Origin of the sequence: Halobacteriovorax sp. (assembly GCF_041587335.1) — a bacterium.
GTDB lineage: Bacteria > Bdellovibrionota > Bacteriovoracia > Bacteriovoracales > Bacteriovoracaceae > Halobacteriovorax.
Map to the genome: position 1 here is coordinate 1 of NZ_JBFGYP010000001.1, position 57,671 is coordinate 57,671.

General features: G+C 34.9%; 51 protein-coding genes and 2 pseudogenes (1 of these 53 running past the window's edge). 26 read left to right on the plus strand and 27 right to left on the minus strand.

Annotated features, from left to right (window positions below; genetic code table 11):
* Window positions 1–1,023, minus strand: a pseudogene (locus tag ABX784_RS00005) (hypothetical protein); the annotation flags it as partial.
* Between the two features lie 283 nt (window positions 1,024–1,306).
* Here ABX784_RS00005 and ABX784_RS00010 point away from each other — a divergent pair.
* Complete coding sequence (locus ABX784_RS00010; RefSeq protein ID WP_372651111.1) at window positions 1,307–2,107, plus strand: response regulator; 801 nt, start codon at window positions 1,307–1,309, stop codon at window positions 2,105–2,107.
* Between the two features lie 4 nt (window positions 2,108–2,111).
* Here ABX784_RS00010 and ABX784_RS00015 read toward each other — a convergent pair whose 3' ends face one another.
* From ABX784_RS00015 to ABX784_RS00030, 4 genes are read right to left on the minus strand one after another with little or no spacing between them, the layout of a single operon-like run.
* Window positions 2,112–4,256: a patatin-like phospholipase family protein gene (locus ABX784_RS00015; RefSeq protein ID WP_372651113.1), complete on the minus strand. Its 2,145-nt coding sequence runs from the start codon at window positions 4,254–4,256 to the stop codon at window positions 2,112–2,114.
* Window positions 4,257–5,036, minus strand: a complete 780-nt coding sequence (locus ABX784_RS00020) for an XdhC family protein (protein WP_372651115.1) — start codon at window positions 5,034–5,036, stop codon at window positions 4,257–4,259.
* A gap of 1 nt (window position 5,037) precedes the next feature.
* The gene (xdhB, locus tag ABX784_RS00025; RefSeq protein ID WP_372651117.1) at window positions 5,038–7,347 is read right to left on the minus strand and encodes a xanthine dehydrogenase molybdopterin binding subunit; all 2,310 of its coding nucleotides are present in this window, start codon (window positions 7,345–7,347) and stop codon (window positions 5,038–5,040) included.
* Window positions 7,347–8,801 (minus strand): xanthine dehydrogenase small subunit, encoded by a 1,455-nt coding sequence (locus ABX784_RS00030; RefSeq protein WP_372651120.1) that lies wholly within the window; start codon window positions 8,799–8,801, stop codon window positions 7,347–7,349. The genes xdhB and ABX784_RS00030 overlap by 1 nt, the downstream gene beginning before the upstream one ends.
* Window positions 8,802–8,934: 133 nt before the next feature.
* Here ABX784_RS00030 and ABX784_RS00035 point away from each other — a divergent pair, with 133 nt between their 5' ends.
* Window positions 8,935–9,699 carry a pseudouridine synthase gene (locus ABX784_RS00035; RefSeq protein ID WP_372651122.1) on the plus strand — a complete coding sequence of 255 codons (765 nt, stop codon included), beginning with the start codon at window positions 8,935–8,937 and terminating at the stop codon, window positions 9,697–9,699.
* Here ABX784_RS00035 and ABX784_RS00040 read toward each other — a convergent pair.
* Both ABX784_RS00040 and ABX784_RS00045 read right to left on the minus strand, forming a co-directional pair.
* Window positions 9,626–10,069, minus strand: a complete 444-nt coding sequence (locus ABX784_RS00040) for a hypothetical protein (protein ID WP_372651124.1) — start codon at window positions 10,067–10,069, stop codon at window positions 9,626–9,628. The genes ABX784_RS00035 and ABX784_RS00040 overlap by 74 nt on opposite strands.
* A gap of 2 nt (window positions 10,070–10,071) precedes the next feature.
* Entirely contained in the window at window positions 10,072–11,778 is a 1,707-nt protein-coding gene (locus tag ABX784_RS00045; RefSeq protein ID WP_372651126.1) for a hypothetical protein, read from the minus strand.
* 399 nt (window positions 11,779–12,177) lie between these two features.
* On the opposite strand from ABX784_RS00045, the gene ABX784_RS00050 reads away from it, so the two are divergent.
* Window positions 12,178–13,128: a hypothetical protein gene (locus ABX784_RS00050; protein WP_372651128.1), complete on the plus strand. Its 951-nt coding sequence runs from the start codon at window positions 12,178–12,180 to the stop codon at window positions 13,126–13,128.
* Between the two features lie 46 nt (window positions 13,129–13,174).
* Here the strand turns inward: ABX784_RS00050 and ABX784_RS00055 are convergent, their stop codons facing one another.
* The 3 genes from ABX784_RS00055 to ABX784_RS00065 form a co-directional block, all read right to left on the minus strand.
* Complete coding sequence (locus tag ABX784_RS00055; RefSeq protein WP_372651130.1) at window positions 13,175–17,881, minus strand: hypothetical protein; 4,707 nt, start codon at window positions 17,879–17,881, stop codon at window positions 13,175–13,177.
* 226 nt (window positions 17,882–18,107) lie between these two features.
* Complete coding sequence (locus ABX784_RS00060) at window positions 18,108–19,097, minus strand: hypothetical protein (RefSeq protein ID WP_372651132.1); 990 nt, start codon at window positions 19,095–19,097, stop codon at window positions 18,108–18,110.
* Window positions 19,098–19,292: 195 nt separating this feature from the next.
* The gene (locus tag ABX784_RS00065) at window positions 19,293–20,954 is read right to left on the minus strand and encodes an AMP-binding protein (RefSeq protein WP_372651134.1); all 1,662 of its coding nucleotides are present in this window, start codon (window positions 20,952–20,954) and stop codon (window positions 19,293–19,295) included.
* Between the two features lie 293 nt (window positions 20,955–21,247).
* On the opposite strand from ABX784_RS00065, the gene ABX784_RS00070 reads away from it, so the two are divergent.
* Window positions 21,248–21,475, plus strand: coding sequence for a DUF5522 domain-containing protein (locus ABX784_RS00070; RefSeq protein WP_372651136.1), 228 nt, complete (start codon window positions 21,248–21,250; stop codon window positions 21,473–21,475).
* Here the strand turns inward: ABX784_RS00070 and ABX784_RS00075 are convergent.
* The 4 genes from ABX784_RS00075 to ABX784_RS00090 all read right to left on the minus strand — a co-directional run bounded on the left by ABX784_RS00075 (window position 21,451) and on the right by ABX784_RS00090 (window position 25,429).
* Entirely contained in the window at window positions 21,451–21,711 is a 261-nt protein-coding gene (locus tag ABX784_RS00075) for a GIY-YIG nuclease family protein (RefSeq protein ID WP_372651138.1), read from the minus strand. The two genes, ABX784_RS00070 and ABX784_RS00075, sit on opposite strands and share 25 nt — an antisense overlap.
* A complete protein-coding gene (locus ABX784_RS00080) occupies window positions 21,708–22,787 on the minus strand; it encodes a DNA alkylation repair protein (protein WP_372651140.1) in 1,080 nt (359 codons plus the stop codon). The genes ABX784_RS00075 and ABX784_RS00080 overlap by 4 nt, the downstream gene beginning before the upstream one ends.
* Window positions 22,780–24,552 carry an ATP-binding protein gene (locus tag ABX784_RS00085; RefSeq protein WP_372651143.1) on the minus strand — a complete coding sequence of 591 codons (1,773 nt, stop codon included), beginning with the start codon at window positions 24,550–24,552 and terminating at the stop codon, window positions 22,780–22,782. Before ABX784_RS00085 ends, ABX784_RS00080 begins: the two co-directional genes overlap by 8 nt.
* 370 nt (window positions 24,553–24,922) lie before the next feature.
* Complete coding sequence (locus ABX784_RS00090) at window positions 24,923–25,429, minus strand: hypothetical protein (protein ID WP_372651145.1); 507 nt, start codon at window positions 25,427–25,429, stop codon at window positions 24,923–24,925.
* Between the two features lie 193 nt (window positions 25,430–25,622).
* Between ABX784_RS00090 and ABX784_RS00095 the strand changes: the two genes are divergently transcribed.
* Entirely contained in the window at window positions 25,623–25,991 is a 369-nt protein-coding gene (locus ABX784_RS00095; protein ID WP_372651147.1) for a hypothetical protein, read from the plus strand.
* 35 nt (window positions 25,992–26,026) lie between these two features.
* Here the strand turns inward: ABX784_RS00095 and ABX784_RS00100 are convergent, their stop codons facing one another.
* Window positions 26,027–26,818, minus strand: a complete 792-nt coding sequence (locus ABX784_RS00100; RefSeq protein ID WP_372651149.1) for a hypothetical protein — start codon at window positions 26,816–26,818, stop codon at window positions 26,027–26,029.
* A 9-nt stretch (window positions 26,819–26,827) separates the two neighbouring features.
* Window positions 26,828–27,766 carry a type I phosphomannose isomerase catalytic subunit gene (locus tag ABX784_RS00105; protein ID WP_372651151.1) on the minus strand — a complete coding sequence of 313 codons (939 nt, stop codon included), beginning with the start codon at window positions 27,764–27,766 and terminating at the stop codon, window positions 26,828–26,830.
* A 161-nt stretch (window positions 27,767–27,927) separates the two neighbouring features.
* Here ABX784_RS00105 and ABX784_RS00110 point away from each other — a divergent pair, with 161 nt between their 5' ends.
* A complete protein-coding gene (locus tag ABX784_RS00110; protein WP_372651153.1) occupies window positions 27,928–28,608 on the plus strand; it encodes an LON peptidase substrate-binding domain-containing protein in 681 nt (226 codons plus the stop codon).
* Here ABX784_RS00110 and ABX784_RS00115 read toward each other — a convergent pair.
* The gene (locus tag ABX784_RS00115; protein WP_372651155.1) at window positions 28,605–29,252 is read right to left on the minus strand and encodes a diacylglycerol/polyprenol kinase family protein; all 648 of its coding nucleotides are present in this window, start codon (window positions 29,250–29,252) and stop codon (window positions 28,605–28,607) included. The two genes, ABX784_RS00110 and ABX784_RS00115, sit on opposite strands and share 4 nt — an antisense overlap.
* Before the next feature lie 189 nt (window positions 29,253–29,441).
* Here ABX784_RS00115 and ABX784_RS00120 point away from each other — a divergent pair, with 189 nt between their 5' ends.
* The 8 genes from ABX784_RS00120 to ABX784_RS00155 all read left to right on the plus strand — a co-directional run bounded on the left by ABX784_RS00120 (window position 29,442) and on the right by ABX784_RS00155 (window position 36,534).
* Entirely contained in the window at window positions 29,442–30,380 is a 939-nt protein-coding gene (locus ABX784_RS00120; protein ID WP_372651157.1) for an AAA family ATPase, read from the plus strand.
* A gap of 16 nt (window positions 30,381–30,396) precedes the next feature.
* On the plus strand, window positions 30,397–31,077 hold the full coding sequence (locus tag ABX784_RS00125; RefSeq protein ID WP_372651159.1) for a helix-turn-helix domain-containing protein: 681 nt from the start codon (window positions 30,397–30,399) through the stop codon (window positions 31,075–31,077).
* Between the two features lie 2 nt (window positions 31,078–31,079).
* A complete protein-coding gene (locus ABX784_RS00130) occupies window positions 31,080–32,078 on the plus strand; it encodes an RluA family pseudouridine synthase (RefSeq protein ID WP_372651161.1) in 999 nt (332 codons plus the stop codon).
* Window positions 32,059–32,649, plus strand: coding sequence for a polyphenol oxidase family protein (locus ABX784_RS00135; RefSeq protein ID WP_372651163.1), 591 nt, complete (start codon window positions 32,059–32,061; stop codon window positions 32,647–32,649). Before ABX784_RS00130 ends, ABX784_RS00135 begins: the two co-directional genes overlap by 20 nt.
* Before the next feature lie 8 nt (window positions 32,650–32,657).
* Window positions 32,658–33,803 (plus strand): thioredoxin domain-containing protein, encoded by a 1,146-nt coding sequence (locus ABX784_RS00140; RefSeq protein ID WP_372651165.1) that lies wholly within the window; start codon window positions 32,658–32,660, stop codon window positions 33,801–33,803.
* Window positions 33,804–33,809: 6 nt separating this feature from the next.
* A complete protein-coding gene (locus tag ABX784_RS00145) occupies window positions 33,810–34,613 on the plus strand; it encodes a TatD family hydrolase (protein ID WP_372651167.1) in 804 nt (267 codons plus the stop codon).
* A 97-nt stretch (window positions 34,614–34,710) separates the two neighbouring features.
* On the plus strand, window positions 34,711–36,108 hold the full coding sequence (locus tag ABX784_RS00150) for a family 14 glycosylhydrolase (RefSeq protein WP_372651169.1): 1,398 nt from the start codon (window positions 34,711–34,713) through the stop codon (window positions 36,106–36,108).
* A 60-nt stretch (window positions 36,109–36,168) separates the two neighbouring features.
* The gene (locus ABX784_RS00155) at window positions 36,169–36,534 is read left to right on the plus strand and encodes a hypothetical protein (protein ID WP_372651171.1); all 366 of its coding nucleotides are present in this window, start codon (window positions 36,169–36,171) and stop codon (window positions 36,532–36,534) included.
* Here ABX784_RS00155 and ABX784_RS00160 read toward each other — a convergent pair whose 3' ends face one another.
* Complete coding sequence (locus ABX784_RS00160; protein WP_372651173.1) at window positions 36,535–37,503, minus strand: hypothetical protein; 969 nt, start codon at window positions 37,501–37,503, stop codon at window positions 36,535–36,537.
* 162 nt (window positions 37,504–37,665) lie between these two features.
* On the opposite strand from ABX784_RS00160, the gene gap reads away from it, so the two are divergent.
* The 4 genes from gap to secG all read left to right on the plus strand — a co-directional run bounded on the left by gap (window position 37,666) and on the right by secG (window position 41,086).
* Entirely contained in the window at window positions 37,666–38,682 is a 1,017-nt protein-coding gene (gene gap / locus ABX784_RS00165; protein WP_372651175.1) for a type I glyceraldehyde-3-phosphate dehydrogenase, read from the plus strand.
* Window positions 38,682–39,887 carry a phosphoglycerate kinase gene (gene pgk, locus ABX784_RS00170; protein ID WP_372651177.1) on the plus strand — a complete coding sequence of 402 codons (1,206 nt, stop codon included), beginning with the start codon at window positions 38,682–38,684 and terminating at the stop codon, window positions 39,885–39,887. Before gap ends, pgk begins: the two co-directional genes overlap by 1 nt.
* A 9-nt stretch (window positions 39,888–39,896) precedes the next feature.
* Complete coding sequence (tpiA, locus tag ABX784_RS00175) at window positions 39,897–40,637, plus strand: triose-phosphate isomerase (RefSeq protein WP_372651179.1); 741 nt, start codon at window positions 39,897–39,899, stop codon at window positions 40,635–40,637.
* Window positions 40,638–40,732: 95 nt separating this feature from the next.
* A complete protein-coding gene (gene secG, locus ABX784_RS00180; protein WP_372651181.1) occupies window positions 40,733–41,086 on the plus strand; it encodes a preprotein translocase subunit SecG in 354 nt (117 codons plus the stop codon).
* Window positions 41,087–41,125: 39 nt separating this feature from the next.
* On the opposite strand, the gene ABX784_RS00185 is transcribed toward secG, so the two are convergent.
* The 3 genes from ABX784_RS00185 to ABX784_RS00195 all read right to left on the minus strand — a co-directional run bounded on the left by ABX784_RS00185 (window position 41,126) and on the right by ABX784_RS00195 (window position 43,564).
* Entirely contained in the window at window positions 41,126–42,301 is a 1,176-nt protein-coding gene (locus tag ABX784_RS00185) for an HD-GYP domain-containing protein (RefSeq protein ID WP_372651183.1), read from the minus strand.
* A 166-nt stretch (window positions 42,302–42,467) separates the two neighbouring features.
* Window positions 42,468–42,926 (minus strand): single-stranded DNA-binding protein, encoded by a 459-nt coding sequence (locus ABX784_RS00190; protein WP_372651185.1) that lies wholly within the window; start codon window positions 42,924–42,926, stop codon window positions 42,468–42,470.
* Between the two features lie 209 nt (window positions 42,927–43,135).
* Window positions 43,136–43,564 (minus strand): hypothetical protein, encoded by a 429-nt coding sequence (locus ABX784_RS00195; protein ID WP_372651187.1) that lies wholly within the window; start codon window positions 43,562–43,564, stop codon window positions 43,136–43,138.
* 416 nt (window positions 43,565–43,980) lie between these two features.
* Here ABX784_RS00195 and ABX784_RS00200 point away from each other — a divergent pair, with 416 nt between their 5' ends.
* The 7 genes and pseudogenes from ABX784_RS00200 to ABX784_RS00230 all read left to right on the plus strand — a co-directional run bounded on the left by ABX784_RS00200 (window position 43,981) and on the right by ABX784_RS00230 (window position 51,391).
* Complete coding sequence (locus ABX784_RS00200; RefSeq protein WP_372651189.1) at window positions 43,981–46,647, plus strand: pilus assembly protein TadG-related protein; 2,667 nt, start codon at window positions 43,981–43,983, stop codon at window positions 46,645–46,647.
* 190 nt (window positions 46,648–46,837) lie between these two features.
* Window positions 46,838–46,918, plus strand: a pseudogene (locus ABX784_RS00205) (histone protein); the annotation flags it as partial.
* A gap of 641 nt (window positions 46,919–47,559) precedes the next feature.
* On the plus strand, window positions 47,560–47,829 hold the full coding sequence (locus tag ABX784_RS00210) for a glutaredoxin family protein (RefSeq protein WP_372651191.1): 270 nt from the start codon (window positions 47,560–47,562) through the stop codon (window positions 47,827–47,829).
* Window positions 47,819–49,123, plus strand: a complete 1,305-nt coding sequence (locus tag ABX784_RS00215; RefSeq protein WP_372651193.1) for an HD domain-containing protein — start codon at window positions 47,819–47,821, stop codon at window positions 49,121–49,123. Before ABX784_RS00210 ends, ABX784_RS00215 begins: the two co-directional genes overlap by 11 nt.
* Window positions 49,124–49,188: 65 nt before the next feature.
* A complete protein-coding gene (locus tag ABX784_RS00220) occupies window positions 49,189–49,866 on the plus strand; it encodes a hypothetical protein (protein WP_372651195.1) in 678 nt (225 codons plus the stop codon).
* 17 nt (window positions 49,867–49,883) lie between these two features.
* Window positions 49,884–50,792 carry a hypothetical protein gene (locus tag ABX784_RS00225; protein WP_372651197.1) on the plus strand — a complete coding sequence of 303 codons (909 nt, stop codon included), beginning with the start codon at window positions 49,884–49,886 and terminating at the stop codon, window positions 50,790–50,792.
* Between the two features lie 95 nt (window positions 50,793–50,887).
* Window positions 50,888–51,391: a rhodanese-like domain-containing protein gene (locus ABX784_RS00230; protein WP_372651199.1), complete on the plus strand. Its 504-nt coding sequence runs from the start codon at window positions 50,888–50,890 to the stop codon at window positions 51,389–51,391.
* A gap of 4 nt (window positions 51,392–51,395) precedes the next feature.
* On the opposite strand, the gene ABX784_RS00235 is transcribed toward ABX784_RS00230, so the two are convergent.
* The 6 genes from ABX784_RS00235 to mreC all read right to left on the minus strand — a co-directional run bounded on the left by ABX784_RS00235 (window position 51,396) and on the right by mreC (window position 56,851).
* Window positions 51,396–51,881, minus strand: a complete 486-nt coding sequence (locus ABX784_RS00235) for a MarR family winged helix-turn-helix transcriptional regulator (RefSeq protein WP_372651201.1) — start codon at window positions 51,879–51,881, stop codon at window positions 51,396–51,398.
* Between the two features lie 75 nt (window positions 51,882–51,956).
* Window positions 51,957–52,229 carry a hypothetical protein gene (locus ABX784_RS00240; RefSeq protein WP_372651203.1) on the minus strand — a complete coding sequence of 91 codons (273 nt, stop codon included), beginning with the start codon at window positions 52,227–52,229 and terminating at the stop codon, window positions 51,957–51,959.
* Between the two features lie 119 nt (window positions 52,230–52,348).
* Window positions 52,349–53,461, minus strand: a complete 1,113-nt coding sequence (gene rodA / locus ABX784_RS00245) for a rod shape-determining protein RodA (RefSeq protein WP_372651205.1) — start codon at window positions 53,459–53,461, stop codon at window positions 52,349–52,351.
* Window positions 53,458–55,437: a penicillin-binding protein 2 gene (mrdA, locus tag ABX784_RS00250; RefSeq protein ID WP_372651208.1), complete on the minus strand. Its 1,980-nt coding sequence runs from the start codon at window positions 55,435–55,437 to the stop codon at window positions 53,458–53,460. Before mrdA ends, rodA begins: the two co-directional genes overlap by 4 nt.
* Window positions 55,437–55,970 carry a hypothetical protein gene (locus ABX784_RS00255; protein ID WP_372651210.1) on the minus strand — a complete coding sequence of 178 codons (534 nt, stop codon included), beginning with the start codon at window positions 55,968–55,970 and terminating at the stop codon, window positions 55,437–55,439. The genes mrdA and ABX784_RS00255 overlap by 1 nt, the downstream gene beginning before the upstream one ends.
* Window positions 55,967–56,851 (minus strand): rod shape-determining protein MreC, encoded by an 885-nt coding sequence (gene mreC, locus ABX784_RS00260; RefSeq protein ID WP_372651212.1) that lies wholly within the window; start codon window positions 56,849–56,851, stop codon window positions 55,967–55,969. Before mreC ends, ABX784_RS00255 begins: the two co-directional genes overlap by 4 nt.
* Before the next feature lie 150 nt (window positions 56,852–57,001).
* On the opposite strand from mreC, the gene ABX784_RS00265 reads away from it, so the two are divergent.
* Window positions 57,002–57,671: the 5' end (the start) of a SurA N-terminal domain-containing protein gene (locus ABX784_RS00265; protein WP_372651214.1), read on the plus strand. The gene runs 818 nt beyond the window's last position; 670 of the gene's 1,488 nt are visible here — the first part of the coding sequence; its start codon is at window positions 57,002–57,004; its stop codon lies off the right edge, out of view.

Below are 57,671 nucleotides of genomic sequence, written 5' to 3' on the forward strand. Positions count from 1 at the left end.
ATCACCTTTTGCTCCAGCAACACCTTGTGGACCTTGCGGACCTGTATCACCTTTTTCACCAGCAACACCTTGAGGGCCTTGCGGACCTGTATCACCTTTTGCTCCAGCAACACCTTGTGGACCTTGCGGACCTGTATCACCTTTTGCTCCAGCAACACCTTGTGGACCTTGCGGACCTGTATCACCTTTTGCTCCAGCAACACCTTGTGGACCTTGAAGACCTGTATCACCTTTTGCTCCAGCAACACCTTGTGGACCTTGAAGACCTGTATCACCTTTTTCACCAGCAATACCTTGTGGACCTTGAGCGCCAGTATCACCTTTTTCACCAGCAACACCTTGTGGCCCTTGCGGGCCTGTATCACCTTTTTCTCCAGCTACACCTTGTGGACCTTGCTCTCCTGTATCACCTTTTTCACCAGCAATACCTTGTGGCCCTTGCTCTCCTGTATCACCTTTTTCACCATTAATTCTTTCAGGTAAATCAGTAGGAACCCAAAGATCCCCATCAAATTGAAGGACTTGACCAATTATAGGATTGATCCCCTCGAACTCTAGACCTTCAACTTCACTAACAGCTTCTTTAACTAAGAAGTTTGCAGTAACTACAAAATTACGAGAAGTAAAAAGAGTTCTCCCCTCTATTCTTAACCTTAGTACATCATTAACTAACCTAACTTCACTATTGCTCTTTCTATCATCACATTGATCAAAGTATAATTTATAGTCACCAGTTAATAATTGGGCCAAAGGCTTTCTCTCTGGTGAGTATAGACATGAAATACTGTCATCTATATCTACATACACTTTATATTTACCTAAAGTACCCCTCGACTTTTTCATTCTAATATAACGAGGCAATTGAACCTGACCATTTAAAGAAAGCTCATTTGTAGGAGTTTTATAACTGACAGATATTGAAACCTTTTCAGTAGAGTCATGTCTTTTTCTTGAACTTTTTGCACCAACACTAGGAACAATAAGTAGAGACAAAAATAATAAATTTATTTTCAGTAGTTTCATAAGTTCATCCAACGTACAGTTTTATTATGTGAATTTAATTGTAGGTCAATTAACAAGATTTCTTATGATTTTAAGGAAAACTAATATTTAATATTTTCAACATACTGATTTCAGGAAGAAAAGTTAAAAATTCCCCATAATATGAATATAAATACTTAAAGGTTCATGACCACAAGAATTGGCAATCTTCGTGAAAACAGCAATGTAATTAACAGGAAAAAGTATTTAACGATATTTATAAATTTGTCTAAGTTTCTAAATAAAATTAACCGACAAGCAAACTATGGAAGAATTTGAAATAGAATTAAAAAAATCAACAATTAATGAACTAGAAGATACCCTAGAGGGACTGCTAGATATATTAAGCCCAGAGAGCTTAAATAACCTAGACCTAGATGCTGTCTTCAGAGCAGCCCATAGTATAAAGGGGAACTCTAAGGCCGCAGACTTTCACTCAATTGCATCTGTAACCCATAAACTTGAAGATCTACTTCTTGAGAAAAAGAATTCTGATACTTCTGTATCAGATGCATTCATTGACCTTCTTCTTGAGTTTACTGATAAAATTCAAAGTTCTATCGAACAATTAAAGAGTGATATTAGCTTCACACCTCTATTCGAAGAACTAGAAGATAGGATTAACTCCTTTGAAGAGCCTCAAGAAATAGAAATTAAGGAGACGATAGTGGATCACTCATTAAGTAAGCTACTTTTAATTGACGATGATATTGATATCTATAATACAATCAATAAGTTTCTCTCTGATACTTTTGAGATTGATTATGTCTCAAATGCCGTACAAGCAATAGAAGACTGTAAAATAGAGGACTACGACCTAATCATTTGTGATTACAAGATGCCTGTAATGAATGGACAAGAGTTTGCTCTATACCTTAGACAAGGTTCATCTAAAAATAAAGAAACACCAATGATCTTTTTAACTGGTCATACACCTAAACTCTTCAACCAAAAGTCTATCTGGGAAGATGTATTCTTTATGGATAAACCTATCAAAAAGAAGAAATTAGAATATTATTCAAAATGCGCCCTTAAGAGAAAACACATTTCTCTAAAAGCTTCATAGTTAATTAAAACTCTAGACCAACCATAACTGACAGATATGTCGGTCTCTTCTTTTCATCCCTATTTAATGGAAGCGTACTAAATACAGCTTCAGCACGAATAGTTTCAAATATAGATAAACTAAAAACACCTGAAACAACAAAGTCTGAACACTTAGAAAAAGCATTTGTTGCTCTAGAATTAATATTACAACGTCCTATTTTAAAGCTTTCATTTGTAGAGAATTGATAGCCCGCTCTCAATCCAAATCGATACTGAAATAAAGGAGTAGAAAAGCTTGTTGGCTCACCATAAATTCCAAGATATGGAACAAACCCAACATCTTTTACTTCAGGTCTATAAATAAAATCAGCTCCTGTTACCATTACCCCATAACCATATCTCCAATAGAGGGCAGATAAAGTTGAAGATGAAACAACAGATGAAGACCCAAGATTTAAAGAGTTATTACCAAGTAAGAAGTAATTATTCTTTTGTTTTGGTGAATAGAATAAATAGTTCATAAAAGGTGATGCTAGCTGATTCATTAAAACTTTGTGATCACTCGGCTGTCCTTTAGAAGCATACTGAACCGCTTTAGTAATTTTTTCCTTCACCTTCACAAGACCTATATCAGCACCTCTATCTTTAACGTTAAGATCTTTAAAGACAAACCCATAATGTCCTAGTCTCCTCATTATATAGCTTATCTGAGATTCATCTTTAAGTTTTTTCCAATCTTGATCCCAATTTTTATCAAAGACCTCAGGCCCTTGACCAGTTTGAGCTATTTTACAAATATGATTTTCAACAAATTTATTATTTTTTATATTTACACAATTATTAAACAGACTTTCAATTGAGACTTGAAATAAAACTCGAAAATTTTCAAATTGAGAAAATTGAATTCTCGAACAGTAAGCAATCGTTGGATGATGATTATTAAAAACAGCATCTAAACATTCCAAAACTTTCAATTGAGTATTTAGTTTATTAATTTCGGAGGGTGACTTGGGTTGATATTTTTCTACATTTGCTCTCTTTGAATCAAGCATTCCCATATAAAAATCAAATACTCTAAAGTCTTCCTCAAAAAAACCAAAGAATCCATATAAAGGCTCAGAAGCTAGAGGCATTGTACTCTTTAGAACATATAACTGATCATCTACATGTGGGTGATTTCGTAGAAAATCAGATATCTGTCCACCTCTAGATGAAGTTACGAAATTTTGTACAAACTTAAAAAAATCTTGAGCAATTCCTGGGGCAACATTTGAGAAATCATCATCTACAGCTAAAGGATAATTTTTAATAGATGGGTCAAAGTATATATACTGTGTATTTAGCTCATCTCCTTCATTTTTGGCAATGGCATAAGCAAGGTCTAATGGCGCATTATTAAAAATACCACCATCTAGGAATAGATCTGATTCAACATTATCTTTGTTACACTTTTTGTTTTTAGTATTATTAACCATACAATAATCTAAAAGCATAGGCTCAAAAGCTATAGGAAAACTTGAGGATGCTAATAGAGACTGCTTAATTAAAGAGAAGTTACTTTTTCCGTTAAGATTAAAAGGAAGAAATAACTGACTTCCTCGGCCCTTTAAAAAAACATTTTGGACAGAAGGCTCTTTACCTTCACCATTCCCAATAATCTTGATAACTATCTGTTCTTGAACTCGGGTATATTTTAATTTAGGACTACCACTCAATTCATATGGATTTTTTCTAGTTATTGTCATCCCCAGTGTGGATACACAATTCTTTTTCAATCCAGAATTCCACCTATCTTCTAATATATCAAAGATATCAGAAAAAGAGTCTCTTTGAAGAAAACTATTTGTTTTGCTACCTTCTTTAATAAAAAATTTATCAAAATTTAAAGGAATCCAACTTTTCCAAAATAAAGACTCGCTTGGATCATCAGGTAATTCTGAACATCTTTCTATAGCAGTAATGAATGAATTAATTGCTCCTGCAGATGCGCCAGTAACTATTAGGTTACTATCTCTTCTTCTTGGAGACATCTTTTCTTGATACATCGAATAGTATAAAAAACCTGCTTCATAAACTCCAAGAGAGACACCACCACTAGTGGTTAAGGCAAGCCTTGCGAAGGAATTACTCGAAAGTAATAGTAAAACGAACAGTAATAAACCTTTCATCTATTTCCTTTTTTGAGTTTTAAAGAAATTATCTTTGTACTCCAAAAGTTGAGCTATAATACTTATGGATATTTCAGGAGGTGAATTATCTCCTATATTTGCACCAAGAGGACATATAAAATCAAAATTCTCAACGCCTTTTTCTCGTAACTCTTTTTCCATACTATTTCTCTTAGCAATAGAACCTATAACTCCAAGGTAAGGATACTTAATCTCTTGAGATAATATTTCATTTAAAATTGGAACATCTTTACTATGTCCCATTGTCATTAAGACAACAAAGCTATTACAAGGAATACTCTTTACGTGATCGGACATATTTTCAAGATGAATAACTTTCACACCATCTAGATCATCAAATCTATCAAGCCATTCTTTCCTATTATCAACGATAGTTAAATTACAATTAAGCTTAACAAGGAAGCGACATAGACTCTGAGAAACATGCCCTGCTCCAAAGACAGTAATATTCCATGGGTTTCGATTAAATACTTCAAAATAAATAGAAGCAACACCTCCACAAGTCATGCCAATATCTTTCTGTAAATTTACAGAGCAATATTCAACATTTTTAACTTCATCTAAAGACAGAAGTTCCAATGACCTCTTAAGAGTAAAGTTTTCTAGCTTTCCGCCACCAATGGTTCCTTCAAACTTACCGTCAGGAAAAACAATGATGCGCGCACCTCGATCTTGTGGAGCACTTCCCTTAGTATCCACTAAAGTAGCCACACAAAAACAGATCCCTTCACTATCTAGTCTAGAAATTTCTTGTATCAATTTATTCATCTAACAATGTCACTATCTCTTCACAGGTTGCAGGAAGCCTTAACTTTGAAGCATTCTCAGGCCTAACAGAGTAAACTGCATCTTTAATAGCATTCCACACTGAATTTCCAAGTAAGAACGGAGGTTCACCAACTGCTTTTGATCTATGAACGCATACGTCATTAGTATTATTTTCTAACAAATCAATATTGAACTCTCTAGGAGTGTCTTGAATACTTGGTATTTTATAAGTTGTTGGAGAATGAGAAAGTAACACTCCAGTATCACTATATACTAAATTTTCGGCTGTAACCCATCCCATTCCTTGAACAAATGCTCCAGAAACTTGTCCCATATCAATTCCAGGGTTTATAGATCTACCTAAGTCCATTAAAATATCTGTTCGCAATACTTTTGTTTCACCTGTAAATTTATCAATAAGAACTTCACTTACCGCCATACCATTAGTGTAGTAGTTAAAGGCCTGCCCCTTCCCTAAAGCTTTATCAAATCCGAGCCCTGGAGTTTTATAAAAAGCATAGTCACCCATAGAAACTCTATTTAAATAAGCAATTGAAATAAGCTCTTTTAGTGAAATCGACTTTCCACTCTTCGTATCCTTTACAAATGAGTCTTCAAATACAATATGACTTAAGTCTTGGGTATTATCGACTTCTATTTCATCAGCAGGAGTAAGTCCTCCACTAAGGTGAGTATTATATACCGAAGTCAATCTTTGCTTAATCTTATTACATGCAATAAGAGTTGCCATTCCATTTAAATCCGACCCACTAGAAGCCGCAGTTGGAGAGGTATTATGATTCTTTTCCGTAGAAGTTGGCATAACCTGAACTTTTGAAACTGGAATCCCAAATGCGCCTGCAGCAATTTGCTGAATCTTTGTATTAACCCCTTGACCCATCTCTGTTGCCCCAGTTGAAACTTGAATAGTCCCATCTAGATGCATATTAACAAGTGCATTTGCCTGATTTAAAAATCTCGCCGTAAAAGCAATTCCAAACTTCGTACCAGTAACTGCAATTCCCTTTAGGTGAGTCTGGGATGATTTATTAAACTCAACAACCTCTTTTCTTCTTTTATCATAGTCAGAAGAAATTTTAATCTTCTCTAATATCTCTGGAAGAGTATTGTGTTCAACGAGTTGCCCATAAGGCGTATGTAAATCTTCACCTTGATAAATATTTTTCTCTCTAATTTCAAAAGAGTCTTTCTTTAAATAGTGAGCAATCTCTTCTATAACGCTCTCAATTGTTGCGTTCCCCTGTGGGCCACCGAAACCTCTAAAGGCAGTGTTAGAATGTATATTTGTTTTACAAACTCGCCCAAGAATTTCAACATTTGGAATATAGTAGCAACCATCACTATGAAGCATTGCTCTTTCTAGTATTGACTCCGAAAGATCTGTATATGCACCACCATTTGAAAATAGTTTTATTTTATAGCCTAGAATTTTACCTTCATTATCAAATGCAACCTTCCAAAAGTTTTTAAATGGATGTCGCTTACCAGTAACCTTCATATCATCATCTTTATTGATAATCATTCTAGCTGGTCGCTTTAACTTCTTTGCACAAAGCCCTACTAGAGATGCAAAAGGAGCTGCTTGAGACTCTTTACCTCCAAATCCTCCCCCCATTCTCTTAACAACACAAACAACTTGGTGGTAACTTAGCCCTAAAGACTGAGCTACAACATGTTGAGTTTCACTAGGGTGTTGAGAGGAAGAATGTATTTCTATCTGATTATTCTCTAGAGGTAGTGCTGCACATGCATGACTCTCAAGATAGAAATGTTCTTGCCCACCATTCTCGAAAATTCCTTCAAGAGTATGTGGAGCAGATTCAAATGCTTTCTCAAAATCACCACGAGCAATTTTTTTCTCGGCAGTTAGAAAGTCTTTATTATCAATTGATTTCTGAATACAAAGAACAGATTCAATTTCTTCTATATCTAGCTCTATTAATTTCTTTGCTTTTTCTATGGCCTTATAATTCTCCGCTGCAATCACACATACAGGTTCATACTCATAAGAAATAATATCATCAACTAAGATCGGTTGCTCTTTTACAATTGCTCCCCATCTATTATTTGCTAAATCTCTGTGAGTAAATATTCCTAAAACACCTGGAACATTTAAAGCTTTTTCTACTCTGATTTCCTTAAGTCTTCCGTGAGAAACAGGTGCTCCAAGAAAACCACAGACCATTTCATTCTTTAAAAATGGACGATCATCAATAAAAATAGACTCTCCACTTACATGTGTACTCGCCGAATCATGAGGAACATTTTTACCTACAGTCATTAGTTTACTCCTCTTGATATATTTAAGCTTTCTTCAGCGTAGAACTTTAGCAGTAAGTTCTTACTCAAGATTCTTCTAAAGTTCGCACTTCCTCTTACATCATCAATAGGAGTAACTTCTGACTTTAGAACAGCTGCGGCTTTGTCAAAGATGGCCTTATCAAACTGCTGTCCAATAAGCTCACTTTCAGTATTCTTTGCTCTCATAACAACAGGACCGACACCACCAACTGCAATAGAAATATCTTTTAAGACATCTTTCTCAACCGTGTACTTCGACGCAAAGGTTACAATTGAAATATCCATATCTTTTCGATTACTGGTTTTATACAATTTAATCTTTTCATCTTTCTTAAGAAGTGGAATCTTCACTCCCTTAATGAATTCATCTTCTTTCATATCTAACTTCTTATAGCCTAAGTAGAAGCTATTAATCTCTACTTCTCGCTCTCCGTTTGTCCCCATTAAAACAACACTTGCACCGGCAACCATAAGAAAAGGGATAGAGTCTCCAATAGGAGAAGCGTTAGCTACGTTTCCGATAAGTGTTGCTCTATTTTTAATCTGAGGAGAAGCAAAGATATGAATCATATGAGTGAACTCATAGAACTCATCTCGAAGCTCTTCTTCAATCTGATGTAGATTTACTCTTGCACCGATGAAGACACTGTCTTTATTCTTTTTTATCTCAGTCATTTCTTTAATATTATGAAGCCCCAAGATTGACTCAGGATCTAGGCCTCTTTTATTATATAAAACTCCAAGGTCACTTGCCCCTGATACTAAAGTTACTTTTTTTTCTTTTAGAGTTGCTACTGCACTTTGTAGTGTTGTTGGAAGAAATACTTCGTTTGTATCGGTTTTTACGTAGGCATCAACAGACATATCATGAGTAAGAGTACTCAGTATTTTCTTAGTATCAAACTTTTCAGTTAGGGGTACAAACTTCTTGAGGTCAATATCTAGCCCTGCTTCAATTATTGACTTATATCCAGTACAGCGACAAAGATTCCCTGTTAGAGAATTTTTCATCTTCTGCTCATTCATTTCTTTTCCATCTCTTAAGCTGGATTCAATCCCTGCATTCATTGCACAAACAAATCCAGGAGTACAGAATCCACACTGAGCTCCATGATTACGAACCATAGACTCCTGAACTTCAGAGAGCTCTTCATCGTTTTTGAGCCCCTCAACAGTGATAATATGACAGCCGTCTAGTATATGCATAAATGATATACATGAGTTAACTGGAACATAGTCAAACTCACCATTCTTTAGTTTGTGTGAATTACCAATAATAACTGTACACGCACCACAATCTCCTTCAGAACAAACAACCTTAGTCCCTACAAGACCTCTCTCATATCTAAGATAGTCAGATAGAGTCATGAAGGCCTCGTTTCCTGAAATGCGACGAGGCTCACCATTTATAAAAACCGATATATAATCTCTCATTAAATTTCTCCAATATTTTAGGACCTTATTATCACACAAACTATATGAATTCGTTAATCACTATCTGCATTAGGAGGGTATGCGCACTGCAATTTAACTTCACAAGAACTTAAACTTAGGATAAGTTTCACTAATGATAGAAGAAGAAACAGAAATAACTCCACCAGAACCTATAGAAATCCTATTTCAAAACGAAGAAATTGTAATTGTAACAAAACCTTCAGGCCTCTTAGTACATCCTTACTGGAAAGAGACAAATGAAAGAGACAATTTAATGAGAAGGGTTAGGGATCAAATAGGTCAGAGAGTTAACCCTATTCATAGACTAGATAGACCTGTGTCCGGCGCCATCATGTTTGGACTCAACGGAGACATCGTAAAACGTATTCAAGAACATTGGCACGATAAGACAAAAGTACATAAAGAGTACCTTGCTTTAGCATTTGGAGAAATTGAAGAGGAAGGAATATTCAACTTCTCACTCTCAAATGAGAAAAAGGTAAAGCAAGAGGCCTTAACTAAGTACCGACCACTTACTACAAGTGAGAGAGCAACATTAATGCAGATTACGATTGAAACAGGAAGAACTCATCAGATTAGAAGACACTTCTCTAGATCAAGTCATCACCTTATCGGCGATACAAAGCATGGAAAGGGAAAAATAAACAATTATTACAGAGAGACACATAACTTCCATCGAATATTTCTACACTCATATAGATTAAAAATTGATTTAGATTTTTTAAAAGTAGATATTGAGTCACCACTAACAAAAGAATTAAAAGAACTTCTCAACAATATCAATATAGATTATTCAAATATTCCTACTTGGAGAGAAGTGACTGGCAATCGATCTGTGGATTTTTCTCTGTCCAAGGATCTCGAACCTTCGTCTTAATCAACCCACTATCTAATAAGCTCATATCAGGTATATCAGAGTTTCTATCATTACAGTTGTATTCAGCAACTGTTTTGATATTTTTTGCTTCACAACTCTTAGTAGAATAAAGCTTCACCTCTTTCAATGAAATGCTCTCGGCTTTTTTAAACTCTACACGATCAAGATTTGAATTAAATATATAAGTATCTTTAGGCCTAATTAATTTTTTAACCTTAACAGTTAAAAGGCATTTGTAATTCTTAGTATTCACTGAGTCCATCTTCACAACACTTCCCTCTAAACATACGCCCGGGGGGTTATGTGGGTACTCACACATTGCAAATGATTTTGATATTAGAAAGAAAATGGAAAAGAGAATTTTTGTCATTACTATTTGTTTGAACAGTTCATAAAGATTGGATAGTGATCACTAATGATTTCCTTATAAACTCTATAAAACGTATTATTATTAAGCTGAGAAAGAAATACTCTGTCTCTATAGTAATCTAGTCGTTGATTGATCTTAGAATCATCTTTTACTATTTGCCCTCTTTTGATAGTAAAAACCTTATTCAGTTCAGCTTCTAAGGCATTTACCTTTCTCTTCATTTGTCTTTGACCAGTTTTAGTCATCTGATAATCAAATTGAACAAGAGAGCTTTCTTCCGAGATTTGATCATCCGGATAGATCTGTTCTAAATCCTTATTCAAGCTCTTAATTCTTTTAGAGCGAACAATATAATTATCACTTATATACTTATAAACATCACCTGAGAGGTACTCAAGTCTGGAAGTATCATAGTCGTTATTTTCTTTTCTGCAATTTGCAAAACTATTTTTTGGAACAATAAAGTGATCATAATTACTGGCCATAGCATTAGTAGGTGTACCTCTATAGTTCTCCTTAGCTATGCTTAAACTAGTTTCAACTTCAATTAGCAACTCATGGTTCCCTGTTTCTTTTAAAAGATTACTCCAATAAGGGTTATCTGAATTCAAATTCATATCACCAACGTACATAACGTCTTTTTCTCTATACTTACTTTTAAGCTTAGTCATAAGCTCCATTATGATCTTTGCTTCAGCAAACCTTGCATAGTTTGTCGAATCAAGACCCACGCCTAGTTCTTTATAATCAGTCACACCAAAAGAAGGCTTCAGTATATTTTCCATATCTTCTTTATCCTCAACAGGATGAGGAGAAGTGAAAACAACATGAGAAGCTAGTATTGAGAAGTCAAAGCGCCCACTCTTGAAGCTTGCAAGAAGTGGCCTTCTTGAAAAAACATGAGTCGTTTCACGTCCCATAAAGCTCTTTCTTAGGTTTGGAAAACAAGCATACTTCTTCCCAGAGGTACGAGAATAAGTCTCTTGGCAATGTTCGTTAGCAATTGGTTTTACATATCGAGCTCTGTAGTAAAAACCAGTCAACTCCTTAACATGAGTTGGCTTCGCAGAGTCTCCACGTGGACTCAAAATAAGAGACCATGAGCTATCCAACTTTCTTAACTCTTCTAAGACTTTCAAATATCCAGGAGCTCTATAAAGCGAAGGTGCTCTATCAATTGTATCAGACACAATAGCAATTTTAGCTTTAAGGGTCTGAACTTTATCTAGATTTCCATTTCGACTTGCTTCATTTAAATCTTTCTTCAAAGACCTAAGTTCACTTGGGCCCTCATCTAAAATATCGATAACTTCTTTATTGTTTTTTGCATCTAAACTAACAAGAGGGAGAAGCTCTAAAGCTCCAACGACATCTGATTTGTTAATTATCTGTGCGATTAATGTATAATCTTTGTATCCTGAATTTAAAGAACCGGGGTGCCATAAGTTAAATCCACTAATTCTAACCTTTCCATTGCGAGTGGCACCAGATTGAGAATATTGCTTATATGAACTCGAATTATAGTGTTGATATAAAGAACCACACTCAACATCAACTTCACCATTAATTAAAAATTTCTTATTATTGGAGCATTCCTCTTGTAATTCAGATATTGCAAGACGGTCATTTTCAACAGTTTTTGAAAAAGCTGGGCCCATTGCTGAAATGAAAATAAATAGCCATAAAATGTAATTTATCTTGTTGCCCATAAAAGCTCCTTTAGAACTAAGGACCAACAAGATACAACAGAGCTAACTTTTTAGCAAAAATATTTAATCCATAAACTACTGATTTTACGAAGTTTAATATTAGGAATCGATTAGAATTCTAAATTACCTGAGCTATATCGAAGAGAGCTAAATAGCCATCTCACTAAGATACTGAAATAACATTACTGAAAAAATGAGACTTCAATTTATCTCAAAATACAGGTTCTCTATTGGTTCTTAGCCAGCACTCCTTTACCAATATATTCCACCATAGCTACTGAAGGTGTTAAATAATATTAAGTACTTAAGACCATCGATTTAGCTAAAGATAATACTGTATCTAACCGATATGAATTTAGAATGATTTGAATAAATAAACCAATTACGAGGTCAGAGGATATGCTCCTAAAGAAAATTTCAATTTTAGTATTAATACTTTCTCTAAATACTGCTTATGCAGCAGGTGGAAAGCTTATCGATTACCTTATATTTGATTCTGGAGTTGCAGAGATATTAACTAAGAATGGTGTTGATGCAATAGCGATACCTAGAGTGAAGAGATATGTATCAAACTCACTTCAGGCTCTAAACTTCTCAGGAAAAACTCCAACTAAAGCGGAACTGAAAGAGATACTAAATGGTCTCTCTGGAACTTCACAAGATTTGAAAATTAAAAAGTCACTCTTAGCTCTACTTGATAAACCTGAAGATAAAATAAAAAAACAAGACGTAGTTAATGCTATTAATAGTCTTATCTTTCTAGCAAACAGACATGGAAGCACAGGTTCAACTATGCTGGCATGTGCTCAGTGCGTGAGTGATGTACTTAGTAAGAATGGTTTTAAGTTTACATTAGAAGAAATTAATAACACTACAGCGAAGAAGGTTTTAGATCAAACTCTTCCAAAGCAACCAAGACAATTAACAAATTATATCAATACAAAAATGGCTAAGTTTAACTTTGGAGATCTTTCGAGAGTTACTCCAAAAATGCTTAGACCTGAAGAAGAAAAATCTCTTGGTCTATTCCTAGGACTAGCAGAAGCTGGAAACAAGAAACAAAAAGCATTAATCGAAGCTGTTAGAGAATTTAGTACTGATCAAAACGGAGTAACTAACCTAATAGACTCTAGAAACCCTCATACATTCTGGAAACTATTCAGTGAAGACATGGATGATGAAACAGTAGAGGGATGGACAAAAATTATTAAAGAAGCAAATGCCAACGCCGATGGACAAACAAATAAGCAAGAGGCATTCTACACAGCTCTAAAGAAAAGAGCTGGTGATGATGAATACATGAATGACCAACTTGAGTTCTTAAAGAAAAAGAGTTGTTTCTTTAGATAAATAACGACTTAAATGAGAAGCTCATTCAGAGCTTCTCAATCACTAATTACATAAAATCAACAACACCTGGATCTCTACTTATAATTAATACTTTCAAAGCATTAACGAATTTATCAAATTCTCCAGCAGTATTGTACTCTGATAATTCTCTTACAACCTTATATGCCATATCACCAAGGTTCTTCATTTCGAAAATATTATCAATTGGAGCCGATGACCAAATAACTTGAGCAAGAGCTTCTTCTCTTGGTCCTTCAGCTTTAAACAATAACTTTTTTATAGAAGCTGGTGACATCTCTACAAACTCTTTAAAAGATGCTTGCTTATCTTTTCCAAGGGTACCTATAAACTTACTAACGTTCCCTGATGAAATTTTCTGAGAAGCAAATTCATGAACTCTTTTTGCTACAGCTTCTTGAAATGCATCCATTTCCTTTGAAATCTTCTTAGACTTCTCAGCTGAAGCAGATAAGATAGCCTCATCTACAGTCTTATCAAATGCCTTTAAGGCCTCAAAAGTAGTTTCTGCTGCAACTTGCTTTGAAAGTCCAAAAGTCTCTCTCGCTGATGCTTTTGTAGACTCATAAACAAGTCTTACTCTAGCATTTAGAAACTTCTTCATAATTAATCCGTCAGCAAGATCATATACAGCACCTGATACTCTATTAACAAAAGCAGATGAAGTATTCTTCAATACTCCTCCAGTATGAGGTCCACCCTCTAAAAGAACCATATAAGGAATCTCTCTCTTTCTAACTGGAATCTTAACAAAGATATCAGAAAGATCTTCCATATTCTTAATAAGGTACTCTGTGAGATCATCACCATTTTTAGCTACTTGATCTAAACCATTAATCATATTATTTATTTTCTTACCGTTCTTAGCTAGTTGCTCAAAACGAAACTTCTTAATCCAATTAGTTCCCCAAAGGTATTCACCTTTATTTGCTTTATTCATCACAGCTCTTGCATGAACTAATTTATCATGAGAGCTAAACCACTTACCTTTATATGATTCTAATAATCTCTGTAGAACCTTAGGGTTATGTCCAAAGTAGTCAGCAACAACTTCAGCAGTTTTCTTATTGATCATCTCAGGAGTTTCTCTAACTACTACATTACTTGAGTATTCAAAGATTTCGTCACCAGCAAGCTTAGCGTTGTTTTTAAATGGAGATAAAATCTCACCTAATTTTTTAGTCATTTGGTTCATTGTGATTTTCCCTCTTCTATAAAGGTGTTTCACATTTTCCATTTCACTCATAGCATTCTTAACGGCTTCTTCAGAGGCACCGTTTCTTACTAATTCCTTAGAAATACTTTCTACAGCTTTTGATGCTTCATCAGTATTCTTTCCTAAAGCTTTAGCAAGATCGTCTTGTAGAGATTTAAAACCAAGTACGTATCTAGCAAAACTTACGTCTGCTTCAGTTGCTGCAGTCTTACCTGCAACTCCAGCCATATTCCAGGCCTTCTTAAATCCAATTTTTCCTGTATTTCGAAGCATTGTTCTCGCTGAAACATAAGTCATCTTTGATCCAACTTTAACAGCTCTTCCAATAACTCCTACCATTGGGATTAAAGATACAGCTTCAAATATTGCCCATCCCCAAGTTCTAGATACTTCATCAGAGCTTCCAGAAGTTGCAAACCCCATGTCTTCCATTTTCTTTATCTTTTCTTCATTTGCATCAGCTTCCGACTTCCTACTAACTTCTCTATAGATAAGGCTCGACTGCATTGTAAGAGCAGAAGTACCTGCTGCAATCATTGCAATTCCTAGTGGAGCACATAAACCACCAGTAACACCAGTACAAGCTGCACCGATTAGGATTGCTCCAATTCCTAAGAAACCAGCACCTAATCCTAACCACATATCAGTCCACTCAGCATCTGACATTGAGTTAATCTTATCTAATACATTTTCAGGTACGCCAGGTAGACCAGCAAGTTGATTTAATTGATTCTGGGCCTTTGAAGTTGCATAAAAAAGTGTTTTCATATCTTCATGAGTATCAGCATTCATATTACAGAACTCATTTAAGTTATTAAGAACTTTTAACTTTCTTACATGAGCTGCTTCTTTAATTAGATCTTTAAAGATTGGAGATTTAATACCATTATCCAAAGAAAGAAAGTTCATCTTTGCAGAGAATTTATTATCGATTCCGTTCTCTTGAGAAAACTCTTCAAACATTGCTATTTGTTGATCAACATTACCTTTATTATTATAGAGATTTAAAAAGAATTGCCCAATTTGTCCTTCATCACTCTCTAATAGATCATCAATCTCATCCCATGCTTGGCTTGAAATATTAGTACGAGATTTAGCTTCATATCTTTCTACATTTTCTCTCGTTAAAAGTGTTTCATAAGAAAGATCTTCTAGTCTTGAATAATAACTCTTACCATCTAACTCTGTTTGAAAGATATTAGAATTTTCTTCATTTACTCTTTCTGCTATATCATTCCAAAACGCATCCTTTTCATCTTCAGATAGGATATTATTTGCATAACTAGGAACTAATACTTTATCAATATTTAATTTCTTCGCTGCTTTTTTAAGCATTTCAATATGAATCTTTACATTTTCTCTTTGTGTCTTTGTTTCACTTGAAACACGCTTTCCTCTTCTTGTTTGTATAAACTTTGGAGTAATACCCTCTTCTACATGCTCTAATTCATCTAGAGCGATTAGGTAACTTAGTCTTACAGATGCCCATGGGTTTAACGCCTGCATTTGACCTGTTAAAAAGTCATACTCAGTCATATCACTAAATGAGAAGTCTGAACTTCCTCTATTTGTATTGATATTCCAAATATATCCAAATACTGGGTAGTTTTCTTCTATTTTCATTTCTTCTAATCTTCTTAAAGGAACAAAGTCTGAAGTTGTAACAAATTCTTTTAAGTAGTCTGCCATTTGGGCAACTATATGCTTCCCCATTCCATCTTTACAAAAATCTGCACCTTTCCCTACATAGTGACATGCTAATTGAGCGTCTTTATAGGAAATATCAGTTTTTGAAACTTCTCTCTTTGACTCTAAAAAGAATGCAATTTTGTTAAGGGCCCAATTTCTCCATACTGCTGAACCGTATAGAGATGGGAATTTAATTTTTGATTTATTCTTATTAAGCTTTTGAATGAGTCTTTCAGACATAATATCAGTATAGTGAGTTGCACCTTTTCTTTGCATTAACTCTGCAAGAAATAATGATAAGTTTTGTCTTTGTGTATTGATAGAAGTTAGTGTTCCATCTTCTAGTTTTGTTTCATATAACTTATCCGCTGATGGTTTCTCGAAAAATTTCTGAAACTCTGTACCAATAGCATATGTGTAAGTTCTTGCTGCAGAATGCTTTCCTGTTCTTCTATTATAGCTCGAGTTCATTTTTCCTTTAAAAACACTCATTGCTTCTTGTAACTTCATCTGTACTACAGTTGTATAGTGAGAAACATCGTCAATATCAGACTTTGTAAAGTGACTTCCGTCTCTTGAGTTTCTTAAAGCACTCTTATACTCTTCAAAAGGAAGTAATCCAGAGTATCCCATTTTAGTAGGATCTTTATCAGCATTATCCATAAAGTATTCAAGATACTGATAGTTATTAAGGCTAAACGTTAACCCATGCCCTGACATTATATTTTGAAGATAAGTATCTCCCTGTCCTTTAGAAAAGTTAAACTTAAATTTCTCAGGGAGGCTTCCATTAAAATGAGACTGACATGATTTTGGAACGTCTACAGCTTCTTCATCGCCTAGCATCGCTTGGTAAACATATATCTGAGACATCATCATATGAAGTGTAAACCACTTAAGAGCTCTTACATAATTTCTCTTTGTTGGAGTCTTAACAAGAGTTAATACATCTCTTGAAAGGATTTCATTTTCATTAAATACTAGTCTAGACTTTCCCCATGTCTCATCTAAAATTGATAAGTGGTAAGGATCAGTTTGCTCATTTGGACCTAAAGTGATTAATTTTCTTTGATCAATTTCATCCTCTTCAAATAAATCTGTTGGAAAATCAGTTAATAATGATTCATAAAAAAGTTTACCGTCATATTCTTTCTCAACATATGATCTTTTAGAAACAACAAGGTCTCTCATTGGAAGTAAAACTCCTCCAAGATAGTTTACTAATAAATTTCTTCTAATTTCTTCATCAATATTTTCGTCATATAGGTACTTATTTAGTTCTGTTTTTATTAAAGTTGCTTTCTTATTTAAAGAAGTTAAAAGTTCATCATTTGCTCCAAGAGAAGGTATCTCGCTCTCTCTATCTTCTTCCTCAAGCTTCATTACTTTCTCAGCAAACTTTTCAATATGTCCCTTAACTCTTTGTGGAACACATCTTTGTGCTTCTTCTTTTGCTAGATTTTCATCAAAAGTATATAGGTACTGTCCACAAGATACTTCATTTATACCTTTAACAATTTTTTCCCAGTTACTTAGTGTGTTTTCGTCGTAAGCAATTACTTCTTCTTCATCAAATCCAAAAAAGTCCTCTTCTACTTCTTCCTCTTCACTTACTGCATCTTCAAGAACATCAACTTCTTCAGTAGAACAAGTCGCCTTTAAGTCTTTACCTTTGATTGAATCTTTAAATTCATTGATTTCATTTAATAGCTCTTCACTAGAGTAAATATATGTATAACTCTCAGAAGCTGGAACACGTAGAATCGTCTCAGCGAAAGCTAATTGAAAAGAAATTAGGTAAATTAAAATTGCAGAGATAAATCTCTTCATATAAGTCCCCTTAGATATATATATGTATATAGTTGCAAACTAAGGGCCAACAGCTCAGAGAGAGATTTGAGTAATTTCAATATGTTATTTTTTATATAGTTGTATAAATTTTAGACATGTTAGATTTTTAACACTTCAAGGTATTGAAATAGCTAAACTATGGAGCAAGAATTTTAACTTTTAAACCAAAAAAAAGGCCCTATAAAAGGGCCCAGTCTGTTATGAATTAGTTCCAATCATCGCTGAAGTCTTGATCCCAATCATCTCCATTTCCACCATAACCATCATATGAGTCATCGTAGATATCAGAGTAAAAGTCGTCATTGTAATCATAGCCATAATCATCAACGCTTCCCTCTAATCTCTCAGAACAGAAATATCTATAATCACTTGACCAGCTATTCATTTGATCTCTTTGGCTAGCACAAAGGTCATAACCAAATGAACATGTATTATTGTAGTAAGTTCTCTCTACTGTATTATTCCATCCATCAACAAGTTCATAGTTACACATATCAACATGGCTATATCTATGGCTATATCCATTATAGTTGTACCATGGGTAGTTATTGTTCCAATAGTATCCATCATTCCAAGTCACTCTAACTCTTAGCCATCTGTCCCAGTAAATACTTCTGTATGGAACTGATCTAAAGTAGTTTCTTCTACTATTGTATCTACTGTGATGAGATCTATTGTAGCGGTATGATGAGTGATTATGTCTTACATAACTAGAGTGAGACCTATTCCAATTTGGACGATGTCCATAATCTCTATATGCAGAAGTTCTTCTAACTGTATTTACTCTCGTGTTATTTCTTACAGTTCTTCTGTTTCTATTTACTGTAGTATTGTTTCTAGAAGTATTTCTGTTTCTGTTTACTGTAGTGTTATTTCTAGAAGTATTTCTATTTCTGTTTACTGTAGTGTTGTTTCTAGAAGTATTTCTATTTCTGTTTACAGTAGTGTTATTTCTAGAAGTATTTCTGTTTACAGTTGTGTTATTTCTAGAAGTATTTCTGTTTCTGTTTACTGTAGTGTTGTTTCTAGTCGTATTTCTATTTCTAGTAGTAGTGTTAGCACTAGAGCGATTTCCACCACGATCATTTCTTGATGTACACTGCTTACCTCTTTGGCATTCTCTAGCGTTTGCATTACCAGAATCAATAAAGATGAATGCAGTTAATACAAAAAATCCTATAAAAAAATTTTTCATTTAATTTCTCCTCAATAGATAATTAATTAAGGAACTCATATCTATAAATAAAGAAGAATTAAAATAGATTTTTATTTATTTATCATAAGTTTAAAAACTTACAGCAATGCATCATGAATTATTAATGACTTAAGTGATTTACTTACACTGATATTTGTAAAAATAAAAAAGGGCCGCAAAATGGCCCTAATCTAATTATGAATCTCTAAGATCTTTTCGAAGTATTTTACCAACGTTGGATTTTGGTAACTCATCTCTAAATTCATAGATTTTTGGAACTTTATATCCGGTTAAGTTCTCTTTACAAAACTTCTTAAGCTCTTCAACTGTTAGTGATTCATCTTTCTTTACAACAAACAACTTAACGACTTCTCCCGATTTTTCATCAGGAGCACCAACTGCTGCACACTCGAAAACTTTATCATATGAACAGATTACATCTTCAATTTCGTTTGGATAAACATTAAAGCCTGAAACAAGAATCATATCTTTTTTTCTATCTACTATTTTAAAGAAACCCTCTTCATCCATTACACCAATATCACCAGACTTAAAGAAACCATCTTCCGTCATTACATTCTTTGTCTCATCAGGTCTATTCCAGTATCCCTTCATAACCTGTGGTCCCTTGATACAAATTTCACCAATCTCACCAACAGGTAAAGTCTCTCCCTCATCATTTTTAATAACAACTTCAGTTGAAGACACAGGCAATCCGATTGCACCATTATAACTCTTTAAGTCTAGAGGATTAATACATGCTGCCGGAGAAGTTTCAGTTAAACCATATGCTTCAATAAGTGGCACACCTGTTGCTTTTTGCCACTTCTCTGCTACCGCCTTTTGTACGGCCATTCCACCACCAAGAGTTAACTTCAATGAAGAGAAATCAACCTCAGAAAACTCAGGAGTGTTAAGAAGTCCATTAAATAAAGTATTCACACCAGTGATTGCAGTAAATTTCCATTTATTTAATTCTTTTACAAAGCCTTTCATATCTCTAGGGTTAGTAATAAGAACGTTAAGTGCCCCAACTGTAGAGAACGTAAAGCAATTCGCTGTTAAACTAAAAATATGATAAAGCGGAAGAGGAGTGATAATTATCTCTTTACCATCTTCTGTAACAGGAGAGATCCAGGCCTTTGCCTGCATTAAGTTAGCAATAATATTATTGTGAATTAACTCTGCTCCTTTTGATACACCTGTAGTTCCTCCAGTGTACTGAAGAAATGCCGTATCCTCTCTCTTTATCTCAGGTCTAATGAACTTAGTCTCATCTCCAGAGTTAACACACTCTAGAAAGTCTTTTGTCCCATTAATGTTCCATGAAGGAACCATTTTTTTTATATTTTTTATGACAAAATTTACTATCATAGATTTTGGGAAACCTAACATGTCCCCGATCTTAGTAGTCAAAACATTTTCAATACCTGTATTTGAAATTATACTTTCAAGTACATGTGCCGAGTTTTCAAAGATAACTATAGTCTTTGCACCAGAATCATTTAACTGATGCTCTAACTCTCTTCCTGTATAAAGAGGGTTAACATTTACTGCAACCATACCAGCTCTTAATACCCCAAAGAGCGCAATTGGATATTGAAGAATATTTGGCATCATAATAGCGACTCTATCACCCTTAGAAAGGTTCAAATCATTCTGAAGATAAGATGCAAACTTTCGACTCTGTATATCTATCTCTGAATAAGTAAGAGTTTTACCCATACAGTGAAACGCCGGATTATTTGGAAACTTTGAAAATGAGTCCTCCAAAATCTCAGGAATAGAATTGTAAATTGATGTATCAATGCTATGTGCTACACCTTCTTGATAATGATTAAACCATACATGTTCCATGAGACCCTCTATATTTAAATTTATCTAATATATTGATTTTATAAAATCTTTCTAAATAAGTAATCTTTGGCAGAATTTTCTTACCTAAGGTATAGGATATTCTAAACTTTTTTTCTTGCCTACAAAAATCTCAAATGATAAAACTCTCAAACTTTTAGAGGATGTTGTCCTGAATAATGGATATCGGCACTTCATTCTTATAGATTTATTCTATACACACGCGTTTAAGCCTCCGGAATCGGAGGCTTTTTTGTTCACTTTACTCAAAAAGAACTGAAGGCTATTATAATCCTATGAATGATAAACTGACTGAAAACGTTGACTACTACCTTAATGAAAATGGATTAATGGTCTTCACTGAAATATACCATACTAAAAGAGGCCACTGTTGCCAGAGTGGTTGTATTCATTGTCCGTATGATTATAGTAAAAAAGTAGACCCAAGTGTTCCTTCAGAACTTCAAACTCCATGGGAAGAAGACAAAGAACTCGAAGTTTACGATGGCCCTATTGACGAGTGAACTAACTCCACTTTCTTAGCTTTTGACATTTGTTTTATTTCCCACTCTCGCTTCGATGCAAGAGATCTATTCTCATATTCTTCAGAGTAAATTATCTTCTTAGGAGTATTTGATCTAAAGAACTTAGCCCCTTTTTTACTAGAGCAATGCTCTTTAAACCTTCTCTCAATATCTGTAGTAATTCCTGTATAGTACTTACCAGTTGTAGTCTCTATAATATAGACATACCAACTCATATAACTTCAAACCTGACTTTTTCTTTTTCAATACCATTTATAACTATTGATAGAAAATGCTCACCTTTATAGTGCTTTCTAGTCGTCATCTCTTTGAAGCTTTGTTTCTTATTAATCTCAATAACTTCTTTCTCAAAATCACCTTCAGTGATTTTGAAAACCTTTGAACTATGACTACCATTGCTCTTTAAATAATAAATTTTATATTCAATTCTAATTCTCGATCTCTTAATTATATTTAATAAAAATTTAAAATTTAAATTAGAACCTATTTTGACTTTCTTTGTTATTAAAGTAAGTTCCTGGACCTGAATACTTCTTGAATTGTTATAACCAAATATTTTTAAAGCAGAAGGATTGCCGCTCTTTAACAAAGTTCTAAGTCCATGCTTTACAATCCAATCAGTATAAGCGCTTTCTCCATACCACTTCTTAGCAAGATCTAGAACAATCTCAGGATGGTCTTTACTAATATCATTCAAATTATTTGCAACGCTTTTTCTTACATACAATTCAGGGTCATTTTTTAAATTCTCTAATATTGGTAAGATCAAATTAGGGCTTTCTTTAAAACGATTAAGGGCCATTGCCCAAGGTAATCTAGAACGGCAGCCTTCACTTGCAAGTCTTCTCACATGATAGTTTTTAGACTTAGACCAAGTGAGCATTTTCTTCATTACTCTGGCTTCATCTTCAAGAATAAAAGCTCTAATAGCGAACTCGGAGCTTGAATATTTAGTAAGAATCTCAAGAGTAGAAAGAGAGAGGTTGAAGTGTTTTTTATCTTTTCCATATGCCTCAATAAAGTCTGGGAAAAATAGAGCCTCAAACCCACTGAATTTTGGAGCCGCCTTTGTTAAAATATCAATAGCTTCTCTGTAATCTTTAGGTAAGGCTTGATGTAAAGATTGAGTAATTCTTTTCATCCTCATTTTTAGTTCTAATTCTTTCCAATCAGACGCAAAAACTAAGTCTAAAAATAAGTCAGTTTTAAATTCTTTATAATGAATCTTTATTTCTCTAGCGACACTCTCTAAGTACGAATTGGTATAAACATCCTTTAATAGCTTAGACATTGCACTTATCTAACACTACAGAGAACTCATCAATATCTATAGGCTTTTCAATATAGCCATCAAATCCAACTTCGGAAGCTTTCTTCTTGTCTTCTTCCATCACATTTGCTGATAGTGCATAGATAAGTGGTCTTTTTTCTCCTGTCCAATACTTAAGAATAGTAGATGTTGCTTCATAACCATCCATCACAGGCATTTGAATATCCATCAAGATCAAATCGAAATCCTCTTCATTCAAGGCTTCTATAGCAAGTTTTCCATTATCAACTATTTTAAAGTTAGTGTATCCAAGTTTTTGGAGAAGCTTTTTTACAAGCAGTTGATTAACTTTATTATCTTCAGCTACTAAAATTTTAAAACTTTCACTACTTCTCTCTGTAATACTTATTTTTTGAACAGTAGAAACTTCACCTATATCAATAGGGTTGAAGGCCGTAATACTAAAAATAAACTCTGCCCCTTCTCCTTCAGTACTTAAGACTTCAATTTCACCGCCCATGGCCTCAATAAGGTTTTTAGAAATAGTTAGCCCTAGCCCTGTTCCACCATACTTCCTTGAAGTAGAGACGTCAGCTTGCTCAAAAGAATAAAAAAGTCTTGATTGTGCTTCTTCAGAAATTCCGATACCAGTATCTTTAATTCTAAATTTAAGTTTAATGTACTTATTATCTCTCTCAACCAGATCTACATTAACTTCTATACTTCCTTCTTCAGTAAACTTAACTGCATTTCCAATTAAGTTTGTAAGAACTTGTTTGAGCCTTAGAGAGTCTCCAGCGATAATATCTGGAATATTATCATCTATATTAATTTTTAACTCAATTCCTCTTGATGTTGTTATGTGGTCAAAGATATGAATTGTAGATAAAACACAATTTTTCACATTAAAATTTGATTTCATCACACTTAACTTTCCAGCACTTATTTTAGAGAAATCTAGAATATCATTTATAATTGCTGCTAAACTCTCTCCACACTCTCTTATGTAGCGTACCTGCTCTTTAGCCTCTGTAGATAACTTTATATCAGACAATATTCCAGTGAATCCTATGATTCCATTGAGAGGAGTTCTAATCTCATGACTCATATTTGCAAGAAAGTTACTTTTTAGATTTGCTATACTTTCGGCTTTTATCTTTGCCTCTACTAATTTACGACTGGTGTAGTATGTTAAATAAAAGACAATGATAGTTGAGAAAAGTAAACCTATAATAAGAGTTGTTTTAGCTTCTTTTTCTGAATTTTCAATTTTTGCTGAGAATTCTTTTTTTAGCTTTTCCTGATTTTCATTCAGCCATTGAAATCCATTTACTGCATTAGTGTCATCTACCTTAACTTGAGCATCTACTTCCTTGATGGAAGCTCCTCTTAATTTTAATTCTCTAGCTATCTCGATCTGTTCTTTATACTCTTTAACTGTAGCGTAGATATTTTTAACATGAAAAAACTCCTCATCAGTCAAAGTAGGGTTAATTTCTATTTTATCAAGAATTGAGATGGCCTCACTAAGGGAATTATCAGCAATATTAGAATAACTTTCATCCCCTCTTAAGATATAGTTTTTAAAAGCGTGATGAGCTCCCCCATAACCAAGCGTATCTTTTAAATCAGCATAGAGTAGTCCCTTGGAATCTACATTCTTTAGATATGTAATCCATTGATACTTAATATTATCAACTTTTACATATTGAATAAATGTAACTCCACAGAGCAAGAGACACATTAAAAGAGGGATAATCATTAATTTTTGCTGATAATTTTTCAAAAGAAATCCGGGCTGATGTTATTTTGGTAGTTTAACACCCTAGAACAGGGAAATGGAAGACTTCCTCATAAAATCTAAGCTTCATTTATATATAATATTTAAATAGAGGGGGTGAGAATTAACGTATGAGATATAAAAGTGGCCCCCATTTCTGGGGGCCTATATATTTAAAAGTTGATGAATGTGGCCCTCTATTACACTACACAAATAGGAACTCAACACAACATAGAACCTGCCCTCTTACTTAGAGAGCTTGGCCACCCCATCAACTTACGAACTTTTGAATGAGCCCTTATAACGTAGACCGTTATAAATCTCTATAAAAGATTCTATAGTATAAAAAAGTTACATGGATACTAATGAGTTAGTGCTACTTCGCTATAATTGCGCCCAATATCGCCGCTCCAGCTGCAAAGATTATAGAATTGGCGGCCTTATCTGAAAGTCGATAACCACCTCTTGAATTGGCTGGATTTTCTCGATCGTAGTAAGGAATATCCGGATCTCTTTGAGAACTCTCCTCACTAGTCACCCCTAAGCTTTTGAGCTCGAAGCTATTTGCTGTCTTAATATCAAGAAAGTTAACAAATTTGCTCGTTTCATTTATTTTAATATTCTTCTGTTTCGCTACGGCCTCTATTATATAAATTTTTTGAAAATTCTTTCTTACAGACTGGTTGAGCTTCTTATCACTTATTCTTACAGGGTAAGCATAGGACTTTCCCTTTTTATCCTTAATTTTGAAATAGAGGTCAGTATCCTGTCCCTCAACTCCTTTCTTAATAACAAATTTTCCTGATAACTTGAGGACCTCTTCGCTTTGCCCAAAAATTGTAAGATTTAAAAGTAGAGAAATGATCACTAGTACTGACTTCATTATTACCCCTTAAGTTATTTCCTTTATTTTAGCTTATTTCCAGATAAACAAATAGCCTAAATATCGTCTATTTTTTATACGGCCATGAAAATAGTTTATACATCTAGACCTCTAACCCTCCTTAAATACATTAACAATAGTTGGCACGGTCATTGCTCTATAAATAGGAGAATAAGCAACTGGAGAGATTACAATGAATACATTAAGAACAGTTTTTTTCACACTACTGACTTTATCATTTATGCAGGTAATCCAGGCAAGGGCCGCAGTACACTCTAAACTTGAGTGCCATACTCCAAGAATGAAGAAATCATTCGTTATCTATAATAATAAGATCAGTTTTCTAGAGGAAACTGAAAAAGGAAGAATGGTAGCTTCGGCAAATGCGATGAGAACAAGCTATAAGAAGAATGGATTCACAAAGGTATTGAATTACTGGGGTCAAAGACATGAAATCCATATTGGAAATGTAGATAAATTATCTGAACTAAATGACTACTTAACAATTAGATCAAATAAAGGACATGAGATCACGTACCCCCTTACGTGTTATCAGAGATAAAAAAAGCCCGAAAGGGCTTTTTTTTTGTACTTATCTTATTTATTCCATTTAAATTCTTCCATTCCACCAGTCTCTTCACCTCTTGGTGGTATTTTAAAATTTTCACATCCTGAAATAGGTACAGATCTCTCTCTGACAACTTTTGCTGATCCTTCTAGCTCGATGAAGTTAGAAAGCTTAACTTTCCTTTCTGTATTATAAAATCCTATCTCAACATAGTAATCCCCTCTAAGGTCTTTTCCACCATTTAGAGAAGTATTTGAATAGTTAAATTCCTCGACTCTAACAAGTAACCTCTCCTCTTCAACAGGGGAAACACTTAGTTTCGATGAGAAAGGCTTTTCGTTTCCAAGTCCTGTTTTTTCAATTAACAGGTCATGCTTAAATGCTGGGCATGGAAGGTTTGAAAACCTTGTCGATACGGATGATGCAGAGTAGAGAATTCTAAAACTTCCTTTTTTCAGTTGATTAATTCTCATTGCATTTTTTTGACCAGGAAGAATAATGGGAACGTAGAGATAGCCAATGGTCTCATTTCTCATCATTCCCTTTCTCTTCACTTTTACAATCCAGCTATCGATACCAAACTTATCTACGAGATAGCGCAAATCCTTCTTTTCAATCTGAGGAAATGTAAAGGTAACTTGAACACCTCTAGAGATTAGAATATTTCTCAACATCCCGACTTTCCAAGGAAGAATATCAACATCTACAATACGAGCTTCAGTTGGCTCAATAGTGACCCTCTCCCCACTATAGGAAACTTCGGACTTCTTTTGACATGAGAGCAGGACTGCAAATAAAAAAATACAAGAGAGTATCTTCATCAACTTCTCCTACTTAATAATAAGAAAGATTCCTTTTCCAGAAACTTTAAAATTATTAACTTCTTCAAGTGGCAACAATGCTGCTTGATATTGATTCAATTGATGGTTTTCTGAATTACGTGAAACTGTAATGCTTCCCTCAAGGACAAGAATTGAAGCAAATCTGTCACCAAAACTTATCTCTATCTCAGATTCATCATCCTTATTATAACTGAAAAGCTCAAAGTCTTTTAACTCTAAAAGTTTTAAGTCTTGATCAAAAATATTATTTTGAACTTTAAAATTCAATCGGTGATTAAATTCTTCATCAAAGCGAATAACATCAAGAGATTTATCAATATGTAACTCTCTCGCTTCACCATTTTTACCAGACTTATTAGCATCCCAAAGTCTATTCCAATCCCATACCCTGTAGGTAATATCAGAACATTGTTGAACTTCAGCTAAAAATACATCTTTACCTATAGCGTGAATTGTTCCGGCCGGGACATAAAAGAAGTCTCCCCTACTAACCGGGTAGAAGTTTAAAGAAAGTGAAAGGTCTTCCTTTTTTTCTAACGAGCTTTTTAAAGACCCTTTAGTTACACCTTTTTTTAATCCAAGGTATATTCCTGCTCCATCTTTAGCATCTAATATCACCCAACACTCAGACTTTCCCTTTGAGTTTTCATGCTTTTGAGCATAGTCATCCCCAGGATGAACTTGGACCGATAAATTTTCGGATGTATCTATAAATTTAACAAGGTAAGGAATTTCCTCCAAACTAGATATCTCATTTAGAGCACCACAATCACTTTGTGATGGACCATCAGCATGAGCGGACACTTCCCAAGTTTCTCCAACAGGATCTCTATCAGAAGGTACTTCTATATTTTTTAAGCGTGAAAGCAATGAGCCTCCCCAAATTTTATGGGAAGCAAATGGTTTCAGTACGATAATTGATTTCATTTTATAACCTCTTAATATCATGATACTGATAACATGTTTTATTGTCACTTTTAGCTACTATATTTTATTCATCTTTATGCAAAATTATCTTTAAGACCCTGAAAATAGGCTTTTTTTCAATCTCTTCATTTTTTACTACAATTCACGAGTTAAAATAAAGCATGGAAAATCTAAGACTTCCCGTATTGCCTATTCCAAATGTAGTTCTGTACTCGAGAACTTCACTTCCTATTTATATTTTAGAGCCAATATATATAGATATGATTAAGACATGTATTAAAGACAATACTCCCGTAGCAATAAGTAAAGCATCTGCCAGCGATCAGCAAAATATTAGAGGAAGATATAGACCTTCTGAAATATGTGGATATGGACGGCCTATCATACTAGAAGAGAATATAGACGGAACTCTTAAAGTACTAATTAAAGCAATAGGAAGAGTGAGGTTACTAGAAGTAGATCAAAACCTCCCCTACCTTATTTACCAAGCAGAGTGCTTTCACGACAAAGTTGAGTCTGAAAAACTTCATGGACCACAGATTCAAAATTTAAAAAAATTACTAGATAACTGGCTGGAGATAAATATACTCGATTCATACGAGAGAGAAACCTTCACAAACTCTCTCACTAGTATCTATCACGTAATTGATTATATCTGTATGTTCTTAGTGCAGGACCCAGAGCTTCGACAACTACTTCTTGAGAACAACTCTCTCTTTGAGAGAGTACAGCTCTTAAATTCACTATTTGAAGAGCCATCTCACTTTGAAGAGAGCTCATTAGTTGTTTCAGCAATTAAAAGCTATGAAGAAATCGAGAAAACATCCCGTATCGCTCACTAAAAAATTGGGAAGATTAAGTTTATTACAGTTAGCCCTAGACCCGACAGTACTGGTATTGTTAAGTTATCATCGACAACAACGCTACATAGTTCAGAAATTGTTCCAATAGCACCAGCAATAATACTAAACACCAATAAATCTATCCCTGGCTTATAAAAGTAACTACCGTAAAGAAACGTTAGAGAATAGCAAACGAGAAAGCCTGCCACACAACCTTGCACAGACTTATTTGTAATAATTTTATCTTTTCCATATAAAATCCCAAAGAAAGAACTAATAGGATCTGAGAAAATTAAAAATAAGATTGAGAGAATTGCTATCTTCTCACTAAATAATAATAAAGAAATAGCAGCACCAAGAGCATAGAATGGAAATCCACTTAAAGAGTTTCTTTCAGATTCTCTCATAAACGGCTTCATGAACTTTAATACTATTGTGTTTATGAACGTGAAGTTTAATCTTGCGAACTCAACAAGAAGAGCAACAACACCAAGAATTAAAAGGAACATTCCCATCTGTCTTGCTTCTAGACCAAGTTGATTGTACACAGATAGACCTATTAGGCCTGTCCCCATATGCCACAACTTTCTAGTCAAATGAATTTCAGAACGTAAAGCAAGTGTATTTTTAATTTCTGCTCTCATATGAGACCTCCACCAAACGGATTGCAGTCTAGCCATCAATTTTGAGACTGTCCATACCCAAGCGAAACATTCAACTATTCATATTTACATCGAGAAATCTTTAAATACGTACAATTTTAACCACATAATGCCTTACATATTGAAATTTCTTATCTATAATTAGGAGAATTTTCAGGGATAGAAAAATTTATGCAAAATACGACACAAGATGTACATGACATATTAGACTCAACGCGAAAAACAAAAATCTGGGCCATCGGTGGTGGAAAAGGTGGAGTTGGAAAAAGTTTAGTTACTGCCAACCTTTCTATTTGCCTTGCCTTGATGGGTTACAAGGTTGTTACAATTGACCTTGACCTTGGAGGAGCCAACCTTCACACGTGCTTAGGAATGCCTATTCCAGAAAGAACACTTTCTGACTACCTAACGAAGAAAGTTAGAGAACTAAGTGAAGTTGTAACGCAAACACCTATTCCAAACTTATCAATTATTAGTGGCGCTCAGGATGATGTAGGAATTGCAAACTTAAAACAAATGCAAAAAGCAAAAATTATAAGCAAAGTAAGCTCACTTGATGCTGACTATGTACTTTTTGACCTTGGAGCAGGTACAACATTCAATACTCTAGATTTCTTTATCTCTGCTGATCAAGGAATCTTAACAGCTCTTCCAGAGCCTACTAGTATTGAAAATACTTATAGATTTATTAAGAGTATTTACCACCGAAAACTAAACATGGTTGAAGATCTACTAGAAGTAGGTCCTCTTATTGACCAGGCTATGAATGCAAAAATCTCTCAAAACTCTACTCCAGCAGACCTAATATCAAGAGTGATTGAGATCAACCCAGAAATTGGACATAAGCTAAAGATAGAAATTGAAAAACTATCTCCAAAACTTATTATCAACCAAGTAAGAACACAAGCAGATATAGATATCGGCTTTTCCATGAAGATCATTTGTCGCAAGTACTTCGGAATTAATTTAGACTATGTTGGTTTTCTTGATTACGACGCGACAGTTTGGCAAAGTGTAAAAAGAAGAAAACCCCTTCTTATGGAATTCCCAAACTCAGCACTAGTGAACAATTTTGATAAAATTGTTCATAGACTTCTAAACATATCTTAAAGAAGAGGAAATATAATTGGAAAAGCAAAAAAACTACTATGATGTTTTAGAAATACCTGCAACTGCTACTCAAGAGGAAATTCAACAAGGATACGTAAGAGCTAAGAATGCTTACTCTTTAGACTCCCTTGCACTCTACTCTTTGATGACAAAAGAAGAGTGTAATTCAATTCTCGATTTAATCGAGGAAGCTTATAGTATTGTAAGTGACCCGTTAAAAAGACAACAATATGACGAAGCACGTGGTCTAAACAAAGACTTTAGCTATCAAGATGCAAACAGATCATCAGAAACTTTTAAAAGAAATGATACGCCTGATTCTAAACTAGATGCGCAACTAGGAACAGATAACAATCCTAGTGAAGGTAACGTTAAGAGAATTGTTGCTAGTCAAAAATTTGCTCTAAACTATCAAGAAGATCCGGAAATGGAAGAGAAGATTTCCCAGGCCATAGACTTCACAGGTGAATTCCTAAAAGAGATCCGTGAATATAAAAATGTAGATATTCTAAGAATGAGTGAAATGACAAAAGTGTCAAAGACTTACTTAAAGTATATCGAAGAAGAGTCAATTACAAAATTGCCAGCAACAGTTTATGTTAGAGGCTTTGTGTATCAATATGCAAAGTGTTTAAAGCTTAATCCAGAGATGGTTGCGGCATCTTATTTAAATAGAATTAAAGAACTCAAAGGTTAAAGATGTCTGACGCTGAAAATAATGAATCGTTTACTTTTACAATAACAGAAGAAGATAAAAACGATTTTAAGCGTTTAGACCAATATTTAGCAGATAAGCTTGTAGATCAAAGTAGATCATTTGTTAAAATGCTTTTTGAAAAAGGGCTTATCACATCAAAGAATGCTGTAAAGAAAATTGAATTGAAAAAGTTCCCTGAAGTAGGAACTATTATAAATGTTTTAATTCCACCTCCGGCGCCCGCAGACGCACTACCAGAAGATCTTCCACTCGAAATACTTTTTGAAGATGAGCACCTAATTATTGTAAACAAAGCAGCGGGAATGGTTGTTCACCCAGCTCCAGGAAATTATACTGGAACACTCGTAAATGCCATTCTATTTCACTGTAATGATATTAAAGGTGTAGGCGACCAAAAAAGACCTGGCATCGTCCATAGATTAGATAAAGGAACTTCTGGAGTTATGGTTGTGGCCAAGAACCAAAAGTGTCACGAAGGTCTAGTAAAGCTCTTTAGCACACATGATATAACGAGAAGATATGAGTGTATTGCCATGGGAAAATCATTTCCAGCAGGTGGTAAACTTGAATCTACAATAGGAAGACATCCTCAAAATAGATTAAAAATGTCTACAGAAGCTAAGTCTGGTAAACATGCACTTACTCACTATAGAGTTCTTAAACAATACGATAAAGTCGCTCACGTTGAACTCAAGCTTGAAACAGGTAGAACCCATCAGATAAGGGTTCATCTAAGCCAGCTACTCTATAGGCCTATTCTTTGTGATTCTCTCTATGGAAACCCATCAGAACACCTTCAAAGAGTTGGTCCTGACCTTTCAGAGATTATAGGAAACTATGAACACCCATTCTTACACGCTAAAGAATTAGGTTTTATTCACCCTATAACAAATGAAGAGTTAAACTTTACAACACCTCCACCAAAAACATTTCAAAATATTCTCGATTACTTAAATGGAAATGAAAATGGTCCTGCCTAGGTTCACATATCAAATATCCAATTATGTTTTTGAAATATGGGATCATAAACCAAAAATAAATGGTTTAAAGAGCGTTATTCAAGTTCACGGAAATAAAGTAATAGAGAGTTCTAAATTAGACTCTACAATAGAAGCTGATGGAATCACCTCTTACAATAAAGACCCCTTAGTGATTAAGACTGCTGACTGCTTGCCGGTAGGATTTATATCGGAATATGGAACCGCTCTAATTCATGCTGGTTGGAAAGGTCTTAAAAATAACATCTTACTGGATGAACAGATAAAATCTTTAAATCCAGACAAAATATTTATTGGACCACATATAAGAGTAAAAAACTACGAAGTCTCGCTAGAGTTTACAAAGAATTTTCCAAAATCTAACAATTTAAAAGAGATTGAAGGTAGAATATTCTTTAATATGACCAAAGAAGCCATTGAGCAACTCAAAGAGACCTACCCTCTGGCCGACATCATCGATTGCGGATTAGATACTTTTGATGATGAGCGTTTCTATAGCTATAGAAACGGTGATTTAGAACTAAGAAATTGGAACGTTTTAAGAAAAATATAGGAGAAAAAATGCAAAAGAAGTCATTCTACAGAGAAGGGTCATTTAACGCCCAAATAATCCTAGGGGCAATTGCTATAGCAATGATTGGTGTCTCAATATATTTAACGAGTCACTACTTTGGAGTAAAGTTTCCTACTAATATTAGTGAGAGCTCAACACTATGTAATTTTAATAGTTTCTTTAACTGTGATACTACGACAAATTCACCTGCTTCAAATATCGCCGGTATACCAATATCATTATTTGGAGTTCTAATTGGAGCATTCCTAATGCTAGGGTTTGTTTTCAAAAATGAAGAAATAGAAGGGACAAACCATTTGATACTAATAGTTAATGCTGTTGGTTGTCTTGTACTCTTTCTCTACTCTATATTTGCCTTAGGCGGACTATGCCCAATGTGTACTGTCTATTACATTCTTTCTTGGATTGCCTTATTTATCTTTAATAAGTTTAGTTCTCACAGATTCATTGGATTGAAGACTATAGCTATCTATTTTGTACTGACAGCAGTTGCTTCAGGAGCGACTTGGAAGACTGTAAATAATAAAGAGAATCAAATTAGCCAAATTGCAGACTCTCTTCTAAATCAATACTGGAAACTTCCTAATCTAGGAAAGCCATCAACAGACTCTGAATTTAGAATCGCTTCAGCTTCAGAAAAGTTTGAAGACGCTCCACTTCAGTTAACATTCTTCTCTGACTTTCAGTGTCCTGCATGTAAAGCCCTTTCAGATAACTCACACGCAATTGCTAGAAAGTATGAAGGTAAGATAAATATTCAATATATGTATTACCCACTTGATCATAACTGTAACCCAAAAATGCAAAGACCACTTCATACTCTTGCATGTCAAGCCGCTTACCTAGCAACTTGTCTACCGACTAAGTTTGAAAAAGTGCACGATGACATTTTTAATAACCAAAGTAACCTTTCTATGGAATGGCTAACTAACTACGCAAAAAGAGAAAATGTTGTTGAGTGTGTTAAGTCTCCAGAGACTAAGAAAAAAGTTCAAGATATAATTTCAAGAGCTGAGCCTTTCAATATTAATTCAACTCCAACTATGTTAGTAAATGGAGTAAAAATTGAAGGTGTATTACCACTAAACCAGCTTTATATTATCCTTGACGATATTCTAGCTAAAGCAAAGTAGTAAAATATGGGCAAGAAACGTAGAGAAATTCCAACATTTGAACTTCCAATCATTGAGACTCACTGTCACCTTGATTACCTAAAGGAAGAAGAATTAAGCGAATTACTCTCTAAGTCTCTTGCTCATAATATTGAAAAGATTATGACGATCTCTGTATCGCCTAAGAACTTACAAACTGTCATTGATATCGCAAACTCTCATCCAAATATTTTCTGTACTCAAGGTATTCATCCCCACGATGCAAATGACTGGAGTGATGATGTTGAGAATACTATTCGACAAAATATTAGTAATACAAAAGTAAAAGCAGTAGGAGAAATTGGATTAGATTTCTACTACAACAAATCTGAAAAACAAAAACAAATTGATGCCTTCAAGAAACAGCTTCAAATTGCTATAGATTTTGACAAGCCTGTTGTGATCCACGCAAGAGAAGCTGATCAAGAAATGATGGAGGTTCTAAAAGAGTACGCTCCAAGAATGAAGAGGAAAGGAGTTATTCATAGCTTCACCTCATCAAAAGAGTTAGCTCATTGTGCACTTGATTTAGGTTTTCACCTAGGGTTTAACGGTATCATTACGTTCAAAAATGCTGAGGACGTAAGAGAGACCTTAAGAATTTGCCCTATGGATCGTATCTTACTTGAAACTGATGCCCCTTTTCTCACTCCGGTACCTTATAGAGGCCGAGAAAATGCACCCTACTACCTACCTTTTATTGCAGAAGAAGTAGCAAAAATTAAAGAATTAGAGCTGGAAACTGTCCTTAAGGCCTGCTACCAAAATTCAAAAGACTGCCTATCTCTATAAAAACAACCACTTAAATCAAAGTAGTTTATACACACTCCCTTTTGTCTGAGACTAATTCTGTTAAAATGACGCACCAACTAAACAGATGGGGTTGAAAGTGAAGAGAGAGTACAAATTCTTAATTCTAATATTTTTATTCAATGCAATGAGTTTTGCTAAACCTAAGGCCTTTACTGCAAATGTAATGGCCCCCAACTTAGTAGGCCAAACCTCTGACCTTGTTAAGAATCAGGACCAGTGGGCAAAGTTTGAAAAAGATCTAGTGAAAATGAAAGAGTTAGGTATCCAGTCCATATCTACTCATATCTGGTGGTCCATTGCTGAACCAGAGGATAATAAATTTGACTGGAGTTACTACAATAAACTATCTCAGATAATAATTGATAAAGGGCTTAAATGGTCACCAATTATATCATTTCACAGCTGTCAAAAAATAAGTGAAAACTGTAATATCAAAGTTCCCTCTTGGATCTGGAGTAAATATAAAGACAGCGATCAAATAGAAGATCCAAGAGACTTAAAGTTTGTCTCTTTTGATGGATCTATCAATGAAGAATATATATCTTTTTGGGCCACTGATATTGTTGCCATAGAATATAAAGAGTTTATTCAATCTTTCATAAATAACTTTAATAAACTAGATTCTAATATTTTAGAAATCGTAGTTTCTCTTGGTCCTAGTGGAGAGCTTCGATACCCAATAAGTGAGCTGCAACAAAGTAAACCACAGGCCTATTCTCAATTAGCAAAGCAATCATTTAGATCTTTTGTAAAATCAAAATATAAAACAGTAGATAATGTAAATTCATCTTGGGATGTAGAACTTAAGCATATCAATGATATTCAACCTCCACAGAATCATAGCTTCTTTCTAGATAAGGGATACAAATCAACTTATGGAAAAGACTTTTATGATTGGTATAATAACTCTTTAACTGAGCATGGAATAATTGTATTAACTACAATTATTAGAGAGCTTAACAAAGAAGGCTCAAACTTTATCAACACTCCTATTGGAACAATAATTCCAGGCTCAATCTGGACATCAAAAAATGACAACGACCGATTTTCAGAATTAAATGCGGGACTTATTAGATCAAGCGACAACTTCTGGAAAAATGAAAATAAAGCATCAGGCTATGAATATATAATATCTAGCTTTAAGGAAGCTAGCGCACTGACTAAATTTGATAAGCTCAATATTCATCTAACAGCAATAGAGATGACGGCTCCAAAAGAGATGAAACTCGATGGTACCTCTGATACAAGCCTTGCCTTTGAAATTTCTAAACTAGCTAATGATTCAAACCTTGGAATCATGGGGCAAAATCAATCTGTAAATGTCCTAGGGTCAAATCAGGCATGGGATAATATTTGGAATGCTGTTCAAAATGGAAATTATACAGGCCTAACTATTAAAACGATGAATGATATCTCAGAAAACCCACTGGCCTATGATTTTTATAAATGGATCATAGAGAATATGAACGAGTAAAATAATCAGGAAGGGCAAAATTTTCCTCATTTAATTTATTCCATAGCCGATTAGCTAAGTATGAAAACAATTTACTTAGCTATTACCCTACTTTTTATATCGTGTACTACTTTTGCAAAGAGTGAGTCTCTTGCTGTAAAGAATTATATCGATACAGACTTTGATGCAATGTTTGAAATTAAGGTTCTTCAGTATCCAAAAGTTATCTTAGACTGCCAAAGCTTCTTTCATCAGTTAGTTGTCTATAAGGATACTTCTATTGATAATGAAATAAAGCAAAGCTTTCATTTAGACTTTGAAGAATGCTATCAAGCACATGAATTTTTATACATGTCTCAAGACAAGAGTAAACCAGTTTGTCTAACTCTGGATTTTAATCAAGGGGAGATCTTCTTTTCCAATTCTCCCGAAGAAGAATGTAAGTAGTTACTTTAGAATACTTAAAGCGTTTGGATGAGACATAATTTTAGAGATAAAACTCTTCATTAAGTCCTCTTGTTCTTGGAGCTCTGATCTGCTCTTCATAATCTCAGAAACTTCATTGTAGATAGTCTCTCTAACCTCTTGGGAGTCATCAATTTGTCTATGATTTTCTTTTCGTAAATTGTTAATAACTTCAGTTTTTATATTATCTCTAGCGATATTTGGACCATCATTAAAGAGTACGTCTTTATTACCTATATAATTAATATTCTTTTTCACATTTTTTGGAATAATGTCATTATCAAAACCTACAGAATCTAAAGTAACCAGTAGATCAATTTTTCTAAATCCATTTGAAAAAGTATTAAGCTTGTTTGCAATGTTCACAATGGCATCACCACCGAGAGAATGACCAACGAGAATAACAGGCTCTTCCTTAGGAGTTGACCTAACTTTAGATATTATCTCATCTTCATCTTTCCAAGTGTAGTGCTCAGCTCCCTCTAGATCTTTTGCCATTCTTTGTAGGCCTTCATCATCAGAACTAATTCCCGCAAGATGCAATCCACTTACAAAGATCACTCTTGCCCCGTCAGCAACTCCAACCTCTTCTCGCGGAGAAACGACTTCTTTTACTTCTTGAACTATTTTATTATCGGGAATAATTGCAGAAACAATATCTAAAGCACTTCCTATTCCAGGTAAGTTAACTGCACCTTTAGCAACCTGAGCAGCATCTGCTAATAAATGCTTTGATGCCCTTTTAATCTCTTTCCCATTTTCTTTTATGTGATCCTTAATTTCAGCTTTCTTCTCTTTAGCAGCATCTGATAATTGAACCTTGTCTGGTTTACTTGCTGGAGCTAGCTTCTCACCAAGCTCTTTAGAAATAAGCTCACTGGCCTGCTTTCCTCTATTTTGAAGATAATCGCTATGAGATTTGTAGTGGCGAACGCCCGTTCCTGTTTTCATCTCCTATATTTTACAGATGTTACAAGATTGACGCACCTAAGAAAAAGTAACCACTTTTATTCCGAGTCATTTATTCAACTATTGATCAAAGAACTACCCAAGTGCATGTATTTATGGCATAGTCCTAAACATTATAATACCTTAAAATAACGCGGAGTCACTATGTCCAAAATAAGAGTTGGAATCAACGGAATGGGAAGAATTGGTCGTACAGTTCTAAGAGAATTTTTTAATCGTGGAATTGAAGAATTTGAAATTGTAGCTGTAAATAGTCCAGGACATCCTGAAGACTACATTCACCTACTTAAATACGATTCTGTTCATGGAAAATTCAATGCAGAAATTTCAATTCAAGATGATCATATTTTAAATGTTAATGGAAGTAAGATTACTTTCCATAAATATAAAGATCCTTCTGAAATTCCTTGGTCACATGACAAAGTTGATATCGTTATCGATGCAACAGGAATTTTCAAAGACAAAAAAGGACTTGGAAAACATTTAAGTGGAACTGTTAAGAAAGTTATTATGTGTGCTCCAGGTAAAGACCTTGATGGTACTTTCGTTATGGGAATTAATAACGAAGATTATGACTCAGAAAATCACCACATTATTTCAAATGCAAGTTGTACAACAAACTGTTTAGCTCCAGTTGCAAAAGTTTTAAATGACTCTTTTGGAATTGAATCAGGTTTCATGACAACTGTTCACTCTTATACTGGTGATCAAAATATTTTAGACTCATCTCACTCTGACAAAAGAAGAGCAAGAGCAGCTGCAGTTTCAATGATCCCTACAACAACTGGTGCAGCAAAGGCCGTAGGACTAGTAATTCCAGAGCTTCAAGGCAAGCTTGATGGTTTTGCAATTAGAGTTCCGACTCCAAATGTTTCCCTTGTTGATTTAAACGTTACTTTAAAGAAAGCTGTTACAAAAGAAGAAGTAAACGCTGTATTAAAAGAAGCTGCAAATGATTCTTTAAAAGGTATCCTTGGATACGAAGAAGATGAACTTGTATCTGTAGATTATATGGGAATGAGAGAGTCTTCATGTGTAGATGCAGGACTTACAAATGTTCTTAATGGAACAAATGTAAAAGTTGTAACTTGGTATGACAACGAAGCTGGTTTCTCTAACAGAGTTATTGACTTAGCTATATTCATTGGGAAACAATTGTAATGGCAATTCACTATATAGACGAACTCACTGAAGAACTTAAAGACAAAGTCGTTATTGCTCGCTTTGACTTTAATGTACCTTTAGATAAATCTGATCGTTCAAAAATCACTGATACAACAAGAATTGATATGGCCCTTGAGACTATTCAATATCTTCTTGATAATGGTGTTAAAAAACTTATTCTAATGAGTCACTTAGGTAGACCTAAGGGTGAAGTAAATGAAGACTACTCTCTTGAGCCTGTAGCAAGTCACCTTGCTGAAAAGCTAAAAGAAGATGTCCTACTTACTGAGTCTTGTTTAGACAGAGGTATTAAAACTCTACTTGGCCTAAATGAGTCGAGAGTAATTCTTCTTCAAAACTTACGTTTTCACCCAGAAGAAGAAGCTGGTGCACCAGAGTTCGCAAGATCTCTTGCAAGCTATGCTGATATTTATGTGAATGATGCATTTGGTGTTGCTCACAGAAAGCATGCTTCAGCTTATATCATCAATGCTTACTTTAAGAAGAAGGCCTATGCTGGTTTCTTAATGAAAAGAGAAATTGAAGCATTATTAAAAATCACAAATAAGCCTAAGACACCATTTGTTGCAATAGTTGGTGGAGCAAAAGTTTCAGATAAAATTAAAATTATCGAAAGACTAATTGTTAACGTTGACCACCTGATTATAGGTGGAGCAATGGCCTACCCATTTCTAGCGGCAAAAGGACATCAGGTTGCAGACTCACTTTGCTCTGATGCTGACATAGCACTGGCAAAGAGAATTCTTATGAGTTCAAGTAAGTCAAAAGTCATCCTTCCAATTGATCATATTGTTTCTTCCGAATTTGGTGGAGCACCAGAGATCTGTGAGAAAGTAGATATCCCAGAAGGAAAAATGGGTCTTGATATTGGTCCTAAGACAATTGACTTATATAATCAAAAACTAGCAGGAGCTGCTACTGTTCTTTGGAATGGTCCAATGGGTCTTTTTGAAAACGAAGACTTTTCAAAGGGAACACTGGCAATTGCTAAGACTTTAAGTAGAATGGAAAATGCCTTTACTCTTGTAGGTGGTGGAGATTCAGTAAGTGCTGTTCAAAAAGCAGGACTGGCAAGTAAGATGTCTCACGTATCAACAGGTGGTGGAGCCTCTCTTGAATTTATAGAAGAAGGTAGTCTACCAGGAATACAGGCACTAAAATTTGGTCTTGATTTAAACTAAGGATTAAAAATGAGAAAAGTTCATATTGTAGGAAATTGGAAAATGAATCAAAGTGTGGCAGATATAAATGCTTTCACTGAAACTATTCTCACTATGAACAATCTCAGCTGTGAAGCGTGGATTGCTCCTCAAGCAATTCACCTAAGCATGCTACAGTCTAAGTCCGACACAATTAAAGTCGGTGCTCAAAACTGTAGCAACCATAACTCAGGAGCATTCACTGGAGAGCTCAGCCCAGAATCTTTAAAAGATCTTGGTGCCCATTTTGTTATAATTGGCCACTCAGAGAGAAGAGCTATCTTCAAAGAAGACGATCTCCTTTTAAATCAAAAAGTTTTAAAAGCACTAGAGAATAAGCTAAAAGTTATTCTTTGTGTTGGTGAGACTCTCCAAGAGAGAGAGTCTGGCGACTTTAAGTCTATTCTTAAAAGCCAACTGCTAAATGGCCTTAAAGACATCAGTGCAACTGATAAAGAAAATATTATCATCGCTTATGAGCCAGTTTGGGCAATCGGAACTGGGAAAGTGGCAAGCCCTGAGCAAGCTCAAGAGGTACATGCTTTCTTAAGAGGAGAGCTTAAAGCTGTTGAGGCACTTGAGGCCCAAGCAACACCAATCCTTTACGGAGGTAGTGTTAAGCCGGCCAATATCCAAGGTTTACTTGAAAATGAGGATATTGATGGCGCATTAGTAGGTGGAGCCTCTTTAAAAGGTGAAAGCTTCAAAGAATTATGTGAATTAAGCAAATAACGTTCATTGACAATGCGCGTTCTCTTGCCAAAGCTGATATTTATTTGATATTTAAGTAGATACAATTTATTAAGATTTTATAAGGTATTAAAATTATGTTTCACTCGCTAATGATTTTCCATATTGTTATTTCAGTTCTACTTATCATTCTAGTACTTCTCCAATTTGGAAAGGGTGCTGAAGCCGGTCTTATGTCTGGTGGTGGTGGAGGAGACTCTACTTTTACAGGTAGCCAACAAGGAAATATTCTAGGAAAGATGACTACTATTTTAGCGGTTCTATTTCTTGGAAACTCAATCTTACTAGCTAAGATTCAATCTACAAAATCATCTTCTTCATTATTAGATGGTGAAGCTCCAATAGCTGCCCCACTAAATAACGATGCAATGATCCCTACGACTCAAGAGACAAAAGCTCCTGAAGCGACTACGGAAGAAACTAAGAAATAATTTTAAGTAGAAATTATTAAAGATAAGATCAAAGGCCTTTTATGAGGCCTTTTTCTTTTTCCCGCCCTCATCAACAGCAACTTTACCAAAATTCTGCTCTTCTTTTTTAAAGAAGTTACTTTGCTGTTTCTTCGGCTCAATCTTCTTAAAAGGAAGAACGTCATGTGGCTGACAAGGATCAAAGTCAGAAGGTAGTTCTTTGTTATAAACTCTACTAACGACTTGAGAAATATTATTAGAAAATATTTCAAAGAGTTTTGGATCAATCTTCTTCCCTACACTACGAGACATAATCCCTAGAGCTTCCTCAGGAATTAGGGCCTCATGATATGATCGCTTCGTTGTAACAGCATCAAAGAAATCTGCTATAGCAGTAATACGGGCCAAGAGATGAATCTCATCACCTTTTAAACCTGATGGATAACCTGTGCCATCAAAGTTTTCATGATGCTCATGAACAATTCTTTTAACAATTGAAAAATCAACTCCTGGACAATCAATCTCACTTGAAGAAAGTAGATCAAACCCAAACTTTGGATGTTTCTTGATCATTGAGAACTGCTCATCATCTAGTTTTCCAGAGTTGTTTATAATATGTGTCGGTATTTTAATTTTTCCAAGATCATGTAAAAGGCCACCAAGTCCAGCAAGAACAATCTCTTCTCTTGCGGCCTTTGGTCTTACAATTTTAAATAATGAGATACAGTACATCGAAACATTTATTGAATGATCATAGGTATAAAAATCATGAAAGCTTAGGTCTCCAATAAGACTCTGTACTTGCTTTACATCGTAATCCTTAATGACATCAACCATTGATTCTACAGAATCTCTACAACCATTAATCGTCTCAGTTAGAACCTCATTAGAGAATTCTTTTGTAGGGTCAAAAATTGTATCGAGGTAATGGATGGCTGAGTCTTTTATAATCTCTGTTTTTTGAACATCCTCAATACCGATGCAACCAGATAAGCTTCTTAAGTACATATCTCTTTGTCCTTCAGAGATATAAAGTTGATGATACTTTCGTCTAAAAGTTGAAATGTCTTCAGAAGTTAAAATGCCATTTACAGGAAAAATACGAACAAATTTTTCATTGGCCGAGTGAGAAGACGAGTTAACATACAAGTCGTAGGTCATTGGTTTATCTAGCGTGATAAGATCAAACCCTACAGAAAAGAAACTTGTATTTTTTAGCCTTAGTATTTTAGACATATAACCCCTACTTTATTATATAACTTTTCGGCTCTAAAACTATATTCTTTAAGGAATTCGCTAGACAAGACTCTGCTCTAATATACTGATTTCATTACTCATTAAATAAAAAAACCCGCACGAAGCGGGTTCAATATTTATCATTTACTTATTTTCTATTTACGGCCTAAAACGGTATATCATCACTTGTGAAGTTAGAATCTGTTGAGATGTCATAGTTCTGGTTCATCGCACTGTTGTCCTGAGAAGGAGCAGATTGTTGAGAGTTACTATTGTCTCTTGATTGAGATGCACCAGTTTGAGCACCACCAATAAATTGAACAGTTCTTACGTTGATTTCAGTTGTGTAATTCTTGTGTCCGTCTTTTTCCCACATTCTTGTTTGAAGTGAACCTTCAAAGTAAGCTTGTCTTCCCTTAGAAAGGTACTGATTACAAAGCTCTGCAGTTTTTCCCCAAACAACCATTCTGTGCCATTCAGTCTTCTCTTGCTTCTGACCACTTTTGTCAGTCCAACCTTCAGAAGTTGCTACAGAGAAGTTACATACAGCTGCACCAGATGGTGTGTACTTTAATTCAGGATCAGTCCCTAAACGTCCTAAGATAATAACTTTATTTACACTCATAATTTCTCCCTTCATGATGAGTACTACGATATTTCTCATCAATGCTAAGTGTGTTTGTATCGTTCAAACAATATTACGAAAATATCTCTTTTAAAAGATTTTTTCTCTGCTTTTATTATGAGCAAAGACGAGTCATAGAAGGGAGTTTCTAAGTTATTGAAATAAGAATTCTCTTTTGAGGATCTAGTCTAAAACTAGCATATGCGTTATTAATTTCTGACAGATATACCGTCTTCATCAAACTCTTCGAGCTTTTCTTTCATATCAGGATTTGGACGTTTATCGGCCCAAAACTCTTGAACAATCTTTCGAGCAATCTTTACGTCCTTCTTATACCAAGAAGCATCGAAACCACAGTGTGGACAGGGGATTTCTTTTCTAAAGTTCATCCTAACGGCAGCTTCAAATAAGGCCCAAAATATAAAGAAAATAAAGTAAGAGCGATTTCCCATCAAAGGATAAAAGATTGCACCAGCAATGACAGAGCACAATGTGAGCTGGGCGTAGTTCTTTAGTGAAAGTCTAGGAGTCGAGTGAAAAGCTCTCTTGGTTCCACACAGAGGACAAAAGAATTCCATCTTAGGATTCTTATGTTTAAACGTTCTATATTCTAGTGGCTGCCAGTCGGGTCTACTCATTCACATTCTCTCCAAAAGAGTTACTACCAGTTATTCTACCAATAAAACTGTCTTTATATCAGAGCGTAAAAAGTGCCAAACGCACCGCAAATAAAGACCCCCGATGGCCCCACGACCACCGGAGAAAGACGTGTTTTAGACGCACCGAAGTGCTAAGAAAGTAAAACTAGTTGGTAGGATAAGCCGTCATCCAACGTTCCACGCTTTGCTTCCGACTACTCAGCAAAGCCTACCCTCTATATATCAAGAACCATTCCAAGTTTCGCAATGCCCAATCTATTGATTTCACAATAGGCCGGTGCCAAAGAAGCATTCCATAAATGCCACTGGTAACAAGCTGAGCCCGGCAATAAATACCCACAAATTGTATAACAGAGCTTTTTTATCGCTATCTTATAGTGCTAATATAAAGACCAATGAAAAAAATCTACAGAGGCGAGAAAGGCCAACTCAGTATATTCCTAGGTATAATAATGGTAATCATCATTACGATGATGGCCTTCATTATAAATGTAGGACTATTTGTAAAAGCAAAAGTAAACCTTCAAAACGCTGTTGATGCTGCCGCCTGGTCGGGAGCAGCTGTTCAAGCAAGGCAACTTTCAAATATCTCCTACATGAACTGGGAGATGAGAAACACTTATAAAGAGTGGATGTTCAAGTACTATGTTCTTGGTCATCTAGGACTTAGTAGTCAACTACAGCCGGCAAATGTTCTCGCTAAAAGTAAAGCAAGTTTCAGACTTCAACCTTTCCCGGGCTCTAGTGAAGTAGACCCTTATAACCTTCCTTCTACATGTATGGCGTTTGGTGGATCAAAAGATATTTGTAAACTTGTCTCAACTCCTGGTCTACCTAGATTTGAAGCTCCAGGGCTAGTAGGTATTGATGAGCAACACGAGAGTTTTGAAAATACTATTGCTAAAATAAAAGCAGATAACTGCTCAGCAAAGTCAGTAAAGAATTTTGCAAGTGCAATGATTTGGGCATATGGAATAAAGAAAGACTTCTTTAGCGATACACCTGCAGCTGCTACACACAGACCAGGTGCTTGGATACAGGCCATGGAGCTTGCCCTAAGAATGAGAAATCTTGAGGCCCTAGTAAATAGACCTCCAGTTGATGATCCTATCTGCTTTGGAAGCGCAGGATGTACTAGTGTAGAAAGTCTTGCTGGTGAAAGCGGAGGGGGATCGTACGGTAACCCATATAATGAAAGACCTATAAAAGCTTTTAAGTCTGCATTTAGAAACCTTTCAGGTGGTGCGTATAAATCAGGAGAAATAAAAGATGAGTTTAGTGGATCTTTTAAACTGACAGAATTAAGGCCTAAAATATTTGATGCAAAAAATGGAACACTTAGTAGGCTTCTCATGCCACCGAGTCCAAATATAAACTTAGGCTCTACTTCTTTCAACCCTTCTCAAAAAAGTTATTTAGACCTTATCGCGTACCCACTTAACCTTGTTACTTTCTATACAACAATGGTTACAAATAATAGTGGAGAGGCCATTCAATCAATTGTAGGAACAACACCTGTTGAATCTGCATGTGGATCAACGAAAACAGGTCTACCTGTTCCTGGATACCTATTTGGATATGTTAAGAATCCTAAAGTTTTAACTTACTACGCTGTAAAAGGTGAAGCGAACTTCATTGGTCTCTTCTACCCTTTTAGTGATCAAAATGGTGTAACACTTCAAGCATATGCTTCTGCAAAACCTTTTGGTGGAAGAATTGGTCCAATGCTTTTTGGTTTTGGTGATGAGAATGCTTCGACTCTAATTCCAAGAGTTGAAAACGCACAAAATAGAACTCTGCCGTATGTATCTGCCTTACTAGTTCCTCCTGGTTCATTCAAGGCCGGAAGACCAATTCCTAATAATCAAAACTTCTGGGTCCAGAGTGCGACTTCCGTAATTGGAGGATCCCCATCTGCAGGAATAGATGTAAAATTTGGAATTCCAAACATTCTCTATGACTATGCTAATTATGGAGATTTATCTCAACATACTACAAGTACTGAAGGTGCAATTCTAACAATTAGAGAAACAACTTCTGCGATTGCTGAGCCATTAGAAGAACTAGGTCTATACGATTCAAAACAATATTCTAAATTTGCTAGCCATCTACAAGTTACAGACCCAACGATTGTGACAGCAGGAGAAATTGAGAGTGCTCTTGAAAGTGTTAGGCAGCCAACAAGATATGAAGCTCTTAATTATATGATTCCAACCTTTGAACAAGGTGATTCAAATCCTGAGAAACTTTCAGCTTATCCAGTAGTTAAGGCCAAGGGACAAAATCCAATAACAGGAAATACTCTTTATCAACTGTTTGGGCCGCTATGGGGAAGTGATACTTTATACACTACACCAGACGCTATAATTTCCATTATCCAAAACTTTATGCAGAGTAATGAATCAGCAATTGAAAAGTATCTAGACTCACTAAAAGAAGTCGCCGAGTCAATTGCAGCTACTCCTTCTAGAGGTACTGATACTTATAAGAATGCAGCTGAAACGATCTACCCTCTAGTGGCAGGAATTGATAACTATAGCAATTGTGACTCATTGAGCATGGCCGCAAGATTTAATCAATTCTTCAATGGAGGAAGTACTCAATGCGATATAAAGCCTCTTGCAGAAATGGTTAGAGATTATATAAAGACTGAAAGTGATAATGGTGGAGAAGTTTATAAGTACTATTATCAAACAAGCTATGTAAAACCGAATGCGGGTAGTAGTTATCAAGCTCCATTATTAAATAAGGACCTGTTAACAGCGTTTGTTCCAGGTAAGCGCCAAGGATCAAATGACGAAGGAGAGCTACTCCACCCTTTTAATGTTTATAGTACTATTTTAAGCGCCAAGAGGAACTATTACTCAACTAAATTAGTGGCAATGAGAGCTTTTGCAGAAAGTGGACAAGGAACTTATCAAGAAAAACCGATTTATTCCGAAGCAGCTGGTAGTAGTACAGGAAGTGTTAGTTTTAAAATACCAAGTGACTTGCTGAGTAAGAAGATAGTTAATGAGCTTGAAAACGGACAATTAAGTGAATTTGGTGAATTAACACACTAATTTTCTTGAAAAAAGTCTCTTTTTCTTTATATACTCAGAAAAAATATATAAATAATAATTAAATACATAAAAAAGGACTCTCCTAATGGCTAAGAAGAAAGTCGCGAAAAAAGTCGCAAAGAAAGTTGCTAAAAAGGCCACTAAAAAGAAAGTTGCTAAAAAAGTAGCAAAAAAGAAAGTTGCTAAAAAAGTAGCAAAAAAGAAAGTTGCTAAAAAAGCAGCAAAAAAGAAAGTTGCTAAAAAAGCAGCAAAAAAGAAAGTTGCTAAAAAAGTAGCAAAAAAGAAAGTTGCTAAAAAAGTAGCAAAAAAGAAAGTTGCTAAAAAAGTAGCAAAAAAGAAAGTTGCTAAAAAAGTAGCAAAAAAGAAAGTTGCAAAAAAAGTAGCAAAAAAGAAAGTTGCTAAAAAAGTAGCGAAAAAGAAAGCTGATACACCAACAGTAAAAAAAGAAAAAGAAGTTAAGGATTCAGGGCCAAAAAGACTTACTAAAGAAGAGGCCATTGAAAAATATAAAAGAGAGCATCAATTACAACTAAATGATGACCTTAAAGAATCTGAAGCTATCTTTGTTAAAGAAGATAAGGAAATTGAAACAGTTCAAATTCCAGGAGTAAAAGAAGACCTAGCTCCAGAAATAGCAGCTGAAATTGAAGAAAAACCATTAAACAACACAGACTCTCTAGATGACTACAATCCTGATGACGAGAAAGAAGATGAAACAGGAAACTTTGGCTACGGTTGGGGTTATAATGATGAGTTTGACAAGCCTGAAGACGAAGATGAAATAAATCCTTTTGATGAAGATGAACTCTACGCAAAAGGCCTTGATAAAGACTCAAAAGAAAAAAAAGTATAATAAGCTCGGCCCCTTATTAGGGGCCTTCTTTTTTTAAGATAAAATAAGGTAATTTAATAATGAAACTCGAACTTTTTTACTATGATGGATGCCCTTTTTGCCAGTATGTACTTGGAACAATAGATGAACTTGGAGTTCATGTAGAATATTGTAATATTCAGGAATCAACTGAGCATTTAAACAGGTTAACTAGCGATACTGGCCGAAGAACTGTCCCATGCTTATATATTGATAATAAACCAATGTTTGAATCATCAGACATAATGGAATGGTTAAGAAGTAATCAATCAAAGCTACAAAAAAGGCATAAGGTAGAAAATGGAAGTTAGAGACCCAGTTCATGGATCAATTCATATCCTAGACGAAGAAATTGCAATTATTCAGCATGACTTCTTTCAAAGACTTAGAAATATCAAACAACTTGGTTTCTCCGAGTATGTTTTTCCTGGAGCAACCCACACAAGATTTATTCACTCTATTGGTGTAATGAATATTGGTGATAAAGCATTTGATAAACTCTTTAAAGATAAAGCAAATCATAAAGACTTTGCTAGGCTAAAAGAGACTTTCAAACTTGCTTGCCTACTCCATGATATTGGCCATGCCCCTCTTTCACATTCAACAGAATCAGTAATGCCTTCATTAAAAGAGCTTAAGATTCCTAATAGATTTCTTAGTGAAAAGGATCAAAATTCTGATCGCCAAGCAACACATGAAGACTACACAATTAAAGCGATTGCTGACAGTTCATTTGCTGAATCATTTACTGATGTAGAAAATAGCTTTGGAGTAGAGAGAAAGTTTATTGCTGATCTTATCAGAGGTGATACTGACGACGCTACGTACTTTACTATTGATGGTGTAGACTACTTTGGAATCCTACACCAACTTGTTTCAAGTGAGCTCGATTGTGACAGAATGGATTACTTACTTAGAGACAGCTACTTCTGTGGCGTTAGTTATGGATCTTACGACCTTGACTGGCTCCTAGATAATCTAGAACCAGCTATAATTGATAATAAGGCATACCTAGGAATATCAGAAAGAGCGGTTGTTACATTTGATGACTTCCTACTTAGTAGATACCATATGTTCGTAATGGTTTACTTCCACTATAGAGCCGTCTGTTTAGAGCAACTACTTTTCCGTTATTTTAAGACAGCTCCAGGCGAGTACTCTATCCCGGCGGATATTGAAAAATATATTGAACACGATGATCACTACTTAATGAAAATCATGAGAAATAGTGACAATGAATATGCTCAATCTATTGTAAAAAATAAAATTCCTCAAAAAATATTTGAATCTTTCAACTCTGAACAAGCTCTTCACCTTGAAAAGGTTCAAAAGTACCTTGAGGAACAAGATATTGACTTCATCAGATGTTCATCTAAAGGAAGACTATCTAAGTATTACAATGAAGGTAATTCTTCAAACAAGTATTCTATGAAAGTTGTTAGAAAAACACATGGAAATAAGAAGAAAGAATATCTAGATATTGATGAAGCAACTGACCTTTTTACTAAGTTCTCTGCCTCTCACTCAATAAATAGACTACATTGTAACCTTGATAAAGTTACAGAATCTCAGAAGAAAGAGATCGAAAGACTTATTCGGTCTTAACTTGAATGTTACCCTCGCTTGGGAGATAATATTGAAAACTCTCAAGCGCCAAGGTGCAAAACTAAATGAATAAAATTTCCGTCTATATATTATTAATCTTGATCTACCTTGGTCTTTCGAAAAGCTTTTCTCCATCAGAAAAGAGAGCTCCATATATTCCTAATGAAAAAGTATTTCCAAGCTTCTTCTTTGGGGCACCAATCTCTATAGTACTCCTAGATAGCTTTCAAACTGGTTTTTTAATTAAGACGTATTTTCAAAAATATAAAATTGTTCATGGTTTTAAGCATCCTGAGACAATTATTGTACGAACATCTTACTCATTTTGGGAAAAAAATAAAGGCAACCTCGGTATGTCCATCTTTAGAAGAGGTGAAAAGAAGAATACACAGAGTATGATAGCAATGCCTCCAGGTATTCTATACGTTGGAGACCCAGCATATGGACACTGGGAAATGCAAAACTCTGGGGATAAGGAATGGATCTTCCACAGGGCCTATAGACACTTTCCAGCTATTTTTAGTTGGGGAAGTTTTAAGGCCACTGAGCAATTCTTTAACACAGCCAATGCCTACCTAGAGCATGATAAGCCTTACTACGGTGAAAGAAATGAGTTTGGTACTAATGGCACGCTATCAGAAGAAAAGATGAAGCTAGAAAAAGAAAAAGATGAAGAAGTAAGAAAAACAGACTTTAGAGAACGTATAGATCGTTTATTCCACATACCAAACTGGAATAACTAATATTGAGATAAAAAGATATGAATGAATTATTTGATAAGCTAATACTTAGAATCGTTTTTACACTTTTCCTTTGTGGAATCTTATTTCTTTATAAGTATGCACATAGTTTTCTGTACCCATCTTCAAGAACTCAAATCTTTAAACGTTTTTTTCCTTCAAAAAATTCTGCAGATACGATCCACTTATTCTCTAGACTCATAGGTATTGGAATCATTTTTTCAGAGTTCTACTTCACTATGTCCGACAAGTTCTACCTAGTGCTTATAGATTTCTTTATTCATGCAACTCTTATCAGTTTCATTTACCTTGTTTCTATATACATTATTGAAAGTATTGTTCTTTATAATTTTGAGTATCATGATGAAATTATTAAAAGAAAGAACATATCCTACGCTCTTATATCTTTTTCAAATTCAATTGCTGTAGCCTACATTCTAAAAGGTGTCTCTTCAGTATCACAGTCATCTGTAATTATTCTTTTATTTCTCTGGTTACTCGCGATGGTACTGCTTGGATTTTCAACTAAGAGTTTTTCACTAATATCTAAACTCTCATTTAACAGACTACTGGTTCAAAAAAACTTAGCTGTGGCAATTTCCTATCTCGGGTTTATCTGGGGATGGGCGCTTGTTATCAATTCTTCATTTGACCATGAACTTCTAAATATTAAATGGTATTCAATTCATGTAATTTTAAAATTAATTCTTGCTCTAATTATAATTCCAATATTTAGAAGTGGACTCATATTCATATTTAAGCTTCAAGATGACTTTAATTTAGATAATAAAAATAAAGTCACTGGCTCAGACTCTTCAGCAGAGATTGGCTATGGTGTTTATGAAGGGTCTATATTCTTCACTTCTTGCTTCTTAACTACTGTTATTACTGGAAATATTAACTTTGGTAACTTCTACCCAGTCTTTTAATAGAGTAAATACCTCTGGGATATCTTGCCTTATTCCATAGTCCCCCCTCTTTTTTATATAATACCAAGTGAGTATTGAATAAAAGAGGAAGTATAATGGATTTAAAAATGTTTCAGATGCTAGAGTTTATGAACAATAGACTGAGCAATATAGAAAAAAATATATCTAGAATAGATGAGAAACTAGAGTTCTCACTTTCTCTGCAAAGAAATCATTTAATTAGAATTAAAAATGGTGAGTTTATTGATGATTCAAATATTCTCATGGGTAAGCCATACAATGACCTCTCTCCTCAAAGAGCATTTGAGATATTTCAAAATCCAAATCTAGACTTTCTCATTTTAGATGTCAGTAAGGCCGACTATCAATCTAAGAAGAAACTTGAAGGAAGCGTAAAGATACCTCTTGAAGAACTCGCTACGAGATATCCAGAGATCAATAGTAAAACAACACCTATTTTAGTTTTCTCAGAACAGGGATTAAGATCAATTCAAGCGTGTGAATTACTAATCAAGAAAGGTTTTTTTAATTTAAATAATGTTTCAGGAGGGCACAGATTTTGGCCCTCACTTTCAGAACAAGATATAGCGGTAATTTAATACTCTAGAAATCTAGCGTTAGATTTTGAAATGCCTCAGAGGCCTTTCTTTGAATTTGATTTGTAGTAAGTCTCTGATGAAAGTTCTCTAATACGTGCTCAATTCTATCCATCTCTACTTCTCCAACTAGAAATGAATAACTCTGCTCAATATTAGAGAGGCACTCAAAGAGGTTTAGTTTAAACTTCTCTCCATACTCAGTTAAGAATATTTTCTGCTCTCTTTTATCTGATGTATTAACTTGTCTAAAAATATAACCACGCTTCTCAAGTTCATTTAAGTGACTTGTCATAGTCTGCTTCTTTAAACCACAACCAGAACCAATATCTTTAATCGATGGTCCTTCATTCTCGCAAATATAAAGAAGTACTTCTAGGAAACTTGGACGTAAGTCAGTAAAGCCTCTCGACTCTAAAACTGACAACATTTGAGAATTATACATTCTGTAGAGTCTTTTCAGTAAACTACCAATATTTGAAACTCTTTTCATAAGCCTTACCTATCACATACCAACTATAGTATGTTTATAAGACTATATAACTACGCTCACCTTAATGAGTCAAGCCTAAGACTCAAACTTTGCAATGGCCAAATCAAGCTCCTCAGGGACTTCTGAAGACTGCTGCAAAGCAACATCCCCTTGATCAGGCGTATCGAATTGCTCCGATAATTGAATTATCCCCTGTTGGACCATTTCAACCTCTGTCGTTGGAGAATTGTTAACACCAAAAACCCAAAGACTATTTCTCACTTGCATAAAAGAGGAGGCCGCATGAGTAACTCCAGAAGTAGATATGAATAAGAATAATACAGCTGATAAGACTCTAGTCAGTTTCATTGGCATAACCTTTTGATATTACGTAGTTAAAATTTTTATACCTATATAAAAGCAAGGAGCGTGCCATTTAGTGATATGTGGTCATTTCAAGGAGAGAAATCTCCACTAAATAGCTAAATTTAGAAGAGATTTCTTGAATTACTTATCGATGTTGCAATTCCACAGCATATTCCGAAGGTCATCAAGCTCGATCCTCCGTAACTCATTAATGGAAGAGGAAGCCCAACAATTGGCATTAGTCCTGTCACCATCCCCATATTAATAAAGGTGTGCCAGAAGAAAATAGACATAATCCCTATGATAACAATGGACTCATAGATCCTGGGAACTGACTGCGCGAGCCAGATAAACCTGTAAAATAGAACAATAAATAGAGTAATCAAAAAGAGTGATCCTACAAAGCCATGCTCTTCATTAAAGATAGAGAAGACAAAGTCTGTATGGTTCTCTGGAAGATAATTAAGTGAAGCCTGGGATGACTTTCTAAAGCCCTTACCTATTGCCTTACCAGAGCCAATAGCAATTTTAGACTGAATGGCATTGTAACCAGAACCTTTTGCATCAGCTGCAGGATTTAAGAAGGTAACAATTCTTCTTTTTTGGTAACTCTTAAGGCCAAACTGATACATAACCCCACCACTAATCACGCCGATGATTGCGAGGATAGCAATAGTCTTCCATTTCAACTTTCTATAAAATGAAATTACAAAGAAGATTAAAAGTATAAGTAGACCAGTACCAAGGTCAGGCTCGACAACAATTAAGAGTGTAGGAACAAAAGCGATTAAGAAAGGAAGAATTAACTGCTTTAGTCCTAGTTCCTTATCTGGGTCACTCTTAGCATACCACCTGGCCAGAACCAAGATAGAGGACATTTTCATAAACTCTGAAGGCTGTAGCCTAATGGGTCCAATAACAAGCCATCTCTGTGCACCCATCCCCTTGTGACCAAGAATTAAAACTAAGACAAGTAGAAAGATATTCACCGCATATATTAACCAGGAGAACCTAAAGAAGTTCTTTGGTTGGATAAAACTAATTACAATTCCAATCAGGAGTGACACTAGGTACCAGCCAATTTGAACTTTATAGAGATTGGCCATGTGAGAACTTACAGAAGCATGTGTTGCCGAGTAAAGATTAACTACACCCATAAGAAATATTGCAGCACATATACCAAAAAAACTAAAATCATATTTTTTAAGTGCTTCTAAAATTGCAGACGTATTCATTCGTCATCCTCTGTCGACTCTTTTAATTTTCTAGCTGCTTCATCTCTGATCTTCTTTTCTTTTAGATAGATTCGACGAGCATTTTCCTTATCTTCTTTTGCGTATTTGGCATAAGTTTCAGGCTCATATTTTTTCATATATGTTTCAATTACATTTCGAACAACTGGTGCAGCAGCTCCTGAACCAGAACAACCATGCTCAACAACTGCAGCTACGGCAACCTTTGGATTATCAAACGGAGCAAATGCTACAAAGATTCCATGGTGTCTGTCTTTATAAGGCATATCCACACATCTTGAAAATAATTCCTTCTTTGTCATTGATCTAACTTGTGAAGTACCAGACTTTCCGGCCATACGGATACCACGTCCTCTATACCACCACGCTGTTCCTTTTCTATGATTCGCAACTTGATAAAGTCCTTTTTTCACATGTTCTAGAGATTCTTGGCTAACTGTGACTGTATTTACAACTTTTGGAGAGAACTTCTTTCTTATTGTTCCATCACTAGAAAAAATTTCTTTTAGTAAATAAGGCTGTAGAAGCTTTCCACCATTAGCAATAGTTGCATATGCCATGGCCAACTGAATCGGTGTTGCTAGAACATAAGACTGTCCAATAACACATGAAAGAGTTTCACCTTTTTGCCAAGGCTCACCTGTCTTTTTCAATTTCCACTCTTTATAAGGGAGTAAACCAGGTATCTCACGAGGAAGTGGAACTCCTGTCTTAGAGCTAAAACCAAATTGCTTAGCATAATCAGAAAGAATATCTATATCTAGTTTCACACCTATTTTATAAAAATATACATCCACTGATCTTCTTAAAGATTTATATACATCGGTAAGTCCATGACCACCTCTTTTCCAGTCATGAAAAACTCGTCTCCCTAACCTAAAAGTAGGAGGACAATTGATTTCTTGATTCGCTGTAATTATTTTTTCTTCTAAAGCTGCAATTGCTGTAAAAGTTTTAAAAGTTGAACCTGGAGAATAATGTTCCTGAATTGTTCTATCTGTCATTGGCTTAAATTCATCTTGGCTAAGCTTCTTCCAGTACTTTGCAGTTAAACCTCTAGAGAATTCTGTTGGATCAAAACTTGGTCTAGAAACCATCGCTAGAATCTCGCCTGAATTCACATCAACAGCAACAGCGGCACCAACTTTGCCTTCAAGAGTATCATAGGCCATTTTTTGCATGTCTCTATCAATTGTCAGTCGAATATTATTTCCCGGAGTGGCCGGCTTATTCTCTATTCCGGCGAAAAGGTTCTTTCCACCTATAAGCCTTTTCATTCTTCCTCTAGCATCAACTTCCATAAATTGATAACCATCTTCACCCCTAAGGTCTAGGTCGAAGTTTTTCTCTATTCCTGCCTGTCCGATGAAGTCTCCAAGTTTATAATGGAAATTATCTCGCTCACGATAGGTCGGCAGTTGTTGTTGAGAGATCTCTGAAATATATCCTAGGGCATGACTTCCAATTTCTTTATCTGCATACTCTCTAGAAATAAATGTCTGAACACTCACTCCAGGCATTTTGGAGTTTTCCGTTTCAATAACAGCAACTTCTTTTCTTGATATATTTTTCTTTATAATGATTGGTCTATATCTAGCTTGGTATGAGTTTTTCTTTAAGATTCCATAAATTGACTTCTCACTCATTTCTAAAATCTTAGCTAGTTTTGAGAGAGTTTCTTTCTTATTAGTTAAATACTGCGGAACAATGATTGCATCAAAACGAGGTACATTATGAACTAGTAGTTCATTATTTCGAGAGAATATCATTCCTCTAGGAGCTTTCACTGTTTCTTTACGAAGACGGTTTTGCACTGAGTACTTATAGAACTCATCACCTTTATATATTTGTAAGTACCAAAGTCTTATTAAAATAATAACAAAACATGCTATTACAATATTAAAAATTAATACTGCCCTACCCTTATGTGAACGTACGATATCATCTTCACCAAACATTAAGCATCGTCCCCAAGCATTCCTTCACCACCAGAGCTCCAAATACGGTCTAGAATGGCAAAGAAAAATGGTGCAAGAAGTGATATAACGATACTCTCAGGGATAAATCTCCACATCTTCTCAACTATCAATGAAAAACTATTAGTCTTTAAATAAAACAGAAATGAAACAGTGAAAAACCAAACGAGCTGGAATATTTGAGTCACGGTAATAGTAATGATGGCCGAAGAAAAGTGTAGAACATCTCTTAAGTAAGAAATAACAATACAAATAAAGACACCTGCAATAGTTCCTAACTCCCATCCTTCAATTGAAAAGAATGAATGGAAATACTGAACAATTAAAATTATTACTGAAAGATACGGTGTCTCTAACTTAAATCCTAAATATAGTACGATTAAGATATTAAATGGAATTATATACTTTTGAACTCCAAATGCTGGAAGTAAAGCAGTAGAAATAATCTCCAATACGATCAAGATCAAAAGAGTAATGATCAGAGGTACAATGATATCCTTTATTTGAGTTTTCACTTATCCTTCTCCTCTGAGTTACTATCTAAAGCATTCCACTCTAGATCTTTCTTCTCATCACTATCAGAGACTAGAACAATCACCTCTTCTAACTTTCCAAAATTTACACTTGGAGAGATTGTTACATCTTGAGTCATCCCATAGGACTCTCTTTCAATTCGAGAAACTTTTCCTATTAGAATTCCTTTTGGATAAAGATTTCCTAAACCTGAAGTCAAAATCTCATCATTAAGAATGATAGGTTCAGTTCTTTTAACATATTTCATTAAGCACTGGCGGTCAGAATCACCCTCAACAATACCGTGTGCTCTAACCCTCTTAACTAATGAATCAACTCTGTTATTAGGATCAAGAATAGTAAGTACATCTGCAAAGTGATCAGTTAGCCTGTAAACAAAACCAACTAGGCCCTCACCAGTAACCACAGTAGACTGAAGCTTCAAACCATCAATTAGACCTTTATTAATTCTAAGAACTCGAAAATCACTCGACGCATCACGCGCAACAACTTGAGCTAAAATCTTCTTATAAGGTAGTTCAATACCAAAATCGAGAAGCTTTTTTAGACGAACATTCTCCAACTCCATTTCTTTATAAGAAAAGAGTCTGCTATTCATCTCTGAAAGCTTCATATTTAATTTTTCATTTTCTTTAGAAGCATTAACGTTAGCAATATAGTTCTCAAACACTGAATTAAAACTAGTTTGTACGAAAGTTACACTTTTTTGAATAGGAGCAAAGAAATCTATCATTACATTCTCAAAAGCGCTTGTTTTGTGCTGCGTAAAATCTCTAGTAGAAATTCCATATAACGCTACTGCACAAACTAAGACATTGAGAATTATTTTAGTTTTCTGCCCTTCTCCTTCACCAATTCTCACTTGGCCCATCCTTGAGTTTAATTATTTACAACGAGAAGTCATATAAAGAGTAACTAATTAAGCTTCAACTGCCAATAATCTTTACGGATTTAATAAGTCCGTGGAATAATATGCTTTTAAAAAATAAACATATTAAAAGGATTTTACGCTATGTCTGAAAATGAAACTACTCCAAAAAAATCTTCAAGTATTTTTGTGACTATCTTCATTGGTTTAATTGTTGTGTCTTTCATGTTCACGGGATATCAAAGTATGACAACTTCTCCTAACTCTGTTGCCAAGGTTGGTAGCGAATTAGTTAGTATCGAAGATTATCAAAGAGAGTACAATAGACAGCTTGAGTTCTATCGTGGCCTTTTTGGTGGTAAAGATTTAACAACTCAACAAATACAACAGTTCCGTATAAAGGAAACAGCTCTTAGAAACCTAGTTCAATTAAAGCTTACTTTAATACTAGGAGATAAAATTGGAGTTATCCCAAGTTCTGAAGAGGTTAAGGCAGAAATTAAAAAACTTCCTTACTTTCAGGTAAACGGACAATTTAGCATTAGCAGATACAAAAACCTTCTTGCAGCAAACAGCATGAACCCTACTCAGTTTGAAGAGACTATTTCTGATCAAGTAAGAGGAACTACTACTGATGCAGTCTTTACTTCAATGCCAATTTCAGAATCTTACTTTAAAGACATCAATAAATTTAAGGACCAAAAAATCCAAGCTAATATTATTGAAATAGATAAAGAAGCTCTAAGAAAGAAGATTTCGGTTTCTAAAGAAGAAATTACAAAATATCTTGCAGAAGAGACTAACTCTAACAGAG

Coding starts and splice junctions, on each gene's coding strand:
- ABX784_RS00010 (WP_372651111.1), top strand. CDS start 1,307: ATGGAAGAATTTGAAATAGAATTAAAAAAATCAACAATTAATGAACTA.
- ABX784_RS00015 (WP_372651113.1), bottom strand. CDS start 4,256: ATGAAAGGTTTATTACTGTTCGTTTTACTATTACTTTCGAGTAATTCC.
- xdhB (WP_372651117.1), bottom strand. CDS start 7,347: ATGACTGTAGGTAAAAATGTTCCTCATGATTCGGCGAGTACACATGTA.
- ABX784_RS00030 (WP_372651120.1), bottom strand. CDS start 8,801: ATGAGAGATTATATATCGGTTTTTATAAATGGTGAGCCTCGTCGCATT.
- ABX784_RS00035 (WP_372651122.1), top strand. CDS start 8,935: ATGATAGAAGAAGAAACAGAAATAACTCCACCAGAACCTATAGAAATC.
- ABX784_RS00040 (WP_372651124.1), bottom strand. CDS start 10,069: ATGACAAAAATTCTCTTTTCCATTTTCTTTCTAATATCAAAATCATTT.
- ABX784_RS00045 (WP_372651126.1), bottom strand. CDS start 11,778: ATGGGCAACAAGATAAATTACATTTTATGGCTATTTATTTTCATTTCA.
- ABX784_RS00050 (WP_372651128.1), top strand. CDS start 12,178: ATGCTCCTAAAGAAAATTTCAATTTTAGTATTAATACTTTCTCTAAAT.
- ABX784_RS00055 (WP_372651130.1), bottom strand. CDS start 17,881: ATGAAGAGATTTATCTCTGCAATTTTAATTTACCTAATTTCTTTTCAA.
- ABX784_RS00060 (WP_372651132.1), bottom strand. CDS start 19,097: ATGAAAAATTTTTTTATAGGATTTTTTGTATTAACTGCATTCATCTTT.
- ABX784_RS00065 (WP_372651134.1), bottom strand. CDS start 20,954: ATGGAACATGTATGGTTTAATCATTATCAAGAAGGTGTAGCACATAGC.
- ABX784_RS00070 (WP_372651136.1), top strand. CDS start 21,248: ATGAATGATAAACTGACTGAAAACGTTGACTACTACCTTAATGAAAAT.
- ABX784_RS00075 (WP_372651138.1), bottom strand. CDS start 21,711: ATGAGTTGGTATGTCTATATTATAGAGACTACAACTGGTAAGTACTAT.
- ABX784_RS00080 (WP_372651140.1), bottom strand. CDS start 22,787: ATGTCTAAGCTATTAAAGGATGTTTATACCAATTCGTACTTAGAGAGT.
- ABX784_RS00090 (WP_372651145.1), bottom strand. CDS start 25,429: ATGAAGTCAGTACTAGTGATCATTTCTCTACTTTTAAATCTTACAATT.
- ABX784_RS00095 (WP_372651147.1), top strand. CDS start 25,623: ATGAATACATTAAGAACAGTTTTTTTCACACTACTGACTTTATCATTT.
- ABX784_RS00100 (WP_372651149.1), bottom strand. CDS start 26,818: ATGAAGATACTCTCTTGTATTTTTTTATTTGCAGTCCTGCTCTCATGT.
- ABX784_RS00105 (WP_372651151.1), bottom strand. CDS start 27,766: ATGAAATCAATTATCGTACTGAAACCATTTGCTTCCCATAAAATTTGG.
- ABX784_RS00110 (WP_372651153.1), top strand. CDS start 27,928: ATGGAAAATCTAAGACTTCCCGTATTGCCTATTCCAAATGTAGTTCTG.
- ABX784_RS00115 (WP_372651155.1), bottom strand. CDS start 29,252: ATGAGAGCAGAAATTAAAAATACACTTGCTTTACGTTCTGAAATTCAT.
- ABX784_RS00120 (WP_372651157.1), top strand. CDS start 29,442: ATGCAAAATACGACACAAGATGTACATGACATATTAGACTCAACGCGA.
- ABX784_RS00130 (WP_372651161.1), top strand. CDS start 31,080: ATGTCTGACGCTGAAAATAATGAATCGTTTACTTTTACAATAACAGAA.
- ABX784_RS00135 (WP_372651163.1), top strand. CDS start 32,059: ATGAAAATGGTCCTGCCTAGGTTCACATATCAAATATCCAATTATGTT.
- ABX784_RS00140 (WP_372651165.1), top strand. CDS start 32,658: ATGCAAAAGAAGTCATTCTACAGAGAAGGGTCATTTAACGCCCAAATA.
- ABX784_RS00145 (WP_372651167.1), top strand. CDS start 33,810: ATGGGCAAGAAACGTAGAGAAATTCCAACATTTGAACTTCCAATCATT.
- ABX784_RS00155 (WP_372651171.1), top strand. CDS start 36,169: ATGAAAACAATTTACTTAGCTATTACCCTACTTTTTATATCGTGTACT.
- ABX784_RS00160 (WP_372651173.1), bottom strand. CDS start 37,503: ATGAAAACAGGAACGGGCGTTCGCCACTACAAATCTCATAGCGATTAT.
- gap (WP_372651175.1), top strand. CDS start 37,666: ATGTCCAAAATAAGAGTTGGAATCAACGGAATGGGAAGAATTGGTCGT.
- pgk (WP_372651177.1), top strand. CDS start 38,682: ATGGCAATTCACTATATAGACGAACTCACTGAAGAACTTAAAGACAAA.
- tpiA (WP_372651179.1), top strand. CDS start 39,897: ATGAGAAAAGTTCATATTGTAGGAAATTGGAAAATGAATCAAAGTGTG.
- secG (WP_372651181.1), top strand. CDS start 40,733: ATGTTTCACTCGCTAATGATTTTCCATATTGTTATTTCAGTTCTACTT.
- ABX784_RS00185 (WP_372651183.1), bottom strand. CDS start 42,301: ATGTCTAAAATACTAAGGCTAAAAAATACAAGTTTCTTTTCTGTAGGG.
- ABX784_RS00190 (WP_372651185.1), bottom strand. CDS start 42,926: ATGAGTGTAAATAAAGTTATTATCTTAGGACGTTTAGGGACTGATCCT.
- ABX784_RS00195 (WP_372651187.1), bottom strand. CDS start 43,564: ATGAGTAGACCCGACTGGCAGCCACTAGAATATAGAACGTTTAAACAT.
- ABX784_RS00200 (WP_372651189.1), top strand. CDS start 43,981: ATGAAAAAAATCTACAGAGGCGAGAAAGGCCAACTCAGTATATTCCTA.
- ABX784_RS00210 (WP_372651191.1), top strand. CDS start 47,560: ATGAAACTCGAACTTTTTTACTATGATGGATGCCCTTTTTGCCAGTAT.
- ABX784_RS00215 (WP_372651193.1), top strand. CDS start 47,819: ATGGAAGTTAGAGACCCAGTTCATGGATCAATTCATATCCTAGACGAA.
- ABX784_RS00220 (WP_372651195.1), top strand. CDS start 49,189: ATGAATAAAATTTCCGTCTATATATTATTAATCTTGATCTACCTTGGT.
- ABX784_RS00225 (WP_372651197.1), top strand. CDS start 49,884: ATGAATGAATTATTTGATAAGCTAATACTTAGAATCGTTTTTACACTT.
- ABX784_RS00230 (WP_372651199.1), top strand. CDS start 50,888: ATGGATTTAAAAATGTTTCAGATGCTAGAGTTTATGAACAATAGACTG.
- ABX784_RS00235 (WP_372651201.1), bottom strand. CDS start 51,881: ATGAAAAGAGTTTCAAATATTGGTAGTTTACTGAAAAGACTCTACAGA.
- ABX784_RS00240 (WP_372651203.1), bottom strand. CDS start 52,229: ATGAAACTGACTAGAGTCTTATCAGCTGTATTATTCTTATTCATATCT.
- rodA (WP_372651205.1), bottom strand. CDS start 53,461: ATGAATACGTCTGCAATTTTAGAAGCACTTAAAAAATATGATTTTAGT.
- mrdA (WP_372651208.1), bottom strand. CDS start 55,437: ATGTTTGGTGAAGATGATATCGTACGTTCACATAAGGGTAGGGCAGTA.